General features: G+C 72.4%; 46 protein-coding genes and 1 pseudogene (2 of these 47 cut by a window edge). 30 read left to right on the forward strand and 17 right to left on the reverse strand.

The features are described from left to right. Positions 1–2,067, forward strand: the 3' portion of a protein-coding gene (locus ACZ4W5_RS07785; protein ID WP_465653533.1) for an MMPL family transporter. It extends 123 nt beyond the left edge of the window; the window shows 2,067 of its 2,190 coding nt (coding positions 124–2,190); the start codon falls outside the window, past its left edge; it ends in the stop codon at positions 2,065–2,067. 69 nt (positions 2,068–2,136) lie between these two features. Here ACZ4W5_RS07785 and ACZ4W5_RS07790 read toward each other — a convergent pair whose 3' ends face one another. The 3 genes from ACZ4W5_RS07790 to ACZ4W5_RS07800 form a co-directional block, all read right to left on the reverse strand. Further along, positions 2,137–4,014 carry an ATP-binding SpoIIE family protein phosphatase gene (locus ACZ4W5_RS07790; RefSeq protein WP_360230978.1) on the reverse strand — a complete coding sequence of 626 codons (1,878 nt, stop codon included), beginning with the start codon at positions 4,012–4,014 and terminating at the stop codon, positions 2,137–2,139. Between the two features lie 68 nt (positions 4,015–4,082). Then, positions 4,083–4,781, reverse strand: coding sequence for a class I SAM-dependent methyltransferase (locus tag ACZ4W5_RS07795; RefSeq protein WP_402487134.1), 699 nt, complete (start codon positions 4,779–4,781; stop codon positions 4,083–4,085). Positions 4,782–5,339: 558 nt separating this feature from the next. Beyond that, positions 5,340–8,303, reverse strand: a complete 2,964-nt coding sequence (locus ACZ4W5_RS07800) for an AfsR/SARP family transcriptional regulator (protein WP_465653534.1) — start codon at positions 8,301–8,303, stop codon at positions 5,340–5,342. 214 nt (positions 8,304–8,517) lie between these two features. Here ACZ4W5_RS07800 and ACZ4W5_RS07805 point away from each other — a divergent pair, with 214 nt between their 5' ends. Further along, positions 8,518–8,802: a hypothetical protein gene (locus ACZ4W5_RS07805; RefSeq protein ID WP_465653535.1), complete on the forward strand. Its 285-nt coding sequence runs from the start codon at positions 8,518–8,520 to the stop codon at positions 8,800–8,802. A gap of 237 nt (positions 8,803–9,039) precedes the next feature. On the opposite strand, the gene ACZ4W5_RS07810 is transcribed toward ACZ4W5_RS07805, so the two are convergent. Then, the gene (locus ACZ4W5_RS07810; protein ID WP_360230970.1) at positions 9,040–9,258 is read right to left on the reverse strand and encodes a hypothetical protein; all 219 of its coding nucleotides are present in this window, start codon (positions 9,256–9,258) and stop codon (positions 9,040–9,042) included. Positions 9,259–9,392: 134 nt separating this feature from the next. On the opposite strand from ACZ4W5_RS07810, the gene ACZ4W5_RS07815 reads away from it, so the two are divergent. Further along, positions 9,393–10,151, forward strand: coding sequence for a GntR family transcriptional regulator (locus ACZ4W5_RS07815; RefSeq protein WP_360230968.1), 759 nt, complete (start codon positions 9,393–9,395; stop codon positions 10,149–10,151). Between the two features lie 111 nt (positions 10,152–10,262). Here ACZ4W5_RS07815 and ACZ4W5_RS07820 read toward each other — a convergent pair whose 3' ends face one another. After that, positions 10,263–11,930 (reverse strand): fumarate hydratase, encoded by a 1,668-nt coding sequence (locus ACZ4W5_RS07820; protein ID WP_465653536.1) that lies wholly within the window; start codon positions 11,928–11,930, stop codon positions 10,263–10,265. Between the two features lie 242 nt (positions 11,931–12,172). Between ACZ4W5_RS07820 and ACZ4W5_RS07825 the strand changes: the two genes are divergently transcribed. Next, the gene (locus ACZ4W5_RS07825; RefSeq protein WP_402487136.1) at positions 12,173–12,883 is read left to right on the forward strand and encodes a DUF1707 SHOCT-like domain-containing protein; all 711 of its coding nucleotides are present in this window, start codon (positions 12,173–12,175) and stop codon (positions 12,881–12,883) included. Between the two features lie 314 nt (positions 12,884–13,197). After that, on the forward strand, positions 13,198–13,575 hold the full coding sequence (locus tag ACZ4W5_RS07830) for a WhiB family transcriptional regulator (RefSeq protein ID WP_402487137.1): 378 nt from the start codon (positions 13,198–13,200) through the stop codon (positions 13,573–13,575). A 133-nt stretch (positions 13,576–13,708) separates the two neighbouring features. Here ACZ4W5_RS07830 and glpX read toward each other — a convergent pair whose 3' ends face one another. Next, complete coding sequence (gene glpX, locus ACZ4W5_RS07835) at positions 13,709–14,749, reverse strand: class II fructose-bisphosphatase (protein ID WP_360230962.1); 1,041 nt, start codon at positions 14,747–14,749, stop codon at positions 13,709–13,711. 214 nt (positions 14,750–14,963) lie between these two features. Between glpX and ACZ4W5_RS07840 the strand changes: the two genes are divergently transcribed. Next, a complete protein-coding gene (locus ACZ4W5_RS07840) occupies positions 14,964–15,500 on the forward strand; it encodes a DUF4245 domain-containing protein (protein ID WP_402487117.1) in 537 nt (178 codons plus the stop codon). 130 nt (positions 15,501–15,630) lie between these two features. Here ACZ4W5_RS07840 and ACZ4W5_RS07845 read toward each other — a convergent pair whose 3' ends face one another. Then, complete coding sequence (locus ACZ4W5_RS07845) at positions 15,631–16,233, reverse strand: malonic semialdehyde reductase (RefSeq protein ID WP_360230958.1); 603 nt, start codon at positions 16,231–16,233, stop codon at positions 15,631–15,633. A 169-nt stretch (positions 16,234–16,402) separates the two neighbouring features. Next, on the reverse strand, positions 16,403–16,660 hold the full coding sequence (locus ACZ4W5_RS07850; protein WP_360230956.1) for an exodeoxyribonuclease VII small subunit: 258 nt from the start codon (positions 16,658–16,660) through the stop codon (positions 16,403–16,405). Positions 16,661–16,754: 94 nt separating this feature from the next. On the opposite strand from ACZ4W5_RS07850, the gene ACZ4W5_RS07855 reads away from it, so the two are divergent. Beyond that, on the forward strand, positions 16,755–17,243 hold the full coding sequence (locus tag ACZ4W5_RS07855; RefSeq protein ID WP_465653537.1) for a GNAT family N-acetyltransferase: 489 nt from the start codon (positions 16,755–16,757) through the stop codon (positions 17,241–17,243). Here ACZ4W5_RS07855 and xseA read toward each other — a convergent pair. Further along, positions 17,237–18,517, reverse strand: coding sequence for an exodeoxyribonuclease VII large subunit (gene xseA / locus ACZ4W5_RS07860; RefSeq protein WP_360230952.1), 1,281 nt, complete (start codon positions 18,515–18,517; stop codon positions 17,237–17,239). The genes ACZ4W5_RS07855 and xseA overlap by 7 nt on opposite strands. A gap of 120 nt (positions 18,518–18,637) precedes the next feature. After that, positions 18,638–19,996, reverse strand: coding sequence for an APC family permease (locus ACZ4W5_RS07865; RefSeq protein ID WP_465653538.1), 1,359 nt, complete (start codon positions 19,994–19,996; stop codon positions 18,638–18,640). 110 nt (positions 19,997–20,106) lie between these two features. Here ACZ4W5_RS07865 and ACZ4W5_RS07870 point away from each other — a divergent pair, with 110 nt between their 5' ends. Together ACZ4W5_RS07870 and ppgK are read left to right on the forward strand one after the other, a co-directional pair. Continuing rightward, a complete protein-coding gene (locus ACZ4W5_RS07870) occupies positions 20,107–21,084 on the forward strand; it encodes a 4-hydroxy-3-methylbut-2-enyl diphosphate reductase (protein ID WP_465653539.1) in 978 nt (325 codons plus the stop codon). A gap of 188 nt (positions 21,085–21,272) precedes the next feature. Further along, complete coding sequence (gene ppgK, locus ACZ4W5_RS07875; RefSeq protein WP_465653540.1) at positions 21,273–22,019, forward strand: polyphosphate--glucose phosphotransferase; 747 nt, start codon at positions 21,273–21,275, stop codon at positions 22,017–22,019. A gap of 19 nt (positions 22,020–22,038) precedes the next feature. Here the strand turns inward: ppgK and ACZ4W5_RS07880 are convergent, their stop codons facing one another. After that, entirely contained in the window at positions 22,039–22,629 is a 591-nt protein-coding gene (locus tag ACZ4W5_RS07880; protein WP_360230944.1) for a DUF6542 domain-containing protein, read from the reverse strand. A 165-nt stretch (positions 22,630–22,794) separates the two neighbouring features. Here ACZ4W5_RS07880 and ACZ4W5_RS07885 point away from each other — a divergent pair, with 165 nt between their 5' ends. Beyond that, a complete protein-coding gene (locus ACZ4W5_RS07885) occupies positions 22,795–23,187 on the forward strand; it encodes a VOC family protein (RefSeq protein ID WP_363429964.1) in 393 nt (130 codons plus the stop codon). Positions 23,188–23,271: 84 nt separating this feature from the next. Then, positions 23,272–24,345: a redox-regulated ATPase YchF gene (gene ychF / locus ACZ4W5_RS07890; protein ID WP_360230940.1), complete on the forward strand. Its 1,074-nt coding sequence runs from the start codon at positions 23,272–23,274 to the stop codon at positions 24,343–24,345. Between the two features lie 68 nt (positions 24,346–24,413). Here ychF and ACZ4W5_RS07895 read toward each other — a convergent pair whose 3' ends face one another. The 4 genes and pseudogenes from ACZ4W5_RS07895 to ACZ4W5_RS07910 form a co-directional block, all read right to left on the reverse strand. Beyond that, positions 24,414–24,674: a Txe/YoeB family addiction module toxin gene (locus ACZ4W5_RS07895; RefSeq protein ID WP_360230938.1), complete on the reverse strand. Its 261-nt coding sequence runs from the start codon at positions 24,672–24,674 to the stop codon at positions 24,414–24,416. Beyond that, entirely contained in the window at positions 24,671–24,928 is a 258-nt protein-coding gene (locus tag ACZ4W5_RS07900) for a type II toxin-antitoxin system Phd/YefM family antitoxin (RefSeq protein WP_360230936.1), read from the reverse strand. Before ACZ4W5_RS07900 ends, ACZ4W5_RS07895 begins: the two co-directional genes overlap by 4 nt. Positions 24,929–25,015: 87 nt before the next feature. Then, positions 25,016–25,681 carry an HAD-IA family hydrolase gene (locus ACZ4W5_RS07905; RefSeq protein WP_465653541.1) on the reverse strand — a complete coding sequence of 222 codons (666 nt, stop codon included), beginning with the start codon at positions 25,679–25,681 and terminating at the stop codon, positions 25,016–25,018. A 61-nt stretch (positions 25,682–25,742) separates the two neighbouring features. Continuing rightward, positions 25,743–26,890 (reverse strand): annotated as a pseudogene (locus tag ACZ4W5_RS07910) (dihydrofolate reductase family protein). Positions 26,891–27,065: 175 nt separating this feature from the next. Between ACZ4W5_RS07910 and ACZ4W5_RS07915 the strand changes: the two are divergent. From ACZ4W5_RS07915 to ACZ4W5_RS08005, 19 genes are all read left to right on the forward strand, one after another. Further along, positions 27,066–27,905, forward strand: a complete 840-nt coding sequence (locus ACZ4W5_RS07915; protein ID WP_465653542.1) for a methyltransferase domain-containing protein — start codon at positions 27,066–27,068, stop codon at positions 27,903–27,905. 133 nt (positions 27,906–28,038) lie between these two features. Then, complete coding sequence (locus tag ACZ4W5_RS07920) at positions 28,039–29,427, forward strand: DUF4190 domain-containing protein (RefSeq protein ID WP_465653543.1); 1,389 nt, start codon at positions 28,039–28,041, stop codon at positions 29,425–29,427. A 304-nt stretch (positions 29,428–29,731) separates the two neighbouring features. Continuing rightward, positions 29,732–29,896 carry an SPOR domain-containing protein gene (locus tag ACZ4W5_RS07925; RefSeq protein WP_465653544.1) on the forward strand — a complete coding sequence of 55 codons (165 nt, stop codon included), beginning with the start codon at positions 29,732–29,734 and terminating at the stop codon, positions 29,894–29,896. A 10-nt stretch (positions 29,897–29,906) separates the two neighbouring features. Continuing rightward, positions 29,907–30,341 (forward strand): NUDIX domain-containing protein, encoded by a 435-nt coding sequence (locus tag ACZ4W5_RS07930; RefSeq protein ID WP_360230926.1) that lies wholly within the window; start codon positions 29,907–29,909, stop codon positions 30,339–30,341. 150 nt (positions 30,342–30,491) lie between these two features. After that, complete coding sequence (locus ACZ4W5_RS07935; RefSeq protein WP_402481553.1) at positions 30,492–33,239, forward strand: SpoIIE family protein phosphatase; 2,748 nt, start codon at positions 30,492–30,494, stop codon at positions 33,237–33,239. Between the two features lie 190 nt (positions 33,240–33,429). After that, positions 33,430–36,117 (forward strand): SpoIIE family protein phosphatase, encoded by a 2,688-nt coding sequence (locus ACZ4W5_RS07940; protein ID WP_465653545.1) that lies wholly within the window; start codon positions 33,430–33,432, stop codon positions 36,115–36,117. Between the two features lie 93 nt (positions 36,118–36,210). After that, the gene (locus tag ACZ4W5_RS07945; protein ID WP_465653546.1) at positions 36,211–38,073 is read left to right on the forward strand and encodes an ABC transporter family substrate-binding protein; all 1,863 of its coding nucleotides are present in this window, start codon (positions 36,211–36,213) and stop codon (positions 38,071–38,073) included. Between the two features lie 286 nt (positions 38,074–38,359). Beyond that, positions 38,360–40,264, forward strand: coding sequence for a translational GTPase TypA (typA, locus tag ACZ4W5_RS07950; RefSeq protein WP_360230920.1), 1,905 nt, complete (start codon positions 38,360–38,362; stop codon positions 40,262–40,264). Positions 40,265–40,696: 432 nt separating this feature from the next. After that, positions 40,697–42,352: a peptide ABC transporter substrate-binding protein gene (locus tag ACZ4W5_RS07955; RefSeq protein WP_360230918.1), complete on the forward strand. Its 1,656-nt coding sequence runs from the start codon at positions 40,697–40,699 to the stop codon at positions 42,350–42,352. 141 nt (positions 42,353–42,493) lie between these two features. Beyond that, positions 42,494–43,420, forward strand: a complete 927-nt coding sequence (locus tag ACZ4W5_RS07960; protein WP_360230916.1) for an ABC transporter permease — start codon at positions 42,494–42,496, stop codon at positions 43,418–43,420. Continuing rightward, the gene (locus tag ACZ4W5_RS07965) at positions 43,413–44,354 is read left to right on the forward strand and encodes an ABC transporter permease (RefSeq protein ID WP_360230914.1); all 942 of its coding nucleotides are present in this window, start codon (positions 43,413–43,415) and stop codon (positions 44,352–44,354) included. The genes ACZ4W5_RS07960 and ACZ4W5_RS07965 overlap by 8 nt, the downstream gene beginning before the upstream one ends. A gap of 19 nt (positions 44,355–44,373) precedes the next feature. Next, a complete protein-coding gene (locus ACZ4W5_RS07970) occupies positions 44,374–45,426 on the forward strand; it encodes an ABC transporter ATP-binding protein (protein ID WP_360230912.1) in 1,053 nt (350 codons plus the stop codon). Next, positions 45,419–46,435: an ABC transporter ATP-binding protein gene (locus ACZ4W5_RS07975; RefSeq protein ID WP_360230910.1), complete on the forward strand. Its 1,017-nt coding sequence runs from the start codon at positions 45,419–45,421 to the stop codon at positions 46,433–46,435. Before ACZ4W5_RS07970 ends, ACZ4W5_RS07975 begins: the two co-directional genes overlap by 8 nt. 198 nt (positions 46,436–46,633) lie before the next feature. Continuing rightward, a complete protein-coding gene (locus ACZ4W5_RS07980; protein ID WP_360230908.1) occupies positions 46,634–48,259 on the forward strand; it encodes a peptide ABC transporter substrate-binding protein in 1,626 nt (541 codons plus the stop codon). Positions 48,260–48,358: 99 nt separating this feature from the next. Further along, positions 48,359–49,285, forward strand: coding sequence for an ABC transporter permease (locus ACZ4W5_RS07985; RefSeq protein WP_360230906.1), 927 nt, complete (start codon positions 48,359–48,361; stop codon positions 49,283–49,285). A 76-nt stretch (positions 49,286–49,361) separates the two neighbouring features. Next, entirely contained in the window at positions 49,362–50,276 is a 915-nt protein-coding gene (locus ACZ4W5_RS07990; RefSeq protein ID WP_360231295.1) for an ABC transporter permease, read from the forward strand. A 16-nt stretch (positions 50,277–50,292) separates the two neighbouring features. Next, entirely contained in the window at positions 50,293–51,345 is a 1,053-nt protein-coding gene (locus ACZ4W5_RS07995) for an ABC transporter ATP-binding protein (protein WP_360230904.1), read from the forward strand. Next, the gene (locus ACZ4W5_RS08000; RefSeq protein WP_465653547.1) at positions 51,335–52,474 is read left to right on the forward strand and encodes an ABC transporter ATP-binding protein; all 1,140 of its coding nucleotides are present in this window, start codon (positions 51,335–51,337) and stop codon (positions 52,472–52,474) included. Before ACZ4W5_RS07995 ends, ACZ4W5_RS08000 begins: the two co-directional genes overlap by 11 nt. 156 nt (positions 52,475–52,630) lie before the next feature. Beyond that, positions 52,631–53,680: an ABC transporter ATP-binding protein gene (locus ACZ4W5_RS08005; protein WP_465653548.1), complete on the forward strand. Its 1,050-nt coding sequence runs from the start codon at positions 52,631–52,633 to the stop codon at positions 53,678–53,680. A 9-nt stretch (positions 53,681–53,689) separates the two neighbouring features. On the opposite strand, the gene ACZ4W5_RS08010 is transcribed toward ACZ4W5_RS08005, so the two are convergent. Beyond that, positions 53,690–55,411 (reverse strand): ABC transporter family substrate-binding protein, encoded by a 1,722-nt coding sequence (locus tag ACZ4W5_RS08010; protein ID WP_465653549.1) that lies wholly within the window; start codon positions 55,409–55,411, stop codon positions 53,690–53,692. Between the two features lie 213 nt (positions 55,412–55,624). Continuing rightward, on the reverse strand, positions 55,625–57,410 hold the 3' portion of the coding sequence (locus tag ACZ4W5_RS08015; protein ID WP_465653550.1) for a peptidoglycan binding domain-containing protein. 665 nt of this gene lie beyond the right edge of the window; only the last 1,786 of its 2,451 coding nucleotides appear in the window; its start codon lies beyond the right edge, outside the window; it ends in the stop codon at positions 55,625–55,627.

Consider the following 57,410-nt stretch of genomic DNA (forward strand, 5'->3'; position numbering starts at 1 on the left):
AGCGACGAGTTCAAGGTCCCGGGCACCGAGGCCCAGGCCACCCTGGACCGGATCAAGGACACCTTCCCCGAGCAGGGCCACGGCTCCGCCCAGGTGGTCTTCGCCGCCCCGGCGCCCGGCGGCATCGCCTCGCCCGAGACGGGCAAGGCGGTCGGCGAGGCCGTTTCCCGGATCGCCCACGTCCCCGGCGTGGCCGCGGTGCCCGACCCGTACGCCACCGGCGCGGTCTCCCCGGACGGCAGGGTCGCGATCGCGCTGGTCTCCTTCGACCACAAGCTCGCCGAGGTCACCGACCAGCAGCGGGACGCCGTCCGGGCCGCCGCCGAGCCGGCCCGCGCGGCCGGGCTGGAGGTGGCCTTCGGCGGCGACGCGTACAACAGGTTCGCCCAGATCGAGGGCGGCTCCGAGGCGATCGGCCTGGTGGTGGCCGGGCTGGTGCTGGTGATCACCCTCGGCACCCTGGTCGCGGCCGGGCTGCCGCTGCTGACCGCGCTGGTCGGCGTCGCCGTCGCGATGGCCGGGCTGCTGGCGCTCACCGGCTCGTTCGAGATCATCACCACCGCGCCGGTGCTGGCCCTGATGGTCGGCCTCGCGGTCGGCATCGACTACGCGCTGTTCATCCTGTTCCGCCACCGCCGCCACCTGGCCGAGGGCCTGGAGCCCGAGGAGTCCGCCGCCCGGGCCACCGCGACCGCCGGCAGCGCCGTCGTCTTCGCCGGGCTGACCGTGGTCGTGGCGCTCGCCGGACTGGCCGTCGCCGGCGTCCCGTTCCTCACCGTGATGGGCCTGGCCGCCTCCGGCGCCGTCGTGGTGGCCGTCCTGGTCGCGATCACCCTGCTGCCCGCGGTGCTCGGCTTCACCGGCCGCGCGATCGACCGGCTGCCGGTCTGGAAGCGGGCGCTGACCACCCACGGCAAGGTCACCGTCGGTGAGCGCTGGGCCCGCTTCGTGGTCCGCCGCCCGCTGCCCGTGCTGCTGGTCGGCCTGGCCGGGCTGGGCGCCCTGGCGGTGCCCGCCGCGAGCCTGGACCTCGGCCTGCCGGGCGGCGGCTCACAGGCCGTCGGGACGGACGCCCGCAAGGCGTACGACCTGGTCAGCGACGGCTTCGGCCCGGGCTTCAACGCGCCGCTGGTGGTGGTCGTCGACGCCCACGGCGCACCGCGCCCCGAGCAGGCCGTCCAGGAGGTGGCGGGCCGGCTCCAGGGCTTGACGGGCGTGCGGACGCTGCTGCCGCCGAAGGTCGACGCGGCCAGCGGCACCGCCCTGGTGCCGGTCATCCCGAAGACCGGCCCGGACCACCAGGACACCCGGGCGCTGGTCAACGAGATCCGTGGCCAGCGCGACGGGATCCGGGCCGCGACCGGCGCGGGCATCGCCGTCACCGGCACCACCGCCGCCAACATCGACGTCTCCACCAAGCTCGGCCAGGCCCTGCCGCCGTTCGTCGCGGTGATCGTCGGCATCGCCCTGGTGCTGCTGGGGCTGGCCTTCCGCTCGGTGCTGGTGCCGCTCAAGGCGGTGCTGGGCTTCCTGCTCAGCATCCTGGCCTCGCTCGGCGCGGTGGTCGCGGTCTACCAGTGGGGCTGGCTGGACGGCCTGATCGACGTGCCCAAGGTCGGCCCGGTGGTCAGCTTCGTGCCGATCCTGCTGATCGGCGTGCTGTTCGGGCTGGCGATGGACTACGAGCTGTTCCTGGTCTCCGGGATGAAGGAGCAGTACGTCCACGGCAAGGCGCCGCGCGAGGCGGTCGTCGGCGGGGTGAAGGGCGGCGCCCGGGTGGTGACGGCGGCTGCGCTGATCATGATCTCGGTGTTCGGCGCCTTCGTGTTCGGGCACGACCCGATCGTCCAGCCGATCGGCTTCGCCCTCGCGGTGGGCGTGCTGGTGGACGCCTTCGTGGTGCGGATGGCCCTGGTGCCGGCCGCGATGGCGCTGTTCGGCAAGGCGGCCTGGTGGTTCCCGAAGCGGCTGGAGAAGGTCGTGCCGAAGGTCGACATGGAGGGCGAGCAGCTGATCGCCCGGCTGGAGGAGGAGCGCCGGTCGGCGAGGGAGCCCGCGGGGGTCTGACGGCTCGGCGGGCCCGGCGCGGCTGAGGGCTCGGAGGTGCCCGGTGGGATCCGCTCCCGCCGGGCACCGTCACGTCCCGGCGGGCAGCCGCTGCTCGAACCAGACCACCTTGCCGGTGCCCAGCCGGGTGGCGCCCCAGCGGTCCGCGCACCGGGCCACTATCTGCAGCCCGCGCCCGCGTTCGTCCTCCGGACCGGTACGGCGCGGCCGCGGCAGCAGCGGGCTGTCGTCGCCGACCTCGCAGCGCAGCCGGGTGGTGCGCACCAGGCTCAGGGTGACCGGACGGGTCGCGTGCTGGACGGCGTTGGTCACCAGCTCGCTGACCATCAGCTCGGTCGCCTCGCTCAGCTCGTCCAGCCCCCAGCGGCGCAGCGTGTGCGCGGCCAGCCGGCGGGCCCGGCCCGGCGTCTCGTTGCGCGGCTGCAGGTACCAGTGGGCGACGTCCCCGGCCGGGATGCCGTCGAAGCAGGCGCCCAGCAGGGCGATGTCGTCGCCGCGGTCCCCGGGCGGCAGGATCCGCAGCGCCTCCTGGCACAGCTGCTCGGGGGACTGCCAGCGGGCGGCCGCGATCCGCGCGCGGAGCACCTCCAGGCCGTCACTGAGCGGGCGGGTGCGGGTCTCCACCAGGCCGTCGGTGAACAGCAGCAGCGCCGATCCGGGCGGCGCGGGCAGCTCGACCGAGTTGAAGTCCACCCCGCCGACCCCGATCGGCGCCCCGGAGTCCAGCTCCACCAACTCGGCCGTGCCGTCCGGGCGGACCAGCACCGGCGGGACGTGCCCGGCGTTGGCCAGCACCACCCGGTTGGCGATCGGGTCGTACACCGCGTACACGCAGGTGGCCAGGTGCTGCTCGCGGCCGAGCCGCTGGGCCTGTTCGTCCAGGTGGTAGAGCACCTCGTGCGGCGGCAGGTCGAGCGCGGCCAAGGTCTGTGCGCTGGTGCGGAGTTGGCCCATGATGGCGGCCGAGGTGAGCGAGTGGCCCATCACGTCGCCGACGATCAGGGCGACCCGGTTGCCGGGCAGCGGCACCGCGTCGTACCAGTCGCCGCCGACCTGGGCGCCGCGCTCACCGGGCAGGTAGCGCTGGGCGAGCCGGACGCCGTGCGACTGCGGCAGCCGCAACGGCAGCATGCTGCGCTGGAGTTCGTTGGCTATCTCCCACTCGCGGGCGTACCGCAGCGCGGTGTCCACCGCCAGCCCCGCCTGGGTCGCCAGGTGCGCGGCGGTCGCGGTGTCGGCCGCGTCGAAGGCCGGCCGGCCGGTGCGTTCAGGGGGCCGGCGGATCAGCACCAGCAGACCGAGGACGGCCTTGCGGCCGCGCAGCGGCAGGGCCACCACCGAGGTGCCGGCCGCCAGCCGGGCCAGCCCGCGGGGGCCGTACACCTCGCGCAGCAGCGCCTCGGTGCGCTCGGCGGCGGGCGTGCCCAGGACGGCGGACTCGGCGGGCCGGCGGCTCAGCAGGATGTGCGCCAGCGCGCCGCCCCGGGTGACCGGGGTGGCCGGGCCGGTGTCCGCGGTCGAGCGGGAGCCGAAGCGCGAGCGGTGCCGGTCGTCCGCGCCGCTCTTGCGGCCGCGGCGGCCGATCCGGGTGCCGGTGCTGTGGTGGATCCGCAGCTCCTCCGGGAAGCCGGGCTCGCGCTCCACGTTGGGCAGCGGGTCGCGCAGGTGGACGACCGCGGCGTCGGCGAGGGTCGGGACCAGCACCCGGCCGATGTTGCGCAGGGTCGCGGCCAGGTCGAGGGCGCTGTTGATCCGCCGGGTCGCCGCGTCGAGGTAGGCGAGCCGGTCCGCCAGGCCGTCCGCCGCCCCGGTGCGGTCCGGCCGCGCCGTCGGAGGCTTCGCCGGGGCCGCGGCCCTGACCGGTTCGTCCGGCCGGGCCGGGATCCGGACGCGCTGACCCGGGACGGCGGGCGGCTGCTCCGCCTCGGTCTTGAGCTGGTCGCGCACGGCTGCCTGTCCTGGATTCGGTGTGGTCGGGAGGTCTGGACGGTGAGCTGTTCTGGCCCTCTGGTCGGTCAGCCGACGCGTCGACAGCACAGGAACAGCTGTTCCTCCGGCGGCAGCGTGGTACTGGCCGGCGCGTACGGATGCCCCGAGCACTCCTCGACGGCGAAGCCGGCCGCGACCAGGACCCGTTCCAGATCCTCCCTCAGATACCCACTGATCCGCAGCTCTCTGCCAAGGAACGGAAGCGGAACGTGATCCAGGTCCGCCTCGACCATACCGAGCACCAGCAGTCCGCCCGGCCGCAGGAGTTCGCGCAGGCGGCCGAGCACGATCGGGATCTCGTCCTGCGGCAGCAGGATCAGCGAGAAGAACGCGGTGACGGCGGCGAAGGTGCCGCGGCCCGCCGACCCCAGCGCGGGCACGCCCCACACCCGGTCGGCGCGCTCGGTGGCCAGATCGTACAGGTCGATGCGGTGGAACTCGGCCGGGTGCGCTCCCTCGATCCGAGCCCGGCGGGCCAGCGTCAGCATCACGTCCGAGAGGTCTATCCCGGTCACCCGCAGCCCGCCGGCGGTCAGCTGGCCCACGGTCGGCTCACCGGTGCCGCAGCCCACGTCCAGCACCCGGGCGCCGGGTTCCAGCTCGGCGAGCAGCCGCCGCCCGCACTCCAACTGGCCGTCCTTGGCGGGGAAGGCCTCGCCGTACCCGGCACCGATGGTGTCGAAGGCGACCGCCTGCAGGGCCCGGGCTGCCCGGCGTCGCCGCACGTCGGGGCCCTCGGGGCCGTCGTCGCCTGCGTCCTCGCCGACGGGGAACGCGTCGGATATCTGTCCGGTCGTCACGTTGAGAGGCACCCTTCCACCCGTGGCCTCCGGTCGGCTCCTCCGCAGCCTCCTGGGCCGCTGCCGGTGGCGGTACGTCACGCTCCCCGCATCACACAGACGGCCTGCACCCCGACCCGTTTCCGGCAGACACTCGTGTGTGTACTGGCATCTGAGAATATGCGCGATCACTGCGCCATGGGGTCCCTTTCCGGCCAACTCGTCATGCTTGGGCCGATGTGGGACGGGTCCGCGGAAGCACGGGGGTGCGGGCCGGGTGGTGCGAGCGGCCCCGCACGCCGCACGGCGCGCCGGGGCGGACGTCGCTGACCTGCGGTTTCGCCGGTCCGCAGGCTGACAATCGGACGTTTATCGAACGTCAATCGGTGGGGTGCACAGTAATGACCAGCGCCGGGGAAGCGTTGAGGGCGCTCCCGCAGCCGGGGGGCTGCGGGAGCGCCGACGCGCGGATCGGGGGAGGTGCTCCGCGGGGGAGCGGAGGCCTCAAGGCGCGGGGGGAGAAGAGAAGGACTCGGTGTGCTGTCGGGAGATGAGGTCCGCCACGGGGGAGGCCTCCGGCACACCGAGCCGCGTGAAGATCGCGTGCGCCTCCTGCAGACAGGCGAGCCCGCGGGCCGGCTGGGCGAGGGCGAGCAGCGCCTCGCCGAGCGCGGCGTTGGCGAGGCCCTGGCAGTAGGCGGAGTCCAGCTCCTGGGCGATCGCGAGGGAGCCACCGGCGGCCTCGGCGGCTTCGGTGTGCTCTCCGGCAGCCAGTAGGGCGGAGGCCAGGCGGGCCAGCGTGTAGCCCTCCCAGAGGGCGTTGCGCTGGGACTGGTAGAGCTGGTGGGCTTCCCGCAGGTGCGGGACGGCCTCGGCGCCGGGGAGGACCACGCCGAGCTGATAGAGGGTCTGGGCGAGCAGCGGGTCGTTCTTCGACTCCCGTGCGGCGGACACACCCTCACCGGCGGACTTGATTGCCGTCTCGGTCATTCCGAGCCGATGTTGCGCCCGGGCCATGTTGCTGACGATCCGTGCCTCCGCCTTCGGCGCGCCGACGGCTTGGCTGGTCGTCCTGGCCTGTTCCAGGAACGGCAGGGCCTCGGCCGGACGGTTGCCCACACTGAGGATCACGCCCAGCATGTTGGCGGTGGCCAGGAGCAGCACGGTCGGGACCTCGGGTGCCTGGTGGTCCAGGCTCCGCCGGAACGACTGCTCGGCCCCCTGGAAGTCGCTGGTGGCAGACTGCAGGGTGCCCAGGGCGAGGTGCACCCTGGCGAGGACGGCATGGTCGTTGCGGAGCTCCGCCTCGTGGCGGACGGTCTCCAGGATCTGTCGGCCCTGTGGGCCGTGGGTCGGGTCCGGGCCGAGGCCGTACAAGAGGATCAACAGGTCGATCGCCGCGTGCTGCAGGGCGAGGGGTCCGTTCGCCGCCGCCGCCATGGCATTGAGCAGCACGGCGCCCTCGGTCCGCAGCCAGTCCTGCGCGGAGCCGCTGTTCAGCAGGCTGATCCCCGGAGAGGTGGGCGTGGTCAGCAGCTCCGGCTCCGTGTCATCGGGCTCGATGGCCCGGGCCGCGTTGCGGACGGTCGGGATCAGCAGGTCGAGCAGCCGCAGTACCGCCTGCTCCTGCTCCCTGGTGTCCCCGATCCGCTCGTTCTTCCGCTGGGCGTAGAGCCGGAGCAGGTCGTGGTAGCGGTAGCGGCCGGGGGCGAAGCACTCCAGCATGTTTGCCTCGACGAGGGCTTCGGCGAGGTCCTCGGCGGTGTACTCGTCCACGCCGAGCAGCGCCGCGGCAGCCGCCAGTGGGATGTCGGGCGAGTCGATCAGGGCGAGGAGCCGAAAGGCGCGGGCCTCGTCCACGGACAGCTGTCCGTAGCCAAGCCCGATGGTGGTTTCCACGGCGAGGTTGCCGAGCTGGAGTTCGTCCAGTCGCCGTCGCTGGTCGGCTAACCGGCTGGCTAGGTCGGAGACGCTCCAGCGCGGCCGACTGGCCAGCCGGGCGGCGGCGATGCGCACGGCCAGCGGCAGGAAGCCGCAGGCGGTGACCACCTTCATGGCGGCCTCGGGCTCGGCGGCGACCCGGTGTTCGCCGACGATGGCCGAGAAGAGCGCGAGCGCCTCGTCGGGCGTCAGCTCCTCCACGTCGAACAGCTGGGCACCCGGGATCCCGGCCAGCCGGGAGCGGCTGGTGGCGAGCACCGCGCAACCGGAGACGCCGGGGATGAGCGGTCGGATCTGCTCGGCGTCGCGCGCGTTGTCGAGCAGGATCAGCATCCGTCGGCTGGCGAGCAGTGAACGGTAGAGCGCGGCGCGCTGTTCGAGCGCGTCGGGGCTCTCGGTGACGCCGAGCGCGTGCAGGAAGTCTCCCAGGACGACCACCGGATCGGCGGGCGAGGCACCGGCCCCGCGCAGGTCGACGTAGAGCTGCCCGTCCGGGAACTCGGTGCGGACGCGGTGGGCGACGTGCACCGCGAGGGTGGTCTTCCCGACGCCGCCTATCCCGGCCAGCGAGGTCACCACCACGGCTTGGCCGGTGGCGTTCATCAGGACCGTCGAGAGGTCGCCCACCAGCTTCGAGCGGCCGCTGAAGTCAGAGACGTCGGCCGGAAGTTGAGCCGGAGCGGGAGGCGCGGCCAGGCCGTCCTCGCGGGCGACGGAGACCGGGACCGCCGGCAGGGTGAGCGTGGGGTCGGCCGCGAGGATGCGGTTGTGCATCGACGACAGACCGACGCCCGGTTCGACGCCGAGCTCCTCGATCAGGAGTTTGCGGGTGTCGGTGTAGACGCCGAGCGCCTCGGCCTGCCGGCCGCAGCGGTAGAGCGCCAGCATCAGCAGCTCGCGCAGCCGTTCGCGCAGCGGGTGCTCGGCCGTCAGGTTGTTGAGCTCGACGACGATCTCGGCGTGCAGGCCGATGTCGAGGGCCGCGGCGCACAGTTCCTCGGCGGCGGCGACCTGGCGCTCGGCCAGCCGGAGCCGCTGGGCGTCCGCGTACGGACCGGGGATGCCGGTCAGCGGACGGCCGCTGAACAGGTCCAGCGCCTGGGCCAGCAGTCGGTGGGCCTCGCGCTTGTCGCCCGAGGTGCGGGCGGTCGCGGCCTCGGCGGAGAGCCGCTCGAAGACCGAGAGGTCGAGGGCCTCGCCCGGGATGCGCAGGGCGTACCCGTCGGCGACGGAGACCAGTAGCTCGGCGGGGCGGCGCACTTCCCGCTGCGGCTCGATGACGGAGCGCAGGCGCGAGACGTAGGTGCGGAGCGCGGCCACGGCCTGGGTCGGGGGTCGGTCGCCCCAGAGCGCGTCGACCAGGTCCTGGGTGGTGACCGGGCGTCCTGAGTGCAGCAGGAGGGTGGTCAGAACGGCCTGCTGCTGCGGGGAGCCGAGGGAGAGGGGTTTGTCGTCGAGCCACGCCTGGACCGGACCGAGGACTTGGAAGCGCAGCGCAGGTGCCTGCGGCGTCTCCCGAAACTCCATGAAGTCCCCCGATGGCCTGTCGTGTTGATTCCGTGAAAGGGCGCTCGGCGGTCCGCCGCGGTGGTTCAGCTTAGGCGGACGCCCGACTCTGCCGGACGGCACCGCAAGTCGCGCGGTGTTTATCGGACATTTAATCAACCCTACGATACTGTCCCCGCGCCCGCGCCACGGAGGTCGGGCAGGACACATTTGATGACCGAAAGGCGGCCACTCAATGGCCAACGACCAGAGCGCTGCCCAGGCGCCGGCGACGCCCGCGAACGGGACGACGACCGAGGCCCCGGCCACCGCTGTGGAGGCGGGCAAGGCTGTCGAGGGTGCCGTGACCGCGTCCTCGAACGGGGCCGTGTACACCGCGCCGACCGACGCCGACAAGACCGCGTTCGAGAACGGTCCGTTCGGTGACGAGGGCGAGTACGTAACGGAGCCCACTCCGCCGGCCACCGGCGACCCGGGCAAGCCGCGCGAGCCGCTGAACATCGTGGGCGGCCACCCGTAAGCAGTCCTCGCCCAGTGCCCCCGCGTCCCCGTCCGGGCGCGGGGGCACTTCTGGTGCTGTGCGTGCCAATTCGTGTGCGGGTCCATCGGGTGGCCGATTCCCACTCTCGATGCACGCATGGTGACGGTCGTTATCCGTAACGTGCCCGGCGGCAGGCCCCCGGGCGTTCCGGAATTCCGGATTCACCGGGTGATTAACGGGGTCCGAATGCCGTGGTTTGCGTGGATTTTGCCGCAATTACCGGGGCTGATCGCATTCAGCCGAATCGCGGGGCTCGGGGGCGGGTGAGACGTGGTTCGGTTCGGCGGTCCATTCGCGACCGCCGTGCTCGGGGCGCAGGTAGTGCTCGCCGCCGATGGTTCCCATGTAGATGCCGGTGCGTCCGGTCCTCCGGTCGAGGACGAGGTCACCCACCTGTGGCCGGTAGGCCTTGGGGTTGCGCTGTCGGGTGCTCACCTCACCGCTCCTTCGCTCTGTCGCGACTGGCCAGCATCTCTAGAGAAGCTAATATCTCTAGAGATGTCAACGGTCGTATCTCCTTACCGGCGGCCGTGGGCGCGCCTAGGATTGTCCGAGGGAGAGGGAGCGCGATGACCGGCAGCAGTGGCGACAAACAGCCCAAGTACCAGCGGATCGCCGACTCCCTCAAGGCTGCCATCGACCACGGCCGCTACCGCGCGGGGGACCGGCTGCCCGGCGAGAACGACCTGATGGACGAGTACGGCGTGGCCAGGATGACGGCCCGTCAGGCGCTCGGCGTGCTGCAGAGCGAGGGCATCGCGGAGGCCCGCAAGGGGTCCGGGGTGTTCGTCCGGGACTTCCGGCCGCTGCGCCGGCGCGGCATCCAGCGGCTGGCGCAGGGGCAGTGGGGCTCCGGCCGGTCGATATGGTCCGCGGACATCGACAACCGCAGCCTGGTGGTCGACCAGGTGTCGGTCACCGAGCAGGGCGCGCCCGAGCACGTGGCCCGGGTGCTCGGGGTGGAGCCGGGCGTCCCGATGTGCGTGCGGCACCGCCGCTTCGTCCTGGACGGCAAGCCGGTGCTGCTCTCCACCTCCTACCTGCCGGCCGTCCTGGTCGCGGGCACCGCGATCACCCGCGAGGACACCGGCCCCGGCGGCACCTACGCCCGGCTGGCCGAGATCGGCGCCAAGCCCGTGCACTTCCGCGAGGAGGTCCGCTCCCGGATGCCCGGCGCCGAGGAGGCCGCCCGCCTCGAACTCTCCGCCGGCACCCCGGTGATCCTGATCTGCCGCACCGCCTTCGCCGACGAGGGCCAGGTCGTCGAACTCAACGAGATGATCCTCGACGCCGCCTCCTACGTCCTGGAGTACGACTTCGACGCCTGAGGCGGACCGGGGCAGACCGGGACAGGCCGGGGTTCAAGCCAGAAGCGGAACCGCCCCGGTCGCGAGGGCGGCCGGGGCGGTTCGGGGCGGGCGCGGGGCGCTCCGCGGGGGCTACTCCTTGGAGCGGATCCGCAGGTTGGTGATCAGCGGGCCCTCGGTGGTCTCGCGGAAGAAGTCGTTGCCCTTGTCGTCGACGACGATGAAGGCCGGGAAGTCCTCGACCTCGATGCGCCAGACGGCCTCCATGCCGAGCTCGGCGTACTCCAGCACCTCGACCTTCTTGATGCAGTCCTGGGCGAGGCGGGCGGCCGGGCCGCCGATGGAGCCGAGGTAGAAGCCGCCGTGGGCGGCGCAGGCGTCGGTGACCTGCTTGCTGCGGTTGCCCTTGGCGAGCATGACCATCGAGCCGCCGGCGGCCTGGAACTGGTCGACGTAGGAGTCCATCCGGCCGGCCGTGGTGGGGCCGAAGGAGCCGGAGGCGTAGCCCTCGGGGGTCTTGGCCGGGCCGGCGTAGTAGACCGGGTGGTCCTGGAGGTACTTGGGCATGCCCTCGCCGGCGTCCAGGCGCTCCTTGATCTTGGCGTGGGCGATGTCGCGGGCGACGACGAGCGTGCCGGTGAGCGAGAGCCGGGTCTTGACCGGGTGCTTCGACAGCTCGGCGCGGATCGCGGACATCGGCTGGTCGAGGTCGACGCGCACCACGTCCTCGTCCAGGTGCTCGTCGGTGGTGTCCGGCAGGTACTTCGCCGGGTCGGTCTCCAGCTGCTCCAGGAAGACGCCCTCGGCGGTGATCTTGCCGAGCGCCTGGCGGTCGGCGGAGCAGGAGACGGCCATCGCGACGGGCAGCGAGGCGCCGTGGCGGGGGAGGCGGACCACGCGGACGTCGTGGCAGAAGTACTTGCCGCCGAACTGGGCGCCGATGCCGATCTTCTGGGTCAGCTCGGTGACCTTGGCCTCCAGCTCCAGGTCGCGGAAGCCGTGCCCGGTCCTGGCGTTGCCCTCGGTCGGCAGGTTGTCCAGGTAGTGCGCCGAGGCGTACTTGGCGGTCTTGAGCGCGAACTCGGCGCTGGTGCCGCCGATCACGATGGCCAGGTGGTACGGCGGGCAGGCGGCGGTGCCGAGGGAGCGGATCTTCTGCTCCAGGAACGAGAGCATGCTGGCCTCGTTCAGGATGGCCTTGGTCTCCTGGTACAGGTACGACTTGTTGGCCGAGCCGCCGCCCTTGGCCATGAAGAGGAACTTGTACGCGTCGCCGTCGGTGGCGTACAGCTCGATCTGGGCCGGCAGGTTGTTGCCGGTGTTCTTCTCGTCCCACATGGTGACCGGCGCCATCTGGGAGTAGCGCAGGTTGAGCTTGGTGTACGCGTCGTACACGCCGCGCGCGATGGCGGACTCGTCGGCGCCGGAGGTGAGCACGTTCTGGCCGCGCTTGCCCATGACGATGGCGGTGCCGGTGTCCTGGCACATCGGCAGGATGCCGCCGGCCGAGATGTTGACGTTCTTGAGCAGGTCGAGCGCGACGAAGCGGTCGTTCGGGCTGGCCTCCGGGTCGTCCAGGATGCGGCGCAGCTGGGCGAGGTGGGCAGGGCGCAGGTAGTGCGAGATGTCGTGCATCGCCTCGGCGGTGAGCAGGCGCAGCGCCTCGGGCTCGACCTGGAGGAAGGTGCGGCCGCCGGACTCGAAGGTGGAGACACCCTCGGAGGTGAGCTTGCGGTACGGGGTCGGGTCAGCGCCCAGGGGGAGCAGGTCGCTGTACTCGAAGTCTGGCGTGGGAGCCATCGGGGCGGTCCTTAGGGGTCCAGTGGTCCGGCTGCGTCGGCGAAGCACCATCCAGGGTAGGACCCGGCCGCGGGACGCATGCGGACAGGTCTGCCTTGCGTGACCGGGCTCACTCGGGCAGGAGTGCGAGCGACTAGGCTTGGCCCGTGAACTACACGCCGGACAACACGCCGGAGAATTCGCCGGAGAACTCGCCGTCGCAGGAGGGTCCGGGGCAGCCGCCGGTGTCGGCGCCCGTTCCCCTGACCAAGCCCGAACCCGAGCCGCGGCCCGCACCGGTGGCCGCCCCGCGGACGCCCGCCGCCCCGGTGGCGGAGGCGGAGCTGCGGGTCTCGGACGCGGACCGCGAGCGGGTCGCGGAGCTGCTGCGGGACGCCTACGCCGAGGGGCGGCTGGACGCGGAGGAGCACGCCGAGCGGATCGAGGCCGCGTACGCCGCCAAGACCTTCGGCGACCTCGTCCCGCTGACCAGGGACCTGCCCGCGCACCGCTCGGTGTCCTTCGACAAGCCGCCGCTGGGTGCCGCGGCGCCGGCCCCCGCGCCCGCCAGGCCGCTGCCGCCGGCGCGGCACGAGGCACCGTCGGTGGTGGCGATCTTCGGCGGCGCCTCCCGCAAGGGCCGCTGGCGGGTGGGTTCGCACCTGACGGCCTTCACCGCGTTCGGCGGGGTGGAGATCGACCTGACCGACGCCGTCTTCGAGTCCCCCGAGGTGGAGATCACGGTGACGGCGGTGTTCGGCGGGGTCGACATCCGGGTGCCGGAGAACGTGACCCTGCTCGGTTCCGGGGTGGGCATCTTCGGCGGTTTCGACGTCCGGGAGCAGACCGCGGCGGACCCGTACGCTCCGGTCGTGCGGGTCAAGGGCCTTGCCCTGTTCGGCGGTTGCGAGGCCAAGCCGCGCCGGGGCAAGAAGCTCAAGGAGTGGGTGCGTAAGCAACTCGGGACGGATTAGCCCGAATTGACCTTTTGGGTGCCCGGCCGGGGATCAACTCCCGGTCGGGCACTCGGCGTTGTGTCCGGTGCACTCCGTAGTCGATTGCGTGCAGTGTGCATGAATCGCGGCCGGACGGGGTAGTTCCTTCCGCACATCGCTTCTTGTACGGCTGTGCACCGGAGGCGGCCCAGCGGCCGCCCCGGGCGTTGGACAGCGGGGGCTCGCAGCCGGGCAGGGGAGCGAGGTTCCCCGTGTCCGAGAGCCTCGTCAGGAGTACGGCCGTGCTGCATCCGATCGAGTCCCGCACCACCTCGCCAGTCGCCGCCGCCCAGTTGCTGGAGCGCCGTCCGGCCGTTCCCCCGCAGCCGCAGCCCCCGGGCGGCACGGCGGGTCAGGCCGCGGGTGAGGACAATCCGTGGCACACCGGTGCGGCCTGTCGGCGGGACGAGGTGGGGCTGTTCTTCGCGCCCTCGAAGGAGCCGACGGCGGCCCGGTTGTCACGGGAGGAGCAGGCCAAGCAGGTGTGCGCCCGCTGCCCGGTGCTGCTGGAGTGCCGCGAGCACGCGCTGGCCCAGCCGGAGCCGTACGGGGTCTGGGGCGGGCTGACGGCCGCCGAGCGGCGGGTGGTGCTGGCCCGGCGCCGCCGCCGGGACGCGGAGCTGCGCGAGGCGGCCCGGGTGGCCACGGCCGGGCGCCGGATAGCGGGTTGACGCCGGGCCGAAGACCCGCGGCCGCACTTTCTGCGATGGTCGCCGCGGCGACCGGGACGGATACGCCGCGCGGCCCCGGCGGAGGGGGGAGTCCGCCGGGGCCGCGCGTTGTGACGACTGCTTCCGGTCCGGGTCAGTTGGCCCGGTCGAAGTCGATGGCGCTGTAGGCCCGCAGCTTCGACAGCTTGTGGACCGAGTTGATCTCGCGGATGGTGCCGCTCTTGGAGCGCATCACCAGCGAGCTGGTGGTGGCGGTCTCCGAGCGGTAGTGCACGCCGCGCAGCAGCTCGCCGTCGGTGATGCCGGTGGCGACGAAGAACACGTTCTCGCCGCTGACCAGGTCGTTGGTGGTGAGCACCCGGTCCAGGTCGTGACCGGCGTCGAGGGCCTTCTGCCGCTCGGCCTCGTCCTTGGGCCACAGCCGGCCCTGGATGACGCCGCCCATGCACTTCATCGCGCAGGCCGCGATGATGCCCTCGGGGGTGCCGCCGACGCCCAGCAGCAGGTCCACGCCGGTGCCCTCGCGGGCGGTCATGATGGCGCCGGCCACGTCGCCGTCGGTGATGAACTTGATCCGGGCGCCCGCCTCGCGGATCTCCCGGACCAGGCCGTCGTGGCGCGGACGGTCGAGCACCATCACGGTGACGTCCTCGACGGCGCTGCCCTTGGCCTTGGCGACCCGGCGGATGTTGACGGCCGGCGGGGCGGTGATGTCGACGAAGTCGGCGGCCTCGGGGCCGCAGACCAGCTTGTCCATGTAGAACACGGCGCTGGGGTCGAACATGGTGCCGCGGTCGGCGACGGCCAGCACGGCGACGGCGTTGGCCATGCCCTTGGCGGTCAGCGTGGTGCCGTCCACCGGGTCGACCGCGACGTCGCACTCGGCGCCGGTGCCGTCGCCGACCCGCTCGCCGTTGTAGAGCATCGGGGCTTCGTCCTTCTCGCCCTCGCCGATGACGACGACGCCGTTCATCGAGACGGTCGAGACGAGGGTGCGCATGGCCTTCACGGCGGCGCCGTCGGCCCCGTTCTTGTCGCCACGGCCGACCCACCGGCCGGCGGCCATCGCGGCCGCCTCGGTGACCCGGACGAGCTCGAGCGCGAGGTTCCGGTCCGGAGCCTCGGGCGCGACCTCCAGGGCACTGGGAAGGTGGTGCGGGTACTGCGTGGTCATCGTCGTTACCTCTCTGTACGCGACGGCCAGTGAGCGCCCGACTACTGCCAGGTCGAACGCCGTGGTGAGGGTGATGCGATCGTATCTGCCCACGAGATGACTGTCTGTGGCGCGGGTCGCCATCCCGGGCGGAAGGCCCCGGTTCGTCCCGGTTCACCCGTACGTGCACACCCCGGGTGGCCGGGCCGGTGTGTGGATGAGTCACCATGGGTGGGTGGCTGCAGAGAGCAAGGGCATGAGGGGTCGGCAGACCGTACGGGACATGGTCCTGTCGATGCTGGCGGTCGGTTTCGTCGTCTGGATCGGTTACCTGTTCCTCCCGCACGACGCGAACGGCGATCCGGTGCACGTGGTCGCGTACAAGGTCGAGGCGGCCTCGGCGAAGCGCGCCGCGCCGTACCCGCTGCTGTCCCCGGAGGGGCTGTCCGACAAGTGGCGGGCCACCTCGGTCAGCTACACGCCGGCCGGCATCAACAACGGCAAGGGCAACGCCTGGCACCTGGGCTTCGTGACGCCCTCCGGCCAGTACGCGGCGGTCGAGCAGGCCGACGTCCCGCGCGAGAAGCTGCTCGCCGACAAGGTCGCCGGCGCCCAGCCGGACGGCACCGCGGACACCGCCGGGCGCACCTGGGACCGGGTGCAGGGCGACAAGGCCCGCGCGCTGACCGTCCAGACCGGTTCGGCCACCACCATGATCACCGGCACCGCGTCCTACGAGGAGATGGCCGAGCTGGCCCAGGCGCTCAAGTAGCGCCGGGCCCCGCCCGGGCGCGGAGGCCCCGGCGCCCCACTCGGGCGCGGAACCCCCGGCGCCCCGGACACGCGGAAGGGCCCGCACCGGTACGGAACCGGTGCGGGCCCTTCGCCGTCGCGGGGTGCGATCAGACCGTGGTGACGACCTGGTCGTACTCCAGGCGCGGGGAGCGCGGGAACCAGGCGTCGTCGCCCGGCTTGCCGATGTTGACCACGGCCAGCACCGAGTGCTCGCCGTCGCCGAAGAACTCCTTGTTGAGGCCCTCGGCGTCGAAGCCGGTCATCGGGCCGGCGGCCAGGCCGGCGGCGCGCACGCCGATGATGAAGTACGCGGCCTGGAGGGCGCCGTTCAGCGCGGCGGAGCGCTCACGGACGGTGCGCTCGGAGAAGAACACGTCCTTGGCCTGCGGGAAGTGCGGGAACTGGGTCGGCAGCTCCTCGTGGAACTCGTTGTCCGCGGCCAGGATGGCCACCAGCGGGGCGGTGGAGGTCTTGGCCTTGTTGCCGTCCGCCAGGTGCTGGACGAGGCGCTCGCGACCCTCGGCGGAGCGGACCAGGACGACGCGCAGCGGCTGCTGGTTGAAGGCGGTCGGGCCGAACTTGACCAGGTCGTAGATGGCCTGGACCTGCTCCTCGGTGACCGGCTCGTCGGTGAAGGTGTTGGCGGTGCGGGCCTCGCGGAACAGCAGGTCCTGAGCGGCGGCGTCGAGTACCAGGGCGTCGGTGGTCATGCTTTTGCACCTCATGCGGGAGGGGGTTCGTCGGGGTGACCGGCGGGGCCGATCGCTTCCTCCAACATAGGTGAAGATTCAACGATTCCCCAAGCCCTTGTGAGCTGCCTCACAGGCCGGGGCCGTGCGCCAGGGATCGTGTACTCGGGATCGTGTACCCGGGGCCGGGTCACTCCCCGGCCGGGCCCGCGCCCTCCTCGGCGGCCAGTGCGGCGTCCAGTCGGGCCCGGGCGCCGTCCAGCCAGCGCTGGCAGACCTTCGCCAGCTGCTCGCCACGCTCCCACAGCGCCAGTGACTCCTCAAGGGAGGTGCCGCCGTTCTCCAGCTGCCGGACCACGTCCAGCAGCGCGTCCCGGGCGTGCTCGTAGCCCAGCGCGTCGTCCGGGGTCGGCGCCGCCGCGTCCTGCTGCTCCTGCTGCTCTGCCATGCGTGCCAGCGTAGGGGCTGGTGCCGACAGGGGCGGGTTCCACGGGCCGAAACCCGGGTGCGGCCGGGCGGCCCGCGGCGTTAGCCTCCGCGGCATGATCGAAGTCCGCCCCGCCGCCCCCGCCGACGCGCCCGAGCTGGTCCGGCTGCGCAACGTGATGCTGCAGGAGATGCCCGGCATGGCCGCGTCGGCCGGTCCCGCCCCCTGGCAGGCCGCCGCCGAGCGGATGCTGCGCGAACGGCTGGCCGCCCCGGCCGAGGAGCTCACCATGTCCGCCTTCGTGGTCGACGACCCGGAGCGCCCCGGCCGGCTCGCCGCCTGCGCCGTCGGCACCCTGGAGCACCGACTGCCCTCGCCCGGCAACCCGGACGGCCTGTTCGGCTCCGTCTTCAACATCTGCACCGACCCCGACCGGCGGCTGCGCGGCTACGCCCGGGCCTGCACCGAGGCGCTGCTGGACTGGTTCGACGGTCGCCGGGTCGGCCGGGTCGACCTGCACGCCAGCAGCGGCGGCGAGGCGCTCTACCGCAGCCTGGGCTTCGCCGAGTACTCGACGGCGCTGTCCCGCAAGCGCCCCTACTGAGGCTCCGCCGGGGCCTTCGGCTGAGGCTCCGCCGCGCGCCGGGGCTCCGCCGGGGTGTCCGGCGTCCCGGCGGCCACGGTGACGTCGAAGCCGCCGCCCGCGACCCGGGCGTGCAGCCCCTCCCCGGCCGCGAGCAGCGCCGGGTCCGTCACCACCGTGCCGTCGGTCCGCTGCAGCACCGCGTAGCCGCGCTCCAGGGTGGCCGCCGGGGAGAGCGCGACCACCCTGGCCAGGGTGTGGCCGAGGTCGCTCTGAGCGTGGTCCAGCCGGTGCCGCAGGGTGCGCCGGGACCGCTCCAGCAGGCCCTCCACCTCCTGGCCGCGCCCGTCCAGCATCCGGTGCGGGGCGGCCAGCGCCGGGCGGCTGCGCAGCCCGTCCAGCCCGTGCTGCTCGCGCTCGACCCGGGCCTGCACGTGCCGGCGGGCCCGGTCGCGCAGCTGGCGGACCTTGGCCAGCTCCTCGCCGACGTCCGGAACCACCCGTTTGGCGGCATCGGTCGGGGTGGAGGCGCGCAGGTCGGCGACGAAGTCCAGCAGCGGCTGGTCCGGTTCGTGCCCGATCGCGCTGACCACCGGCGTACGGGCGGCCGCGACCAGCCGCACCAGCCCCTCGTCCGAGAACGGCAGCAGGTCCTCCACGCTGCCGCCGCCGCGGGCCACGATGATCACGTCCACCTCGGGGTGCTCGTCCAGCTCCCGCACCGCCGCGCTCACCCGCTCCACCGCGCTGACCCCCTGCACCGGGACGTTTCGCACCTCGAAGCGCACCGCCGGCCAGCGCCGCCGGGCGTTCTCCAGCACGTCCCGCTCGGCCGCCGAGCCGCGCCCGGTGACCAGCCCGACGCACTGCGGCAGGAACGGCAGCCGCCGCTTGCGCTCCGCCGCGAACAGGCCCTCCCCGGCCAGGCGCCGCTTGAGCTGCTCCAGCCGGGCCAGCAGCTCGCCCAGGCCCACCGGGCGGATCTCCGAGGCCCGCAGCGACAGCTGCCCGCGCGCCGCGTACCACTCCGGCTTGGCGTGCACGACGACCCGTGAGCCCTCCTGCACCACGTCCGCGACCTGCTCGAACACCGAGCGGAAGCAGGTCACCGTGAGCGAGACGTCGGCCTGCGGGTCGCGCAGGGTCAGGAACACCACGCCCGCGCCGGGGCGGCGGCTGAGCTGGGTGATCTGCCCCTCGACCCACACCGCGCCGAGCCGGTCGATCCAGCCGCCGATCAGCGCGGAGACCTTGCCGACCGGGAGCGGGGCTTCGGGGGAGCTGGGGTTGGCCATGCGTACGAGGCTAGCGGCGCCCGCCGACACCGGCCCCGGCAAGGCCCGGCGACACCGGCCCCGGCGACGCCCGGCGACACCGGCCCCGGCAAGGCCCGGCAACGCTCGGCGACACCAGGACTAGCGGCGCCCGCCGACGCCGTGCGCCGTACTGCCCTGCACGCCGAGCACCACCAGGCCGACCGCCAGCCAGACCAGCCCGACCAGCTGCGCCGTGGTCGAGGCCTCGTAGACCACCGCGCCGATCACCGCGATCCCCAGCAGCGGGACGACCAGGTGCCGGAGCCGGTCGGGCGAGCCGTGCCGGACGGTGTACCAGCCGATCACCGAGGCGTGCAGCAGCGCGAAGGCGGTCAGCGCGCCCACGTTCACCACCGAGGTCAGCTGGTCCAGCCCGTCGTCCCGCTCGGCCGCCCAGACCGCCGCCGCCATGGTGACCACCGCGGCCGCCAGCAGCGCCCGGCGCGGCACCGCGCTGCCCGGGTCGACCGAGCCGAGCACGCGGGGCAGCCGCCCGTCCCGGGCCATCGCGAAGACCAGCCGGCCGGCCGCCGCCTGCCCGGCGAGCGCCGCGAAGGCCGCGCCGATCGCCTTGCTGCTCGCCACCAGCACGTGCAGCCAGTGGCCGATGCCGCCCTCCACGGTGTCGTAGAAGGCGGAGCCCTGGGCGGCCGGGTCGGCGGCCAGCTGCTGCGGGGTGTCGGGTTCCAACACCGCCGCCAGGTAGGTCTGGACGACGAACAGCAGCCCGGCCAGCGCCAGGCACCACAGCACCGCCCGGGCCACCGCGACGGAGGCGCCGACCGCCTCCTCGACGAAGGTCGCGATCGCGTCGAAGCCCAGGTAGGAGAGCACCGCGACGGACACCGCCGAGATCACCGCGGTGAGCGAGAAGCCCCCGACGGCGGTGAAGGGCGTGTCCCAGCCGCGCCGCGCGCCGTCCCGCACCAGCACCACCACGGCCGCGACCACGAACACCGCCAGCACCGCGATCTCCAGCGCGAGCACCGCGAAGCCGACCGCGGCCGCCGTCCGCACCCCGGCCAGGTTGAGCGCGGTGGTCACCAGCACGGCGACCGCCGTCCACACCCAGCGCGAGACCCCGGGCACGAGCGAGTTCAGCGCGATCCCGGAGAACAGGTAGGCCACCGCGGGGATCAGCAGGTAGTCCAGCATCGCCATCCACCCGGCGATGAACCCCGGCCCCTCGCCCAGCCCGGCCCGCGCGTAGGCGAACACCGAGCCGGTCTGCGGCACCGCGCGGACCATCTGGGCGTACGAGAAGGCGGTGAAGCCCATCGCGACCGTCGCCGCCAGGTAGACGGCCGCCACGGCGCCGTGGCTCCGGGCGTCCAGCACGCCGAAGACGCCGACCGGGGCCATCGGGGCGATGAACAGCAGCCCGTAGACCATCAGATCGCGGACGCCCAGGGTGCGGCGCAGGCCGCTCGGCGTCGGCTGCTCGTTCACAGCGCTCATGGAGACCAGATTTGAGCAGATTCCGACCCTTTGCGACCGGAAAGCATCCGGCCCGGGCGGGGCGGCCCGCCCCGGGCGGTGGGACTCCCGGTCGCCCGTACGATGGGGGCATGTCCAACACCGCGCAGCGCCGTGTCCTGCTCGCCGCCCCCCGGGGCTACTGCGCGGGTGTCGACCGCGCCGTGATCGCCGTGGAGAAGGCCCTGGAGCAGTACGGGGCGCCCATCTACGTCCGCAAGCAGATCGTCCACAACAAGTACGTGGTGCAGACCCTGGAGAAGAAGGGCGCGATCTTCGTCGACGAGACGGAGGAGGTGCCCGAGGGCTCGATCGTGGTGTTCTCCGCGCACGGCGTCGCCCCGTCCGTCCACGACGAGGCGCGGGCCGGCAAGCTCGCCACCGTCGACGCCACCTGCCCGCTGGTCACCAAGGTGCACAAGGAGGCCGTGCGCTTCGCCGACGAGGGCTACGACATCCTGCTGGTGGGCCACGAGGGCCACGAGGAGGTCATCGGCACCATGGGCGAGGCCCCGGACCGGATCCACCTGGTGGACGGCGCCGAGGACGTCGCCAACGTCCAGGTGCGGGACGAGTCCAAGATCGTCTGGCTCTCCCAGACCACCCTCTCGGTGGACGAGACCATGGCCACCGTCGGCGAGTTGAAGAAGCGCTTCCCGGCGCTGGTCAGCCCGCCCAGCGACGACATCTGCTACGCGACCCAGAACCGCCAGGTCGCGGTCAAGCAGCTGGCCCCGGAGACCGACCTGCTGATCGTGGTCGGCTCCAAGAACTCCTCCAACTCGGTCCGCCTGGTCGAGGTCGGCCTGGAGTACGGCGCCAAGGCCGCCCACCTGGTCGACTTCGCCGAGGAGATCCAGGAGTCCTGGCTGGAGGGCGTCACCACGGTCGGCCTGACCAGCGGCGCCTCGGTGCCGGAGATCCTGGTCGACGGCGTGCTGGAGTTCCTGGCCGCGCGCGGCTACGACACGGTGGAGACGGTCAAGACCGCCGAGGAGCACCTGACCTTCTCGCTCCCCAAGGAGCTGCGCCGCGACCTGCGCGCCGAGGCGGCCGGCAAGCTCCAGTAGGCGCGTCCGACACGCCCCGGGCCTGCCACGACGGACCCGGTACCCCGCGCGGGGTACCGGGTCCGTCGTGCTGAGTGGGCCCGTCGATTGCGCTGCGCCCCCGCCCGGGCTCTCGTAGCTTTGTGCACAGGCTGTGGACGAGCCGGTCGACGGCCGAACGGCGGAAGCGAACGGCGGAAGGCGGAACGATGACGGCGGTATTCGGCGTGGACATCGGCGGCTCGGGCATCAAGGGCGCCCCGGTCGACCTCGCCCGGGGCGCCCTCACCCAGGAGCGGTACAAGGTGCTCACCCCGCAGCCGTCCGAGCCCGGGGCGGTGGTCGCCGCCGTCCGCGAGGTGGTCCGCCACTTCGACCACCAGGGGCCGGTCGGGCTGACCTTCCCCGGGGTGGTGGTCGGCGGCCGCACCCGGACCGCGGCCAACGTGGACAAGGGCTGGATCGACCTGGACGCCGAAGGCCTCTTCCGCGACGCGCTGGGCCTGCCCGCGACCGTGCTCAACGACGCGGACGCGGCCGGCCTCGCCGAGACCGAGCACGGCGCCGGGCGGGGCCAGTCGGGCGTGGTCCTGGTGCTCACCTTCGGCACCGGCATCGGCAGCGCGCTCTTCGTGGACGGCACGCTGGTGCCCAACACCGAACTGGGCCACCTGGAGCTGCGCGGCAAGGACGCCGAGCGCCGGGCCTCCTCGGCCGCCAAGGAGCGGCACGACCTGAGCTGGGAGCAGTGGGCCGGGCGGGTCGACGAGTACCTGGACCTGGTGGAGATGCTGTTCTCCCCGCAACTGATCGTGATCGGCGGCGGGGTGAGCCGCAAGCACGACAAGTTCCTGCCGCTGCTGAGGGAGCGCGGGGCACGGGTGGTGCCGGCGGAGCTGCGCAACGACGCGGGCATCGTCGGGGCCGCCATGGCGGCGGCCCGGGCGGCGGGCTGACGGCCCGCGCGCCGGGCCGTCAGCGGGAGCGGTGGATCCGGCGCTGGGCGACGAAGCGGGCGAGCACGATCAGCGCGGCCAGCCCGGTGCCGGAGAACAGCCAGCCGGCCCGCAGCGCCAGGCCGGTCGCCAGCGCCACCACCTGGGCGGTGATGCCGGAGGAGCCGACCGGGGCGAGCGCCAGCAGCGCCACGGCGAAGGCGATCGGCCCGCTGATCGGGGCGGCCAGCAGGTCGGCGTAGCGGACCCGGACGGCCAGCTGGAAGCAGACCACCAGGTAGCCGAGGCCGAACAGCCAGCCGAGGTCGTCGAAGAGCAGCCGGTCCAGTCCGGCCACCGCCAGCGTGGCCAGCACGGCGACCACGCCGGTGCCGATCGCGGTCAGCCGGGTCGGCCGGCCGGTCCGGCGCCGTCCGTACACGCGCAGCCGGCGCTGCGGGGACGGGCGTGCGGCGGGCCGGTCGGCCACCGGGCGCAGCCGGGACGGGGGAGCCGCGGGGGCTCCGGCGCTCTCGGGCGCCCGGCCGGGACCGGGGACGGCGGCCGGGGCCGCGCCGGTCGGCGGACGGCGTCTGGGCCCTGGCGGCTGGGTACGGATGCTCTGCTCCACCCGCCCAACGTACGGTCCGATCATCGCCACACTGTGTAATGGACCGTTCAGGTCTTGTCCCGTGTCCCCGGATGGCGTACTCCTGTGATCGTCACTCAAGGGGCTGACCTGCTCGGCCGAGTCGACACATCATGATCATCCGATCACCGTACGGGGGACGACCGCATGACCGCCGACTTCACCTTCGAACGCCTCGACCACGTCCAGCTCGACATCCCGGCCGGTGCCGAGGACGAGTGTCGCGCCTTCTGGTCCGGCGTGCTCGGGATGACCGAGCTCCCGAAGCCCCCGGTGCTGGCGGCGCGCGGCGGCTGCTGGTTCCGCGGCGGCGGGGTCGAGGTGCACCTCGGCGTCACCCCGGACTTCCGCCCGGCCCGCAAGGGGCACCCGGGCATCCTGGTGACCTCCCTGGACGCCCTGGCCGAGCGGCTCGCCGCGCACGGCCACGAGGTCACCTGGGACGACCACCACCCCGGCCACCGCCGCTTCTACTCCGCCGACCGGCTGGGCAACCGGCTGGAGTTCCTGGAGCCGCTGCCCGCGCCGACCGAGGCGTGAGCCCCGGCAGGCGCTGCCCGTAGACTTGGGGGTCGGCCCGTACGGTGCCGACCCAACTCCTCCAAGCCCACGGGACTGCGCTTCATGTCGCTCACGATCGGAATCGTCGGCCTGCCGAACGTCGGCAAGTCGACCCTGTTCAACGCCCTGACCAAGAACGACGTGCTGGCGGCCAACTACCCGTTCGCCACCATCGAGCCGAACGTCGGCGTCGTCGGCGTCCCGGACGCGCGGCTGGCCAAGCTCGCCGAGATCTTCGGCTCGCAGCGCATCCTCCCGGCCACCGTCGACTTCGTCGACATCGCCGGCATCGTGCGCGGCGCCAGCGAGGGTGAGGGCCTGGGCAACAAGTTCCTCGCCAACATCCGCGAGTCGGACGCGATCTGCCAGGTCGTGCGCGCCTTCACCGACCCGGACGTGGTGCACGTGGACGGCAAGGTGTCGCCCAAGGACGACATCGAGACCATCCACACCGAGCTGATCCTGGCCGACCTCCAGACCATCGAGAAGGTCCTGCCGCGGCTCCAGAAGGAGGCGCGCCTCAAGAAGGACACCGCCCCCGTGCTGGCCGCCGCCGAGGCCGCCCAGGCGGTCCTGGAGACCGGCAAGACCCTCTTCGAGGCCGGCTTCGACACCGCCCCGATCCGCGAGCTGCACCTGCTGACCGCCAAGCCCTTCCTCTACGTCTTCAATGTGGACGAGGACGAGCTGGCCGACGAGGACTTCAAGAACGCCCAGCGCGCGCTGGTCGCCCCGGCCGAGGCGATCTTCCTCAACGCCAAGATCGAGTCCGAGCTGATCGAGCTCGACGACGCCGAGGCCCTCGAACTCCTCCAGTCCATGGGCCAGGAGGAGCCCGGCCTCGCCACCCTCGCCCGGGTCGGCTTCGACACCCTCGGCCTGCAGACCTACCTCACGGCCGGCCCGAAGGAGACCCGCGCCTGGACCATCAAGAAGGGCGCCACCGCCCCCGAGGCCGCCGGAGTCATCCACACCGACTTCCAGAAGGGCTTCATCAAGGCCGAGGTGATCTCCTTCGACGACCTGGTCGAGACCGGCTCCATCGCGGAGGCCCGCTCCAAGGGCAAGGCCCGCATCGAGGGCAAGGAATACATCATGCAGGACGGCGACGTCGTGGAGTTCCGCTTCAACGTCTGACCGACCGCCACACCCGAAGGGGCCGGACTCCCACGGGAGTCCGGCCCTCTCGGGATTGTCCGGCGGGCTCAGTTCTCGTAGTGGTAGCGGCACTGGGCGATCAGGATCGAGTCGTCGGTGACCTTGTAGATCAAGCGGTGCTCGTCGTTGATCCGGCGCGACCAGTAGCCCTGGAACCCGTGCTTGAGCGGTTCCGGTTTGCCGATCCCCTCGTTGCCGTTGCGCGCGACGTCGGCGATGAGCGTGTTGATCCGCCTGAGGGTCTTGCGGTCCTGGGCCTGCCACCACAGGTAGTCCTCCCAGGCGCGGGAGGCGAAGGTGATCTTCACTCCGGGTCCGCCAGCTCCCGTACGGTCCCTCCGCCGTTCTCCAGCTCCTCGATGGAGGCCAGCAGGCGGCGGGCGTTCGCGGGGCTGCGCAGGAGGTAGGCGGTCTCCTTGAGGGACTGGTAGTCCTCCAGCGAGACGATGACCACCGGTTCGTGCCCGGCGCGGGTGATCACTATCTCCTCGCGGTCGTCCGTGACCGCGTTGAGCACCTCGGCGTAGCGTGCGCGGGACTCCGAGTAGGTCATCGTCCTCATGGCTCGACTCCCCTTCGATAGGTACAAGAAACTGTACGCCCGCGCCGGTACGGCGACAAGCTGCGAATCCCCCTTCGGGGTCGGGGGTCAGGGGTGGACGGTGAGGGTGAGGGTGCCGTCGGGGGAGGGGGTGACGGTGACGGTGGTGAGGGTGGGGGCGAGGGCGTCCGGGTGGTGGGCGGCGGCGCGGGGGCCGATGCCGATGACGCGCATGCCGGCGGCGCGGGCGGCGGCGATGCCGGCGCCGGAGTCCTCGAAGGCCACGCAGTCGGCGGGGGCGAAGCCGAGGGCGGCGGCGCCCTTGAGGAAGCCCTCGGGGTCGGGCTTGCTGACGCCGACGGACTCGGCGGTGACCAGGACGGGCGGCATCGGCAGGCCGGCGGCGTCCATCCGGACCCGGGCGAGCGGGAGGTCGGCGGAGGTGACCAGGGCGTGCGGGAAGCCGGCCAGCGAGGCGAGGAAGGCGTCGGCGCCGGGCACCTGGACGACGCCCTCGGTGTCGGCCCGCTCCTCGGCGAGCATCCGCTCGTTCTCGGCGAGGTTCTCCTCGACCGGGCGGTGCGGCAGCAGTTCGGCCATGGTCGCGTGGCCCTGGCGGCCGTGGACGACGGTGAGCGCCGCGACGGGGTCGAGGCCGTGCCGCTCGGCCCAGCGGGTCCAGCAGCGCTCGACCACGGCGTCGGAGTTGACCAGGGTGCCGTCCATGTCGAGGAGGAGGGCACGGGTGGTGAACCGGACGGGGGCGGCGGTCATGGGGCGGCTCCTGGAGGCGCGGAGGAGAAGTGAGCTCTTTGTTTCCCGATGATACAAAAGATCACGGGAGCAGGTGGGCGTTGACCGCCCGGGCCTCCGCGGCCAGCTCCGGCAGCTCCACCACCTCGACCCCGGCCGCCTCCAGCAGCGCGGTGCCCTGGCAGTCGGTGACGAAGAGGTCCGGCTCGCGCCAGGCGACCACCACCCGGGGCACGCCCGCCGCGATGAGCAGCCGGGCGCACGGCACCGGGCGGGAGGCGCGCTGCCCGCAGGGCTCCAGGCTGCTGTAGACGGTCGCCCCGCGCAGTCGGGGGTCGCCCGCCGGGAGCTTGGCCAGGGCCGCCTCCTCGGCGTGGTCATGCGCGTCCGCCTCCCGGCTGTAGCCCTCCGCCAGCACCTCGCCGTCGGCGCCGACGACCACCGCGCCGACCGAGAAGGCCGTCCCGGAGGGCGGGCAGCGGCGGGAGAGTTCGACGGCCCGGCGCAGGTGGTCGAGGTCGGTGGCGGCGGGGCGGTTCACGGCGCGGGCTCCTTCGGGGCGTACCTGAGCAGGACGACGTCGCCCACCGTACGTGCCTCCAGCAGTCGCATCCGCCGGGTCGGGCCGCCGGGGAACGCGGCCGGGCCGACGAACCGCGGCGCCCCGGGCTGGCCGACCAGCAGCGGGGCGACGGCCAACTGGAGCTCGTCCGCCAGGCCCTGGGCGAGGAACTGGGTGTGCACCCCGCTGCCGCCCTCGACCATCAGCCGGCGCACCCCGCGCGCGCCCAGGTCGTCCAGCACCGCGCCGAGGTCGACCGAGTCGCCGAGCGCGACCACCTCGGCCAGCCCGTCGAGCCGGGGCCGCAGCGCCGCCGCCCCCGCCTCGGTGGTGTAGGCGAGCTTCGCGCCGCCGGTGTGCCAGAACCGCAGGTCGGCGTCGAGGGCGCCGCTCGCGCTGAGCGTCACCTTGAGCGGGTGCTCCGGCCGCCCGGCGGCCGCCCGGGCGGCCCGTCGTGCGGGGTCGTTGACCAGCAGGCGCGGGTTGTCGGCGCGCAGGGTGTTGCCGCCGACCAGGATCGCGTCGGCGGCCGCACGCTCCTGGTCGACCCGGTCGAAGTCGGCGGCGCCGGAGAGCAGCAGGCGGTCGGGGGAGGCGTCGTCGAGGTGGCCGTCGAGGGAGACGGCGGCGCTCAGCAGGACGAAGGGGCGCTGGCCGGGGCCGGGCATGGGCGGACCGTTCTCTCGGGGCCGTGCGGTCGGGCGCCTCCACGGTACGGCCGCCGGTGCCGGCGGAGCCGCCCGATGGTCGCCATGTGAGACGGTTCTTCTCGCCATGCGGGACGGGGCGTAGCGTCGGGGCATCGCGGAAACGGAAACACCGACCACGCCTCAGGGGGACCCCATGCCCGGACCGCAGCCTGCCGCCGCCTACACCCACGGCCACCAGGAGGCCGTGCTGCGCTCGCACCGCTCCCGTACCGCCGCCGACTCGGCCGGCTACCTGCTGGCCGAACTGCGGCCCGGCCAGGCGCTGCTGGACGTCGGCTGCGGCCCGGGCACGATCACCGCCGACCTGGCCGAGCTGGTCGGCCCCGGCGGGCGGGTGGTGGCCGTGGACACCTCCGCCGAAGTGCTGGAGCAGGCCGCCGGGTACGTCGCCGGGCGCGGCCTGGCCAATGTCGTGTTCGAGCTGGCCGACGTGCACGAACTGCCGTACCGGGACGGCGAGTTCGACGTGGTGCACGCCCACCAGGTGCTGCAGCACGTGGCCGATCCGGTGGCCGCGCTGCGTGAGATGGGCCGGGTGACGGCGCCCGGCGGGCTGGTCGCCGCCCGGGACGTCGACTACGCGACGATGACCTGGTTCCCGCAGGCGCCCGCACTGGAGCGCTGGCTGGAGCTCTACCGGCGGACCGCCCGGGCCAACGGCGGCGAGCCGGACGCCGGGCGGCGGCTGCTGTCCTGGGCCCGGGCGGCCGGTCTGACCGACGTCACCGCGAGCACCGGCACCTGGACGTTCGCGACGCCCGAACGGCGCGAGTGGTGGGCCGGGATGTGGGCGGACCGGGTGACCGGGACGGCCTTCGGCCGGACGGCGGTGGAACGGGGCTTCGCGGAGCCCGCCGAGCTGGAGCAGATCGCCGCCGGCTGGCGGGAGTGGAGCGCCGCCGAGGACGGCTGGTTCTCGATGATCCACGGCGAGATCCTGGCCCGGGTCGGGGCGGAGCGGCCGGGGCGGTGACGGCGGGGCGGCTGTTCGGAAAGATCGGGTAAAGTCGCGCGACCGTTCAGCTCGGGCCCCTCCGGCCCGGGCGGCGGTGTCGAGAGCCGAAACGCCGAGTCGAGGCCCGCCCCGGCGGGCAGGGGGAGTCCACGTGTCCGAGCCTGAGTCCGCGCCGCCCGCCGCTCCGGGGCCGGACCCGCGGGTGGACTTCCGCAAGGACCCGGGGCAGGCCGAGGAGCAGCCTGGCCCGGCCGAGGCAGGGCCGGCCGACCCCGACCCCGACCCCGACCCCGACCCCGCCCCCGACCCCTGGGCCCCGCCGGCCGAGGCCGGACCCCCGTCCCCGTCGGCCCCGCCCCAGCCACCGCCCCCGCCGCTGCCCGCCGGCGGCTGGGCCTCGGTGCCGCCCTCCGCCGAGTCCGGCCTCCAGCCCGGCCCTCACGCCCAGCCGGGCCCGCACCCCTACCCGCCGTACGTCCTCAACCCGTACGCCCCCCGGCCCGAGCCGCGCAGCAACGGCTTCGCCGTCGGCTCGCTGGCGACCGCGCTGAGCCTGCTCTCGCCGGTCGCCCTGGTGCTCGGGATCCTCGCGCTGGTCCAGATCAAGCGCACCGGTCAGCGCGGCCGCGGCATGGCTGTGACCGGCCTGGTGCTCGGGACGGTGGGCACCCTGCTGCTGTCGCTCGCCCTGGGCGCGGGCGACTTCGGCCCCGCGCGGAACGGGCGGGGCGACCGGTACGCCGACAGGCCGCCGGCCGGGTCGGTCCGTTGGTCGGCGTTGAAGGTGGGGGACTGCTACCTCTCCTCGGGGACGAGCGGGCAGCCGGACGAGAACGGCGACGAGACGGTGTACTGGGTGCGCCGGGTGGCCTGCGCGGAGCGGCACAACGGCGAGGTGGCCGGCACCGCGAAGATCCCGGAGAGCAGTGGCGCCTACCCGGGCGCGACGGTCGTCCGCGAGCGGGCCGCCGCGCTGTGCCGCCGGGTGCTCGACGACTACGCGCTGGACCAGTGGGCCGTCCCGGACGGCATGGACGACGTCTACCTCTACCCGAGCGCGGGCAACTGGGCGGCCGGCGAACGGTACGTCACCTGCGCCTTCGAGGACCCGGACGACCAGCACCTGGGGACGGTCCGCACCGACCGCCGCAGCCTGACCTCCGTCCAGCTGGCCTACCTGGAGGCCGTCCGGGGCTTCAACGCGGCCTACCTGGACACCCCGAAGCAGGACGTGGCGGTCGCCGAGGCCGAGTACCGGTCCTGGGCCCGCCGGATGGCCGCCGCCTCCCGGGCCGAGGCCGCCGCGCTGCGCAAGCCGACGGCGGAATGGCCGACCGACGTCCAGCCGAAGATGGAGAAGCTGGCCGAGACCCAGTCCCAGGCGGCCGTCGCCTGGGACGCCGCGGCCTCCGGCAGCGACGTGGCGGGCGACCTGCGCCGGGCCCGGGCCCTGGTCGCCAGGTCGGTGCCGGTCAGTGTGGACATCCGGCGCTCGCTCGGCCTGTCCACCGGCGAGCAGGTGCCCGACCTCCGGGTCTGAGCCCACCCGCCCCGAGCCCACCCCGCCCCGAGCGAGCCCCGCCCCGAGCGAGCCCCGCCCCGGGCCGGGCGCCTCAGGGCCGGGCCGGTCGCCGGGTTACTCGGCGTTAACCCCGCCCGTACCTGCCGGTAGCGCGGGAGCCGTAGGGTCACCCGGGTGTCCCCGGCCAGACCCCCACGCCGGCCGGGGACACCGCGCCGGGGCCGCGCCGGATCCCGCGCCGGAACCCGCGCCGGAACCCGGGCAAGAACCTGGGCCCCCGGAACCGGAGCCGTGCCCGAGCCCCACCCGGTAGCCTCCCGCCATGACCACCTTCCGGGTGATGCGGCAGGACGACAACGGCAACCGCTTCCTGGTCGCCGACAACCTGGCCGAGGCCGAGGCGCACCGCCTGGCGGCCGAGTTCGAGGCGCGCGGCCACAAGCAGCTGTACTGGGTCGAGGCCCAGCACCCGGACCCGGCCCCGTAGGGTCGGGGGCATGGAACAGGCCGGTGAGACCACTGTCGGAACCCCGCCGCGGATCGTCGTCGGCGGGGTGCTGATCCGCGGCGGCCGGGTGCTCGCCGCCCGCCGCAGCTCGCCCGCGTCGGTCGCCGGCCGCTGGGAGTTCCCCGGCGGCAAGGCCGAGCCCGGCGAGACCGAGGCGCAGGCGCTGGAGCGCGAGCTGCTGGAGGAGCTGGGCGTACGGGCGCGGGCGCTGCGGCGCCTTTCCGGCGGGTGGGCCGTGCGGCCGGGGCTGGAGCTGCGCTTCTGGGCCGCCGAGCTGCTGTCCGGCGAGCCGAGCGCGCTGGAGGACCACGACGAGCTGCGCTGGCTGGGCCCGGCCGAGCTGGACTCGGTGGACTGGATCGGGCACGACCGCGAGGTCCTGCCGCAGGTCGCCGAGCTGCTCGCGGCGGCGGGCGACGCGTAAGCCTCCGGATAGGTCAATCGGACAAGCCGACCCGGCAGCCGGGATAGCCTGGGTTCTGCTGGGTATGTCGCCTTTCGGCACCATTCGTCACCATCGGTGAGCCGTCCCAGCCGGCGACGCCGATCCCGACCAGAGCCGGAGGCCCCGTCGGTGTCGACAACCGGGAACGGCGGCGGGGGAGCGCGCCGGGCAGGCACCGCGGGAGGCGCCGCCGCCCGTGCCCGGCTGCGCCGTGCCGCCGCCGCGGCCGCCCCGCAGCCGCCGTCGTCCGGCCGTCGCCGTGGCGGGCCCGACATCCCGGTCGGCGCCCAGCCGGTCCAGCCCGCGCCGACCCTGGCCGCCCCCGAGCCCGGCGTCCGGCCCGCCCTGCGCAGCCGCCCCGGCCGGCCGTTCCCCGGCGGCCCGGCGGACGCCCGGCAGGGCCTGGACGCGCCGCCCGGGGGCAGCCTGCTGGACATGCTCAAGGTCGCCATCGCGATCCTGGACACCGCGGGCCGGGTGGTGCTGTGGAGCCCGGCCGCCGAGGAACTGCTCGGCTGGCCGAGCGAGCTGCTGGTCGGCCGCCGGATCGACGAGCTGATCCCGGACCAGGAGCAGGTCGCCCGGATCCGGGCCGCGGTCCAGGACACCCTGCGGCACGGCCGCTGGGCGGGCAGCGCCGAACTGCGCGACCGGGACGGCGCGCCGGTCGCCGTGGACGCCCGGATCTCCCTGCTGGTGGACGGCGACGGCACCCCGTTCCTCCAGGTCAACCTGGCCGAGGCGGCCGCCGTACGGGCCATCGAGCGGGACCTCGCGGTGCGCGACGCGCTGTTCGAACAGTCCCCGCTGGGCATCGCCATCCTGGACACCGACCTGCGCTACACCGCCGTCAACCAGACCCTGGCCGAGATGAACGGCGTCGCCCTGGCGGACCACGTCGGCCGCACCACCGGTGAGACCCTGCCCGAGCGGGCCGCCGACGAGATCACCGCGATCCAGCGCCAGGTGCTGGCCACCGGCGAGCCGGTCATCGACGTCACCCTCGCCTCCCCGGTCACCAACCGGGCCGGCTACCGCTCGATCTCCTACAGCCGGATGACCGACCGGGCCGGCCGGGTGCTCGGCATCTCCGGCACCGTGATGGACGTGACGGAGCGTTACCGGGCGGTGGCCAAGGTCGAACACGCCCGGCGCCGGCTCTCGCTGCTCAACGAGTTCGGCTCCCGGGTCGGAGACCTGCTCGACGCCGCCCGGATCGCCCAGGAACTGGCCGGCTCGGTGGTGCCCCGGCTGACCGACCACTCCGCGGTGATCCTGCTCCAGGCCGTCGCGCACGGTGACGACCTGCCCCGGCACGGCCACGACCGGCGCACCTCACTGCTCCAGCTCGGCACCGCCTCCGTCCAGGACGGCCCCGAGGTCGAGGTGATGCTCCGGCGCGGCGCCCGGATCACCTTCGCCGAGGACTCCGCCTGCGGCCGGGTGCTGCGCACTGGCGTGCCCGAGCTGCTGTCCGGCGCCGACCAGCTGGACGACGTCACCTACCCCGGCGACCCCAAGATGCAGGCTGCCCACGACCTGGGCGTGCACTCGATGCTGGTCGTCCCGCTGCGCGCCCGCGGCATCGTGATCGGCCTGCTGCTGGTCAGCCGGGCCGGCTACCGCGAGGGCTTCGACCGGGACGACCTCGCCTTCACCGTCGAACTCGCCGACCGGGCGGGCAGCTCGCTGGACAACGCCCGGCTGTACGCCCGCGAGCGCACCGCCGCGCTCACCCTCCAGCGCACCCTGCTCCCGCAGCAGGTCCCCCAGCCCACCGGCGTCGAGGTCGCCTACCGCTACGTGCCCGGCAGCAGCGGCACCGAGGTCGGCGGCGACTGGTTCGACGTCATCCCGCTGCCCGGCGACCGGACCGCGCTGGTGGTCGGCGACGTGATGGGCCACGGCCTGCGGGCCGCCGCCACGATGGGCCGGCTGCGCACCGCCGTCCGGGTGCTGGCCGCCCTCGACCTGCCGCCGGACGTCCTGCTGCGGCACGTCCACGAGCTGGCCGACGACCTCGCCCAGGGCCCGGACGAGGCGCTGCTCGCCACCTGCGTCTACGCCGTCTTCGACCCGGGCACGGCGAAGCTGACGGTGGCCAAGGCCGGGCACATCCCGCCGGTGCTGGTGGTGCCGGGCGAGGAGGCCGCGGAGCCGACCCGCACCGGCGGGCCGCTGCTCGGCGGCGCGGGGCGGATCCTCGACCTGCCCTCCGGCGCCCCGCTCGGCGTGGGCGGAGTTCCGTTCGAATCCGTCGAACTGAAGATCCCCGAGGGCAGCCTGCTCGCGCTCTGCACCGACGGCCTGGTGGAGTCCCGGGACAAGGACCTCGACGTCGGCCTGGGCCGGCTGCTCACCGTGCTCCAGGAGCCGCACGCCTCCATCCAGGCCGCCTGCGAGGCGGTGCTGGACACCATGGAGCAGGGCCGTGAGCCGGACGACGTCGCCCTGCTGCTGGCCCGGCTCGGGCACGGCCAGGCCGGCACCCCGACGGCCGGCTGGACGCTGCCCGCGGAGCCGACCGCCGTCTCCCGGGCCCGCCGGCTGGTCCGCGCCGCGCTCGCCGAGTGGGGTGTCGAGGACCTCACCGACACCGCGGAGCTGCTGGTCAGCGAGCTGGTCACAAACGCCGTCCGGTACGCCAGCGCCCCGATCGGGGTACGGCTGACGCTCGGCGAGACCCTGCTGGTCGAGATCTCCGACCCGCTGCCGGACCCGCCCCGGGAGCGCCACGCGGCCGAGGCCGACGAGGGCGGCCGGGGCCTGGAGCTGGTCCACCGGCTGGCGCTGCACTGGGGTGCCCGGGCCGAGGGGATCGGCAAGGTCGTCTGGTTCGAGCTGGCCCTGCCGGGTACTGACCCCGGCGAGGAGTGACGCGAGTAGAGCGTCCGGATCGCCAGGAGAGCCGTGCTGCAACCGTGCTGCATATGCCAACGGGCGCCCAGGGGGAGCGCGCGCTCCGGAAGGGGGCGCGGGCGTGGCATTGTGGTTGCGCGGGCGGTAGGACAAAAACCTTCGCCCGATCTGATGTTGTGATGTTGAGGGCGTGTGAACGCACCCCTCGATGATGAATACTCGGTCTTCTCGACATCCGGACGGTCGCGGGTTTGGAGGGGTCGGTCCGTTGAACAGCACTCCGGCGCGGAACGCGCCGAGCAGCAGCGGTCATGCCGCTGTGCCCGGGCAGGCCGGTTCCCCGCACCTGCCCGTACCGCCGGCACCACCGGCCCGCGCCACCGCCGGCCCGGGCCGCGACGACCGCGCCGCGGCCCACCCGGCGGCCGAACCCCGGTCCTGGGGCGGCGGGGACCCGGGTTCGATCTACGACTACATCCGGGTCGCCACCTTCGCGATCGGCCCCGACGGCCGGATCAGCCAGTGGAGCGAGCGCGCCGCCGAGTTCTTCGGCGTCCCGGCCGCCGAGGCCGTGGGCGCCGACCCGATCAGCACCTTCGTCCCCCGCGAACTCTGGCGCCGCGGCCGCGCCCGGCTGGAGCGCACCCTGGCCGGGGAGGAGTGGGTCGGCACCACCCCCTACCGGGACGCCGCCGGCGGCGAGGGACTCGCCGAGCTCTACCTGATGCCCGACAGCGCCCTGCCCACCGCGGGCGCCACCTGTCTGGCGGTCGACCTCGGCCGGCTGCGCCGGATCGAGACCGACCTCGCCGCCTCCGAGGCCGTCTTCGGGCAGACGCCCACCGGCTTCGTGCTCTTCGACGACCGGCTGCGGCTGCAGCGGGTCAACGACGCCTTCGCCTCCGGGATGGGCCTGGTGCCCACCGACCTGGAGGGCCTCACCCCGCACGACCTCTTCCCGCCGTCCGAGGCCGACCGGCTCAGCGCCGCCCTGCGCAAGGTCCTGGCCACCGGCGAGCCCGTCTTCGACCTGCGCTTCCACAGCGCCGTCCCGACCCGCGAGGGCAACCGGCTCTGGGCCGTCTCGCTGTACCGGCTCAACGGCTCGGCCGGGCAGCCGATGGGCGTGGCCGGGCAGGTCTCCGACGTCACCAGCCGGCACGTCGCCGAGCGCGAGGCCGACGGCGTGCGCCGCAACCTCGCCCTGCTCAACGAGGCCAGCGCGCACATCGGCTCCACCCTCGACCTGGAGACCACCGCCAAGGAACTCCTGGACGTGGTCGTCCCGCCGTTCTGCGACCTCGCCACCGTCGACCTGTACACCGCGCTGCTCTCCGGCGAGACCGTCCCCAGCGCCGGCCGCCTCGGCGACACCGTGCTCACCGACGGCAGCGGCGAACTGCGCCGGGTCGCCGTCTCCAGCGTCATCGGCGGCGCCTCCTCGGTGCTCGGCTCGGTCACCGGACTGCCCATCGCCGAAGCCGGCGGCACCCTCTGCTACCCGCGCCGCTCCCCGCACGCCCGGGCGCTGCGCACCGGCCGCAGCGTCGTCCCCGAGCCCGGCCGCGACCCGCTGCTGCGCTCCACCCTGATCGTCCCGCTGGTCGCCCGCGACCAGGTGCTGGGCCTGGTCCAGCTCTCCCGGGCGATCGGCAGCGAGCCCTTCGACGCCCGCGACGTGGCGATCGCCGAGGAACTGGTGGCCCGCGCCGCCGTCTGCATCGACAACGCCCGGCTCTACCGCCGCGAGCACGAGCGGGCGCTGATCCTCCAGCGCAGCCTGCTGCCCCCGGGCAACCCGGCCGCCAGCGGCCTGGAGATCGCCTGCCGCTACCTGCCCAGCAACAACAACACCGAGGTCGGCGGCGACTGGTTCGACGTCATCCCGCTGCCCGGCAACCGCACCGCCCTGGTCATCGGCGACGTGATGGGCCGCGGTCTGCGCGCCGCCGTCGCGATGGGCCAACTGCGCACCGCGGTACGGACCCTGGCCATGCTCGACCTCGACCCGGCCGAGGTGCTCGGCGCGCTGGACGAGATCGCCCGCGGCCTCGGCGACGACTCCGTCCCGGTCGGGCCGCCCACCGCGTACGGCCGGCTCACCTCGACGGCCGACGAGGAGGCCCGCGAGGTCTACCTGGCCACCTGCGTGTACGCCGTGTACGACGCCGTCACCCGACGCTGCATGTTCGCCAACGCCGGCCACCTGCCGCCCGTCCTGCTCAGTCCCGGCGAGCCCGCCCGGATGCTCGACGTGCCGCCCGGCCTGCCGCTCGGCGTCGGCGGCGAGCCCTTCGAGGAGGTCGAGCTGACCCTCCCGGACGGCGCGGTGCTCGGCCTCTACACCGACGGCCTGGTGGAGAGCCGCAAGCACCAGCTGGACGAGGGCCTGCGCGCCTTCCGGGCCGCGCTCAGCGACCGCGGCAAGGGCCTGGAGGACCTCTGCGACCACGTCCTCGGCGAGCTCGACCCGCACCACGGCGAGGACGACATCGCCCTGCTGATGGCCAAGGTGCACGCCTTCCCCGAGGACGCGGTCGGCAACTGGTTCCTCCCGCCCGAGCCGACCTCCGTCGCCAAGGCCCGTGAACTGGCCTGCAGTTGGCTGCTCGCCCGGGGGCTGGACGAGCTGGTCGACACCACCGAGCTGCTGGTCAGCGAGCTGGTGACGAACGCGCTCAAGCACGGCCGGGGCGAGATCCGGCTGCGGCTGCTGCGCGAGCGCAGCATGGTCTGCGAGGTCTGGGACGACGGCTACGCCCAGCCCCGGCAGCGGCGCGCCCAGGAGACCGACGAGGGCGGGCGCGGGCTGCAACTGGTCAGCCTGCTGGCCGAGCGCTGGGGCAGCCGGCGCACGCCCAAGGGCAAGATCGTCTGGTTCGAGCTGGCGCTGTAGCGCCCGGCGGGGCTGGGCCGTACGGGTGCAGTCGCCCGGCGGCCCGTCGTGTCGGCGCGGACCGGGCGGGGCGGGCGGCGTTCGATGGCCGCCATGCGTGTCCGCCAGCTCACCGCCGCAGCCGCCGCACTGCTGCTCTCCGCCGGGCTCGGCGGCTGCTCCGACGACCAGGGCCGCGGCCCCTCGCCCGCGCCGACCCGGGCCGAGCCCACCGCCACCACCGGGGACGTCCGCGCCGCCGACCGCGGCGCCGTCCGGGACGGCGGCACGCTGCACTGGGCGCTGGACGGCGTCCCGGCCACGCTCAACGTCTACCAGCGCGGGGCGGGCGCCGACTCGGCGCTGCTCGCCCACGCGCTGTACCCCTCGCTGTTCCGGCCCGACGAGCACGGCCGGCTCGTCCCGGACCGGGACTACCTGGTCGGCGCCGAGTCCACCCCGCCCGGGCAGCAGCCACAGGTGGTCACCTACCGGCTCAACCCGCAGGCCGTCTGGACCGACGGCACCCCGGTGTCGGCGGCCGACCTCAGTGCCCAGCGGGCCGCCCTGTCCGGCCTGGACCCGGCCTACCGGGGCGGGCCGGCGGCCGGGTACGAGGCCATCGACTCGGTCACCCAGGGGGCCGACCCGCACGAGGTCAAGGTGACCTTCCGGCGGCCGTACGCCGAGTGGCGGGCCCTGTTCGGGCCGCTCTACCCGGCCGCCGAGACCGCCACCCCGGCGGCCTTCAACCGGGCGCTGACCGGCACCGGCCACCTGAGCGCCGGGCCGTACGAGCTGACCCGGTACGACGAGGACGGCGGGCGGGTCACCGTGGAGCGCAACCCGCTCTGGTGGGGGGACCGGCCGAAGACCGACCGGATCGACTTCCTGGCGGCGCCGCCCGAGCGGCGGCTGGACGCGCTGGACCAGGGCCGGCTGGACGTCGCCCCGCTCACCGCCGCGGTGGACCGGGCGGTGCCGCCGCCCGCACCGTCGTCCTCGGCCGCACCGTCGTCATCGCCCTCGCCCTCGGCCGTACCCTCGCCCTCGTCCTCGTCCTCGCCGTCGGGCAAGGGCGGTTCCGCGACGGCCGCCGCCCCGCCCGAGGCGGTGCCCGAGGCGGCGGTGCTGGCCCTGCGGCGGGCCGAGTCGCTGCCCGGGGTCACCGTGCACCGGGCGGCCGCCCCCTCGCTCACCCAGCTCACCCTCAACGCCGCCCGCGGCCCGCTCGGCGACCCGGCCGTGCGGCAGGCGGTGGCCCGGGCGGTGGACCGGCGCTCGGTCGCCGAGGCCGCGCTCGGCCCGCTCGGCCTGCCCGGCGCCCCGCTCGGCAGCCACCTGCTCGCCGGGGACCAGGAGGGCTACCGGGACGACAGCGCCGCGATCGGACCGGCCGACCCCGCGACGCTGCTGGACGGGGCCGGCTGGAAGCTGTTGCACGGGGGCACCCGGACCAAGGACGGCAAGGAGCTCGCCCTCACCCTGCTCGTCCCGGGCGGCTCCGCGACCGCCCGGCGCACCGCCGACGCGCTCGCCGTGGACCTCGGCGCCTTCGGCATCGCGGTCACGACGCGGGCCGTGCCGGCCGACACCTTCGTCCCGGAGCAGCTGGCCGACGGCGACTACGACCTCGCGCTGTTCTCCTGGCCGGCCGGCCCCAGTCCGGCCGTGGAGCAGCGCGCCGCCTACGCCAAGCCCCGGCCGGACGCCGACGGCACGCTCGAGTCCCGCGGCAACTACGGCCGCAGCGGCACCGAGGAGATCGACCGGCTGTTCGACCGGGCGGCCGCCGAACTCGATCCGGCGGCCCGGCTGGACCTGCTGCAGGAGGCGGACGTCCGGATCTGGCAGCTCGGGCACTCCGTCCCGCTCTACCAGCGGCCGGAGCTGGTGGGGGTGCGGACCGGCGTGGTCGGGGCGGGGGCCTTCGGCTTCGGCTGGCCGCGCTTCCAGGACGTGGGCTGGAGCCGGTAGCGGGGCCGCGCGGCCCGGGCCGCCGGAGCGCGAACGGGGGGTGTCGGAACGCGACCGCGGGGTGAAGGGCGCGTGACTCGTCTGTGATCTTGGTCCCGCCCGACCTGCTCGTTTCTGCCCCCTTGGGCGCTTCCCCGTACCATAGGGAAAAGCCGAGGCATGTCCAGATGCCCGGCGGGTGGACCGGTAGTAGCAGGCGGAACGGGTGGCGCGGCCGAAGGGCCGCCGATGCGCGTCTCGCGGCCGGGCCCGCCGTAACCCACGATTCCGGGAGAATCCGCTAGGCATGCCCACGCGCAACGACATCCGTAACGTCGCCATCGTCGCCCACGTCGACCACGGCAAGACCACGCTGGTCGACGCCATGCTCAAGCAGGCCGGCGCCTTCGCGGCCCACCAGCAGCTCGACGACCGCATGATGGACTCGAACGACCTGGAGCGCGAGAAGGGCATCACCATTCTCGCGAAGAACACCGCCGTCAAGTACCACCCGAAGGATGGTGGCGCGCCGATCACCATCAACATCATCGACACCCCGGGCCACGCCGACTTCGGTGGCGAGGTCGAGCGCGGTCTGTCGATGGTGGACGCGGTCGTGCTGCTGGTCGACGCCTCCGAGGGCCCGCTGCCGCAGACCCGCTTCGTGCTGCGCAAGGCGCTCTCGCAGCGCCTGCCCGTCATCCTGTGCATCAACAAGACGGACCGCCCGGACTCCCGGATCGACGAGGTCATCAACGAGACCTACGACCTGTTCCTGGACCTGGACGCGGACGAGGAGCAGATCGAGTTCCCGATCGTCTACGCCTGTGCGCGTGACGGCGTCGCCTCGCTGACCAAGCCGGAGAACGGCACCGTCCCGGCGGACAGCACCAACCTGGAGCCGTTCTTCTCCACCCTGCTGGAGCACGTCCCGGCCCCCAGCTACGACGTGGACGCGCCGCTCCAGGCCCACGTCACCAACCTGGACGCCGACAACTTCCTCGGCCGCATCGCGCTGCTGCGCGTCGAGCAGGGCGAGCTGCGCAAGGGCCAGACCGTGGCCTGGATCAAGCGCGACGGCACGATCCAGAACGTGCGCATCTCCGAGCTGCTGATGACCGAGGCGCTCACCCGCAAGCCGGCCGAGATGGCGGGCCCCGGTGACATCTGCGCCGTCGCCGGCATCTCCGACATCATGATCGGCGAGACCCTGGCCGACCCGGAGAACCCGATCGCGCTGCCGCTGATCACGGTGGACGAGCCGGCCATCTCGATGACCATCGGCACCAACACCTCCCCGCTCGTCGGCCGCGGCGGCTCGGGCAAGGGCGCGGACGCCAAGTCCGGCGTCAAGGTGGACCGCAAGGTCACCGCCCGCCAGGTGAAGGACCGCCTGGACCGCGAGCTGATCGGTAACGTCTCGCTGCGCGTCCTCGACACCGAGCGCCCGGACGCCTGGGAGGTGCAGGGCCGCGGTGAGCTGGCGCTGGCCATCCTGATCGAGACCATGCGCCGCGAGGGCTTCGAGCTGACCGTCGGCAAGCCGCAGGTCGTCACCAAGGAGGTCAACGGCAAGACCCACGAGCCGGTCGAGCGCCTCACGGTGGACGTGCCCGAGGAGCACATGGGTGCCGTCACCCAGCTCATGGGCGTCCGCAAGGGCCGGATGGACAACATGTCCAACCACGGTTCGGGCTGGGTCCGGATGGAGTTCGTCGTGCCGTCCCGCGGCCTGATCGGCTTCCGTACCGAGTTCCTCACCAGCACCCGCGGCACCGGCATCGCCCACTCGATCCACGAGGGCCACGAGCCGTGGTTCGGCCAGCTGACCACCCGCAACAACGGCTCGCTGGTCGCCGACCGCGCCGGTGTGGTCACCGCCTTCGCGATGACCAACCTCCAGGAGCGCGGCGTGCTCTTCTGCGAGCCGGGCACCGAGGTGTACGAGGGCATGATCGTCGGCGAGAACTCGCGCTCCGACGACATGGACGTGAACATCACCAAGGAGAAGAAGCTCACCAACATGCGGTCCTCGACCGCCGACGTGGCCGAGTCGATCGTCCCGCCGCGCAAGCTCTCGCTGGAGCAGTCGCTGGAGTTCTGCCGCGAGGACGAGTGCATCGAGGTGACCCCGGAGACGGTTCGCATCCGTAAGGTCGTGCTGGACCAGAAGGACCGCGGACGTACCGCCTCGCGCGCCAAGAAGGCGTGATCCGGACGGCCTGACCGGCCTTTGGCCGGAATGCTTCGCCCCCCTTTCCGATGGAGAGGGGGGCGAACTTTTTCAACTACTCCAAGTTGTCGGGGCCGCTATTAACGGAATAGCGCTCATCACACCCAGGTGTCCGCTGAGCGAACGTGACAGTTCGTCATCCGTGACGACTGTCCGTTTGGTGCCTGTCTGGCTATGTCTCATATGTCCGGTTTTCGAAACTTACCGACTGTTCATGTGACCTAATTGAGATCGTCACTGGTCACTTTCGTGTCCGTGCGTGACGGATAGTGGGTGCAGTCAGGCTCGGGTCAAGGGTGAACGCGCAGGGGTGCGCGCCGAAACCACGAGCGCGGACGGCATTGCGGGCCCGGTGACAACCGATCCGTGGTGCCCTCCTCGTCGCAAACGTCGAATTCAGGAGGCACACCGATGCGTGGTGTGAGCCAGGCCAAGTGGGTTGTCGCAGCTGTCGCTGTCGCGCTCGCCGCGACTGCTTGTAGCAGCAGCGGCAGCAGCGACACCTCCGGCGGGAGCTCGGACAGCGCCGCGGTCGACCCCTCGGGCACGTTCAGCTTCCAGAGCGCGGAGCCGCAGCGCCCGCTGCAGCCGGCCAACGCCATGGAGAACCAGGGCGGTCGCATCGTCAAGCAGCTCTTCACGGGCCTCGTCGACTACGACCCCGCGACCGGTGCTCTTCGCAACCAGGTGGCCGACAAGATCGAGACCACCGACGCCAAGAACTACACCGTCACGCTGAAGTCCGGCTGGACCTTCCACGACGGCACCCCGGTCACCTCCAAGTCCTTCGTGGACTCCTGGAACTGGTCCGCCAACACGGCCAACAACCAGATCAACTCCGACTGGTTCTCGGACATCGTCGGCTACGACGCCGTCCACCCGGAAAAGGGCGACCCGACCGCCAAGGAGATGTCCGGCCTCAAGGTCGTCGACGACACCCACTTCACCATCGAACTGTCGCAGCCCGTCTCGTACTTCACGTACAAGCTCGGCTACTCGGCCTTCTTCCCGCTCCCCACCGGGTTCTTCGCGGACCCGAAGGGCTACGGCGAGAAGCCGGTCGGCAACGGCCCGTACCAGTTCGTGTCGTGGGAGCACAACAAGGCCATCACGCTCAAGGCCTACGACAAGTACACCGGCACCAACAAGGCGAAGAACGGCGGGATCGTCTTCCGCGCCTACACCTCGCCCGAAGCCGCGTACAAGGACCTGATGTCCGACACCCTGGACGTGCTGGACCAGGTCGACTCGACCGACCTGCCCAAGTACAAGGACGACCTGGGCAAGCGTGCGATCGACCAGGCCCAGGGCGCGATCCAGAACATCTCCTTCGCGCTGTACAACGCGGACTGGTCCTCCATGGACAAGGACAAGGCCGCCAAGGTGCGCCAGGGCCTGTCGATGGCGATCGACCGCGACACCATCACCAAGACCGTGCTGAACAACAGCCGTCAGCCCGCCGACTCGTTCGTGGCGCCGGGCGTCATGGGCTACAAGGCCGGCGTCTGCGGCGACGCCTGCAAGTACGACCCGGCGAAGGCCAAGCAGCTCGTCACCGAGAACGGCGGCGTTCCCGGCGGCAAGATCACCATCCTGTACAACTCCGACGGTGGCCACAAGGAGTGGGTGGACGCGGTCTGCAACTCGATCCGCCAGGCGACCGGCGTCGAGTGCCTCGGTGACCCGAAGCCGGACTTCAAGACCTCGCGTGACATCGTCACCAAGAAGCAGGTCCAGAGCATGATGCGGACCGGCTGGGTGCAGGACTACCCGCTGAACGCCAACTTCCTGCGGGACGTCTACGGCACCGGTGCCGCCGCGAACGACGCCGGCTACTCCAGCCCGGAGTTCGACAACCTGGCGAAGCAGGCCGACGCGGCCACCACGGTCGAGAAGACCGCCGAGCTCTACCAGCAGGCCGAGGCCGTCCTGGCCAAGGACATGCCGGCGATCCCGCTCTGGTACTACAAGACCAACTCGGGCTACTCGAACAACGTCCAGAGCGTGAAGTTCAACTCCTTCGGCGACCCGGTCTACACCGACGTCGAGGTCAAGAAGAAGAAGTAATCGGTCGGCACCGCCTGACCCGGTGACAACGGCCGGTGCCCGTCCCATCCCCACAAGGGCGAGGACTGGCACCGGCCGTTGGCACGCCGACTTATCTCTTGCCGGGTTGACGGGCCCGGCAGAGCCATACATGGAGGCACGATGGGGCGCTTTGTCGCGAGGCGACTGCTCCAGATGATTCCGGTGTTCCTCGGAACGACCGCACTCATCTTTTTCATGGTGCACTTGCTGCCCGGTGACCCGCTGGCGGCACTGTGGGGCGACAAGGCGCCGGACCCGGTGCAGCTCGCAGTCCTGAGGCACCAGCAGCACCTGGACCAGCCGCTGGTCCAGCAGTACCTCTCCTACATGGGGGGCCTGCTCACCGGTGACTTCGGCACGGCACTGGACGGACGTCCGGTGCTCGACAAGATCACCGAGGCGCTCCCGGTCACGGTCCGGCTGGCGCTGTTCGCGTTCGCCATCGAGATCGTGGTCGGCATCGGCATCGGCCTGTTCGCGGGTCTGCGCCGCGGCAAGCTCTTCGACAAGGGCGCGCTGGTCTTCACCCTGCTGCTGATCTCGATCCCGGTCCCGGTGCTGGGCTTCCTGTTCCAGACGATCTTCGGCATCAACCTCAAGTGGGTCACGCCGACCGTCCAGCACAGCGACGACATCACCCAGCTGGTGCTGCCGGCCGTCGTGCTCGGCTCGCTGTCGCTGGCCTACGTCGCGCGCCTCACCCGTACCTCCATCGCCGAGAACATCAAGGCCGACTACGTCCGCACCGCGGTGGCCAAGGGCCTGCCGCGCCGGAAGGTCATCGGCACCCACCTGCTGCGCAACTCGCTGATCCCGGTGGTCACCTTCCTCGGCACCGACCTCGGCGCCCTGATGGGCGGTGCGATCGTCACCGAGGGCATCTTCAACGTCCAGGGTGTCGGCCACGCGCTCTACCAGGCGATCAACATGAAGGAGGGCGCGACCGTCTCCGGCTTCGTGGCCTTCCTGGTGCTCGTCTACCTGGCCGCCGGCCTGATCGTCGACCTGCTTTACGCGGTCCTGGACCCGAGGATCCGGTATGCCTGACCTGACCGAGAAGAAGACGGCCGGGAAGATCCCGGCCCAGACCACCGTCGCGCCGGCCGCCAAGCCGGAGAAGCCGCGCAGCCTCGGCTCCGACGCCTGGCACGACCTCCGGCGCAAGCCGATCTTCGTGCTGTCCGCGCTGCTGATCCTGCTGCTGATCGTGATCGCGATCGCCCCCGGGCTGTTCACCTCGGTGGACCCGCGGGCCGGCGACCTGCGCAACCACTTCCACACGCCGCCGAACTACAGCCACTTCTTCGAAGGGGACTGGTTCGGCTACGACGGCCAGGGCCGCAGCATCTACGCCCGCGTCATCTACGGCGCCCGCGCCTCGGTCGTGGTCGGCATCTGCGTCACCGTCGGTACGGCCGTCATCGGCGGCATCACCGGCATGCTCGCCGGCTACTTCGGGGGCTGGATCGACACGATCATCTCCCGGGTCACCGACATCTTCTTCGGCATCCCGCTGCTGCTCGGCGCGCTGGTGATCCTGAACGCCTTCCCCACGCGCACCATCTGGAGCGTGGTCTTCGCCCTGGTCGCCCTGGGGTGGACCCAGATGACCCGTGTCATGCGCGGTTCGGTGATCACGGTCAAGCAGTCCGACTTCGTGACGGCGGCTCGAGCGCTCGGCGCCAGCACCAGCCGGATCATGTTCCGGCACATCCTGCCGAACGCGATCGCCCCGGTGATCGTGGTCGCCACCATCGCGCTCGGCGGCTTCATCGCCCTGGAGGCCACGCTGAGCTTCCTGGGCATCGGTCTGCAGGACCCGACCATCTCCTGGGGCATCGACATCAACTCGGCCCAGAAGCTGATCCGTACGGCGCCGTTCGCCCTGTTCTTCCCCGCAGGCATGCTGAGCCTCACCGTGCTGGCCTTCATCATGCTCGGCGACGCGGTCCGCGACGCCCTCGACCCGAAGCTCCGCTGAGAGAAGAGGTGACGACCCGATGACCACCGTGATCGAGAAGAACAACCAGAACAAGGACCGTCTCGAAGTCGGAACCCCGCTCCTGGAGGTCAAGGACCTCCACGTGGAGTTCCACACCCGGGACGGGATCGCCAAGGCCGTGAACGGCGTCAACTACTCCGTCTCGGCCGGCGAGACCCTCGCCGTCCTCGGCGAGTCCGGCTCCGGCAAGTCCGTGACGGCCCAGACCATCATGGGCATCCTGGACATGCCCCCGGGCAAGGTGACCCAGGGCGAGATCCTGTTCCGCGGCCAGGACATGCTCAAGATGAGCAACGAGGAGCGGCGCAAGATCCGCGGCCGGAAGATCGCGATGATCTTCCAGGACGCGCTGTCCTCGCTCAACCCCGTGCTCAGCGTGGGCTACCAGCTCGGCGAGATGTTCCGGGTGCACGAGGGCGCCTCCAAGGCCGAGGCCAAGGCCAAGGCCGTCGAGCTGATGGACCGGGTGCGCATCCCCGCCGCCAAGCAGCGGGTGAACGACTACCCGCACCAGTTCTCCGGCGGCATGCGCCAGCGCATCATGATCGCCATGGCGCTGTCGCTGCAGCCCGACCTGATCATCGCCGACGAGCCCACCACCGCCCTGGACGTCACCGTCCAGGCCCAGGTGATGGACCTGCTGGCGGAGCTCCAGGCCGAGTACAACATGGGCCTGATCCTGATCACCCACGACCTCGGCGTGGTCGCCGACGTCGCGGACAAGATCGCCGTGATGTACGCGGGCCGGATCGTCGAGACCGCCCCGGTGCACGAGCTGTACGCGAAGCCCGCGCACCCGTACACCAAGGGCCTGCTGCGCTCGATCCCGCGCCTGGACCAGAAGGGCCAGGACCTGTACGCGATCAAGGGCCTGCCCCCGAACCTGCTCAAGGTTCCGGCCGGCTGCGCGTTCAACCCCCGCTGCGACGTCGCCACCGACCTGTGCCGCACGGAGGTCCCGCTGCTGCACCACGTGACCGACGAGGACGGCACGGAGATCACCGGCCGCCGCAGCGCGTGCCACCTCTGGAAGGAGACCCTCCATGGCTGAGAACATCCTGGAGGTCAAGGACCTGGTCAAGCACTACCCGCTGACCCAGGGCGTCCTGTTCAAGAAGCAGGTCGGCGCGGTCAAGGCTGTCGACGGCATCAGCTTCGACCTCAAGAAGGGCGAGACGCTCGGGATCGTCGGCGAGTCCGGCTGTGGCAAGTCCACGCTGGCCAAGGTGCTGATGAACCTGGAGCGGGCCACCTCCGGTCAGGTGCTGTTCAAGGGCGAGGACATCTCCACCCTGGGCGGCGCGGCCCTCAAGGCCGTCCGCCGCAACATCCAGATGGTGTTCCAGGACCCGTACACCTCGCTGAACCCGCGCATGACGGTCGGCGACATCATCGGTGAGCCCTTCGAGATCCACCCCGAGGTGGCGCCCAAGGGCGACCGCCGCAAGGCCGTCCAGGACCTGCTGGACGTCGTGGGTCTCAACCCGGAGTACATCAACCGGTACCCGCACCAGTTCTCCGGCGGCCAGCGCCAGCGCATCGGCATCGCCCGCGGCCTCGCGCTCAAGCCGGAGATCATCATCTGCGACGAGCCGGTCTCGGCGCTGGACGTGTCCGTCCAGGCGCAGGTGATCAACCTGCTGGAGCAGCTGCAGGGCGAGTTCGGCCTGTCGTACATGTTCATCGCGCACGACCTCTCCATCGTCCGGCACATCTCCGACCGCGTCGGCGTGATGTACCTGGGCAAGATGGTCGAGATCGGCTCCGACGAGGAGATCTACGAGAACGCCACCCACCCGTACACCCAGGCGCTGCTGTCGGCGGTGCCGGTGCCGGACCCGACGGCGCGCGAGAACCGCGAGCGGATCATCCTGACCGGGGACATCCCCTCGCCGGCCAACCCGCCGTCCGGCTGCCGCTTCCGCACCCGCTGCTGGAAGGCGGAGGAGCGCTGCGCCGAGGAGATCCCGCTGCTGGCGATCCCGACCACGCTGGAGGGCCCGGCCGCCCACGAGTCGGCCTGCCACTTCGCCGAGGTCCGGGAGTCGGCCGCGGCCTGACGTCCCGTACGCACCAGGAAGGGTCCGCGGCTCCGGCCGCGGGCCCTTCCGGCGTTCCGGGCGCCAGGGCGGATCCGGCGCCGCGTCAACTCGACAGGGGGGTCACGGCACCCGTCCGGGTGCACCCGGCTCGCGCCGTCGCCGGGGCGCGCTTCTCATGGGGTGTGATGCGACACACACCCCTGAGGAGGGACCTCCATGCCCGTAGCCGCCCGTGCTCGCCTGGTCCTCGCCGCTGCGACGTCCGTGGTCCTGGTGGCCACCGGGTGCAGCAGCAGCGGGGGAGGCGGTGGCAGCAGCTCGTCGGACGCCGGCAAGACGTTCAGCTACCAGAGCAATGAGCCGCAGAACCCGCTGCAGCCCGCCAACGCCAACGAGGTGGGCGGTGGCCGCATCATCCAGAACCTGTTCAAGGGGCTGGTGGACTACGACCCCAGCACGGCGAAGATCCGGATGCAGGTCGCGGACAAGATCGACACCAGTGACTCGCAGACCTTCAACATCACATTGAAGGACGGCTGGAAGTTCCACGACGGCACCCCGGTGCACGCCAAGAACTTCGTGGACGCCTGGAACTGGGGCGCCAACCCGGCCAACGCCCAGATCAACAGCTCCTGGTTCTCCGACATCGAGGGCTACCAGGACGTCCACCCGGCCACCGGCAAGGCGACCACGGACAAGATGTCCGGCCTGACCGTCACCGACGACCTGCACTTCACCGTCAAGCTCAGGAACAAGGTCTCGTACTTCGAGTACAAGCTCGGCTACATCGCCTTCTCGCCGCTGCCGGACGCCTTCTACTCGGACCCGGCCGGGTACGGGCAGAAGCCGGTGGGCAACGGCCCGTACCAGTTCGTCAGCTGGTCGCACAACACCGAGGTGGTCACCAAGACCTTCCCGGACTACCAGGGCGTGGACAAGCCGAAGAACGGCGGCATCGTCTTCAAGATGTACACCACGTCCGAGGCCGCCTACGCGGACCTCCAGTCCAGCAACCTCGACGTGATGGACCAGGTGCCGCCGTCGGCGCTGGCCAACTACAAGAACGACCTCGGCGACCGGGCCATCGACGCCCCGCAGGGCGCGATCCAGAACATCGGCTTCACGCTCTACCAGGCCGACTGGTCCTCGCCGGACAAGGCGAAGGTGCGCCAGGGCCTGTCGATGGCGATCGACCGGGACGTCATCACCAAGACGGTGCTCCAGGGCTCCCGCAAGCCCGCCACCGCCTGGGTCGCCGAGGGCGTCGAGGGCTACAAGGACGGCGCCTGCGGCGACTTCTGCAAGTTCGACGCGGCCAAGGCCAAGCAGCTGATCCAGGAGGGCGGCGGCGTCCCCGGCAACAAGCTGCTGATCACCTACAACGCGGACGGCGGCCACAAGGAGTGGGTCGACGCCGTCTGCAACTCGATCCGGCAGAGCACCGGCGTGGACTGCCTGGGCGACCCGAAGCCCGACTTCAAGACCGCCCGCGCGGCGATCACCGCGCACCAGCTCAACGGCGCCTTCCGTACCGGCTGGGTGCAGGACTACCCGCTGAACGCCAACTTCCTCTCCGACGTCTACCGCACCGGCGCGGCCTCCAACGACTTCGGCTACAGCAACCCGCAGTTCGACGACGCCGCCACCAAGGCCGACGAGGCCGCCAGCGTCGCCGACACGGTGACCGGCTACCAGCAGGCCGAGGCGGTGCTGCCGAGCGGCATGCCGGCCATCCCGCTCTGGTACTACCGCACCAACTCGGGCTACTCGAACAAGGTGCAGAACGTGAAGTTCGACTCCTTCGGCAACCCGGCCTGGACCCAGGTCGAGGTCAAGGGCTGACCCGCCCCCCACGCGGCCCCGTCCTCCCCGCACGGAGGGCGGGGCCCGGTTCTCCCGGCCGGTCGCCCCCGGCCGGTCACGCCCTGGAAGGAGGCTCGGATGGGCAGTTACGTGCTGCGGCGGGTGCTGCAGATGATCCCGGTGTTCTTCGGCACCACGCTGCTGATCTTCCTGATGGTCTACACGCTGCCCGGGGACCCGGTGACGGCGCTGTTCGGGGAGAAGGCGGCCGACCCGGCCGTGGTGGCCAGCATCAAGCACAAGTACTTCCTCGACCAGCCGGTCTGGAAGCAGTACCTGCACTACATGGCGAACCTGTTCCAGGGCGACTTCGGCACCAGCTTCACCGGGCGCCCGGTCTCGGACATCATGGCTGGGGCCTTCCCGGTCACCATCCGGCTCGCGCTGCTGGCCTTCGTGTTCGAGCTGATCCTCGGCCTCGCCCTCGGCCTGGTCTCCGGACTGTGGCGCGGCAGCATCGCCGACACCCTGGTGCTGGTGCTGACCCTGGTGGTGATCTCGATCCCGGTCTTCGTGCTGGCGTACATCGCGCAGACGGTCTTCGCCACCAATCTGGGCTGGGTCACCCCGACCGTGCAGGACAGCTACGACCTCTCCCAACTCGTCCTGCCCGCCGTGGTGCTGGGCTCGCTCTCGCTCGCCTACGTGGCCCGGCTGACCCGGACCTCGATCGGCGAGAACCTGCGGGCCGACTACATGCGCACCGCCGTCGCCAAGGGCCTGCCCCGGCGCACCATCATCCTGCGCCACCTGCTGCGCAACTCGCTGATCCCGGTGGTCACCTTCCTCGGCACCGACCTGGGCGCGCTGATGGGCGGCGCGATCGTCACCGAGGGCATCTTCAACGTGCAGGGCATCGGCAACGTCCTGTACCGGGCGATCAACACGAAGGAAGGGCCCACCGTGGTCGGCATCGTGACCGTCCTGGTGATCGTCTACCTGGTCGCCAGCCTGCTCGTCGACCTGCTCTACGCGGTCCTGGACCCGAGGATCCGCTATGCCTGACATCCACGACGAGGACTCGCCCAAGCCGCACCCCAAGCCCGGTGTCTCGCACCTGGACTACGCGGGCGAGCAGGGCATGGCGGTCGAGCTGGAGACCCTGGTCGAACCCGACGTGGAGAAGCGGGAGGAGGCCCGCAGCCTCTGGGGCGACGCCTGGCGGGACCTGCGCCGGCGGCCGATCTTCCTGATCTCCGCGGTGCTGATCCTGCTGCTGGTGGTGATGGCGGTCTTCCCGTACGCCTTCACCGACGCGGACCCGCGCAGGGCGGACCTGGTGAACAACTACCTGCGTCGGCCGGACTGGGGCGACGTCTTCGGCGCCGGCTGGTTCGGCTACGACGCCCAGGGCCGCTCCATCTTCGCCCGGGTCATCTACGGCGCCCGCGCCTCGATCACCGTCGGCATCTTCGTGACCGCCGCGGTGACCGTGCTCGGCGGGCTGACCGGCATGGTCGCCGGGTACTTCGGCGGCGCCGTGGACGCGGTGATCTCCCGGATCGTCGACATCTTCTTCGGCATCCCGCTGCTGCTCGGCGCCCTGGTGCTGCTGAACGCCTTCTCCACCCGCACGGTCTGGAGCGTGGTCATCGCCCTCGGCGTGCTCGGCTGGACCCAGATCGCCCGTGTCATGCGCGGCGCGGTACTGACCGTCAAGCAGGCCGACTACGTGGTGGCGGGCCGGGCGCTCGGCGCCGGGACGGGGCGGCTGATGTTCCGGCACATCCTGCCGAACGCGATCGCCCCGGTGATCGTGGTCGCCACCATCGCGCTCGGCGGCTACATCGCGGCCGAGGCCACGCTGAGCTTCCTCGGCATCGGCCTCCAGGACCCGACCATCTCCTGGGGCATCGACATCTCCTCCGCCCAGAAGGTGATCCGCACGGCGCCGTACGTGCTGTTCTTCCCGGCCGCGGCGCTCTCCGTCACCGTGCTGGCCTTCATCATGCTGGGCGACGCGGTGCGCGACGCCCTCGACCCGAAGCTTCGCTGAGCGAGGGGAGCGCATCGTGAGTACAGCTGTGGACGCCACCGGGCAGGAGCGGCAGACGCCCTACGAGGGGCCGCTGCTAGACGTGCGGGACCTGCACGTCGAGTTCGTCACCCGGGACGGCGTCGCCCGTGCCGTCAACGGGGTCAACTACAGCGTCCGGGCCGGGGAGACGCTGGCGGTGCTGGGCGAGTCCGGCTCCGGGAAGTCGGTGACCGCCCAGGCGATCATGGGCATCCTGGACATGCCGCCGGCCCGGATCCCGCGCGGGGAGATCCGCTTCCGGGGCCAGGACATGTTGAAGATGGGCAAGGAGGAGCGGCGCAGGATCCGCGGTCGGAAGATCGCGATGATCTTCCAGGACGCGCTGTCCGCGCTCAACCCGGTGCTCAGCGTGGGCTACCAGCTCGGCGAGATGTTCCGGGCGCACCAGGGCGTCTCCCGGGCCGAGGCGAAGGCCAAGGCCGTCGAGCTGATGGAGCGGGTGCGCATCCCGGCGGCCAAGCAGCGGGTGAACGACTACCCCCACCAGTTCTCCGGCGGCATGCGCCAGCGCATCATGATCGCGATGGCGCTGGCCCTGGAGCCGGACCTGATCATCGCCGACGAGCCCACCACCGCCCTGGACGTCACCGTCCAGGCCCAGGTGATGGACCTGCTGGCGGAGCTCCAGGCCGAGTTCCACATGGGGCTGATCCTGATCACCCACGACCTGGGTGTGGTCGCCGACGTCGCGGACAAGATCGCCGTGATGTACGCGGGCCGGATCGTCGAGACGGCGCCCGTGCACGAGCTGTACGCCCGGCCCGCGCACCCGTACACCCGGGGCCTGCTGGACTCCATCCCCCGGCTGGACCAGAAGGGCCAAGAGCTCTACGCCATCAAGGGCCTGCCGCCCAACCTGCTGCGGATCCCCAAGGGCTGCGCCTTCAACCCCCGCTGCCCGCGGGCCCAGGACGTCTGCCGGGCCGAGGTGCCGGAGCTGTTCCCGGTCACCGAGGAGGACGGCACCCCGCTGGAGGGCCGCGGCAGCGCCTGCTTCTTCTGGAAGGAGACCCTCCATGACCGTTAACGGGGCCAGCGCGTCGGGCGTGGCGGTGCCGGAGGAGGTCGCCTTCGAGCAGCCGGTGCCGCGCGGCGAGCCGATCCTGGAGGTCCGGGACCTGGTCAAGCACTTCCCGCTGACCAAGGGCGTGCTGTTCCGGAAGCAGGTCGGCGCGGTCAAGGCGGTGGACGGGGTCAGCTTCGACCTGATGCAGGGCGAGACGCTCGGCATCGTCGGCGAGTCCGGTTGCGGCAAGTCCACGCTGGCCAAGGTGCTGATGAACCTGGAGCCGGCCACCGGAGGGTCCGTCCGCTACAAGGGTGAGGAGATCTCCCGGCTCTCCGGGGCCGGGTTGAAGGCCGTCAGGCGCAACATCCAGATGGTGTTCCAGGACCCGTACACCTCGCTCAACCCGCGGATGACGGTCGGCGACATCATCGGCGAGCCCTTCGAGATCCACCCCGAGGTGGCGCCCAAGGGCGACCGCCGCAAGGCCGTCCAGGACCTGCTGGACGTGGTCGGGCTCAACCCGGAGTACATCAACCGGTACCCGCACCAGTTCTCCGGCGGCCAGCGCCAACGCATCGGCATCGCACGGGGGTTGGCGCTCAGGCCGGAGATCATCATCTGCGACGAGCCGGTCTCCGCGCTGGACGTGTCGGTCCAGGCACAGGTGATCAACCTGCTGGAGCAGCTGCAGGGCGAGTTCAACCTCTCGTACATGTTCATCGCCCACGACCTCTCCATCGTCCGGCACATCTCGGACCGGGTGGGGGTGATGTACCTGGGGAAGATGGTCGAGCTCGGCAGCGACCTGGAGATCTACGACCACGCGACCCATCCGTACACCCAGGCGCTGCTGTCGGCGGTGCCGGTGCCGGACCCGACGGCGCGCGAGAGCAGGGACCGGATCGTCCTCACCGGGGACGTGCCCTCGCCGGCCAACCCGCCCTCGGGGTGCCGGTTCCGCACCCGCTGCTGGAAGGCGCAGGAGCGCTGCTCGGTGGAGGTGCCGCTGCTGGCCGCGCCGGGCTGGCTGAGCGGGGCGGCGGTGCACGACTCGGCGTGTCACTTCGCCGCGGAGCGCGGGATCGGGCAGAGCGCGGCGGAGTGGGGGAAACGGCAGCCCGACGACGGCTCCGGCCAGGAGCCTTAGCGGTCGGTGCCACCCAGGGCGCGTCCTCGTACCGAGGGCGCGCCCTTCGCCGTGATGGAACCGAGATCTGCCGCACACTCCCCAAGTGAACGTCGTTCCTTGATAGTTGCTCTGCGCCAGGCGATGGTCGCGGCTGCGCTGAGGAGGGCTGCCCGGATGGATGCGGTCGAGGTGGTCGGCGGCGGACGGGAGAACCTGGTGCCCGGGACGCCGTTGCTGGAGGTCGAGGACCTGCACATCGAGTTCCACACCCGGGACGGTGTCGCCAAGGCCGTCAACGGGGTGAGCTACTCGGTGGCGGCGGGGGAGACGCTGGCGGTGCTGGGCGAGTCCGGCTCCGGGAAATCGGTCACGGCGCAGGCGATCATGGGCATCCTGGACGTGCCGCCCGGCCGGATCACCTCGGGGCGGATCCTGTTCCGGGGTGACGATCTGCTGACCATGAGCCCCCGGCTCCGGCGGACCGTCCGGGGCCGGCAGATTGCGATGATCTTCCAGGACGCGCTGTCCGCGCTCAACCCGGTGCTCAGTGTGGGCTACCAGCTCGGCGAGATGTTCCGGGTGCACCAGGGGTTCTCGCGTGCCGAGGCGAAGGTGAAGGCCGTCGAGCTGATGGAGCGGGTGCGCATCCCGGCGGCCAAGCAGCGGGTGAACGACTACCCGCACCAGTTCTCGGGCGGCATGCGTCAGCGCATCATGATCGCGATGGCGATGGCGTTGGAGCCGGACCTGATCATCGCCGACGAGCCCACCACCGCGCTGGACGTGACGGTGCAGGCCCAGGTGATGGACCTGCTGGCCGAGTTGCAGGCCGAGTTCAACATGGGCCTGATCCTGATCACCCACGACCTGGGCGTGGTCGCCGACGTCGCGGACAAGATCGCCGTGATGTACGCGGGCCGGATCGTCGAGACCTCCCCCGTGCACGAGCTGTACGCCCGGCCCGCGCACCCGTACACCCGGGGCCTGCTGGCCTCCATCCCCCGGCTGGACCAGAAGGGCCAGGACCTGCACGCCATCAAGGGCCTGCCGCCCAGCCTGCTGCGCATCCCGGAGGGCTGCGCGTTCAACCCCCGCTGCGACCGGGTGCAGGACCGCTGCCTGACCGAACTCCCGCCGCTGGTGCCGGTGGCGGACTCGGAGGGGGCCGAGCTGCCCGGCCGCCGCAGCGCCTGCCACTACTGGCGGGAGACCCTGCACGGCTGAGCCGGGGCGCTACTTGGTGAAGCCGACGTTCTCCCAGACGATGTCGGACAGGCCCTGGGCGCCGATATTGGCGAGGTCGGCGCGGGCGCCGTACAGCTGCGGGCGCTGGTAGAGCGGCAGGATGCCGGCCACCTTCCAGAGCTCGCCGTCGGCCTGGTTGATCGCCTCGGAGGCGGTGCCGGCGTCGGTCGCGCCGGCGGCCCGGTCGAGCGCGGCGTCCACCGCGGGACTGCCGGCGCCGGCCCGGTTGGAGGAGCTGTTCTGGACGTAGCTCGCGCGGCTGCCGCTGGCCGGGAACGGGGTGCCGAGCAGCGCGTAGACGGCGATGTCGAAGTCGTCGCGGTTGACGTACTTGTCGAAGAACTCGTTGGCGGCGGCGGTCACCGGGGTGACCTTGACGCCGACGTCCTTGAGCATCTTCGACACGGAGGCCGTCTCGTTCTGGGCCACGGCCACCCCGGCGGGGACGACCATCCGCAGGTTCAGCTCGCGGCCGTCCTTCTTCCGTACGTCGCCGTCGAGCTTCCAGCCCGCCGCGTCCAGCTTGCGGGCGGCCTCGGCCGGGTCGAAGCGGGACAGCCCCAGGGAGTTGTCGCGGTAGCCGTTCTGGTTGGCGACCAGCAGGTGGTTGTTGAGCGGGACGGCGGGCCAGTCCAGGCCGTTGAGGTCGGTGCGGATCAGGGCGTCCCGGTTGATCGCCTGGAAGACGGCCTGGCGGACGGTCGGGTCGGCGAGCACGGGGTTGCGGGCGTTCAGGGTGAGCTGCCGGAAGTCCGGCCCGCCGGCCCGGCGCACGGCCGCGCCCTTGGTGTTCTTGATGACCTGGTAGCCGGCCAGGTCCGGGCCGTTGTTGAGGAGGTCGATCTCGCCCTTGGCGAAGGCGGTGCGCATCGCGTCGGGCAGCATGGCGTGGAAGACGATCCGGTCCAGCACCGGCCTGTCGCCCCACCAGGCCGGGTCGGCGACCAGGGTGACGGTCTGCGCCGACGGGTCCAGCCGCTCGACCTTGAAGGGGCCGGCGGTGAGCGGGATGGCGTCCAGGTAGGCCGAGTTGAACAGTTCCGGGGTGGACACCTTGCTCGCGGGCAGCAGCGGCGCGTTGGCGGCGCCGTTGAACATCGACTGCCACTCGGAGAACGGCCGGTCGAAGGTCATCACGGCCTGGAAGTCGTCCTTGCCCCGCTCGACCGAGCTGACCAGCTCGAAGCCGGAGGTGCTGGACGGCCGGTACGCCGGGTCCTTGCCGTTCATGGCGCGCCAGTTGGCCTCGATGTCGCGCCAGGTGATCGGGGTGCCGTCGGACCAGTGGGCCTTCGGGTTGAGCGTCCAGGTGACCACCTGGTGGCCGTCCCTGACCTCGGCGTGGGCCTCCTGGAGGTACGCCGGGTTGACGGTCTGGGTGCCTGCCGCGTCGGAGCGGAAGAAGGTCGGCAGCAGCGGCTTGCTGACCGCGACGGTCGAGGACTCGGTGCCGTCGGTGTGGATCGGCGACCACTGGTGGGAGAACTGGGAGATCGCCAGGTTCAGGGTGCCGCCCTGGCGCAGCTGGGCGCGGTCGTGGGCGTTGATGTCGACCGAGGTCAGCTTGGGCATCCCGGTGGCGGCGATCGGGGCGTCCGCGGCGGCGCCGTCCGACCCCGCGGAGCAGGAGCAGAGCGCGAGGGAGAGCGTCAGGGCGGTGAGACCGGCGAGCAGTGCCGTCCGGTGGTGCTGGAGGCTGCGGCGGCCCATCGTGGTGGCTCCCGGGGTGACTGTGACGGATGGTGTGGCGTCACATCTTGCTGACCGGGAGGGGGAGTTGTCGAGGGGCGGGGCGGCCGCATCCTTGCGGTGCGGCGGGCCCGCCCCTCGTTCGTGCCCGGTTCGTCGGCCGACGCCGCCGGACGGTGGTGCCGTCCGGCGGCAGGCGCCCGGCGTCGGGTGTCAGGCGCCGGGCGCCTCGGGTCAGGCGACGGTGAACTTGAAGGTGCGTTCCTTGTCGCCGGTCTTGTCGAACAGCGAGGTGACGGCGTCCGCGACGTCCTGCGGGGTGATCGCGGCGGTCTGGCCGTTCTTCTTGGCCTTCACCTTGTCGAACGCGCCGTTGAGCTGGGAGCCCAGCGCGTCGAGGTCCCACTTGGGCGCGATCTTGCCGGAGGCGTCCGGGGTCAGGGTGAGCGCCTTGGCCGCGGTCTTCGGGCCGAAGTCCCAGGTCTTGGCGCCCGCCACGATGTGGATCTTCCCGCTGGTCACCTGCTTGCCGAGGCTGTCCGCGGCGGCCTGGAGGGCCTGGGTGGAGACCTTCGGCTGGGCGGCCGTGACGGCCAGGGCGATCGGCTGGTCCGGCTTGCCGGCGGCGCGGTCGCGGTAGGCCTGCTCGACCACGTCCAGCGCGGCGTTGGTGTCCACCGCCTGACCGGCCTTGCCGGGGACCACGACCGGGTCGCCGTTGTCGGCGAACTTGACGTAGCCCTCCTGGAGGCCCTGGCCCGAGCCGGCCGCCAGCGAGTCCAGCGCGGCCTTGAGCTTGGCACGGTCGACCCGGACCTCCGGGGCGACGGCCTTGGTGCCGCCCTGGATCGACTTGATCACGTCGACCGGGTTGTAGCTGTGCGCCGCGAGGCCGTCCACGGTGGCCGTGGTGTCGAAGCTCAGGCCGGCGACCGTCGGGTCCAGGTCGACGCTCTGGTCGCCGATCTTGAGCTTGAGCGGCTGCTGCCCGGCCTTGCCGACCGAGGCGTCCAGTGCGTGGATCGCCTGGTCGCGGCCGTTGCCGCCGATGTCCGTGCCGAGCACCACGGTGCCCTTGGGGATGTCGGACTGGTTGAGCATCAGGCCGGTGCCGTACGCGGCGGCGCCGAGGAAGAGCACCCCGCCGACGGCGTAGACGCCGAGCTTGACCAGCTTCTTCGGACCGCCGCGCTTGGCCTTCGCCTTGCCCTTGGCCGGGGCGGCCGGCTCGGCCTTGTCCTTGGCGGGCGCGGGGCCGGCCGTGGGGGCCGGCCCGGGGACGGCGCCGGGGAGGAACGGGGCGGCGTCGACCTGACCGCCGGGGCCGCCCGTCGCGGCCTGGGGGCCGGGGGCGGGCAGCGGGGTGACCTCGGTGGCCTCCGGGTCGCGACCCGCCCGCCGGGGTCCGCCGGGGGCGGGCTGCGGGGCAGGCTGGGCGGCGGGCTGGGGTGCGCCCGGGAAGAGCCCGCCGGGGCCCGTCGGGGCGGCGAAGGGGTCCTGGCCGGGGGCGGCCGGGCGCTGGGTGGCGAACGGGTCGGTGCCGGTCGGGGCCGAGGCGAACAGGCCCGGCTGCGGACGGCCGTCGGCACCCTGCGGGGCGGTGCCGTTCGAGGCGGCGCCGTTCGGAGTGGTGCCGTTCGAGGCGGTGCCGTTCCGGGGCAGGCCGGGTATGGCGGCCGGGGGTGCGTCGTGCTCGCGGATCGGCGCGAAGCCGTCCACCGAGGTGTCCTCCGGGCCGGGCCCGGCCTGCGGGAAGCCGCTCTGCGGGAACCCGCCCTGCTGGGGGCCGCCCTGCTGGTGCGGCGACGGCTGCTGCGGACGGCTGCCACGCGGGCCGCGCTGGTCACCGCGGCCGCGCGCACCGGCGGCGGGGCCGGTCGGGCCGGTCGGGGCGAACGGGTCGGCGACCGGTGCGAACGGGTCGGCGCTCTCGTACACCCCCGGCTCCTCGGCCGGGCCCCCGGCGCCGTAGGGCGAGGCGGGGTCGGCCGGGGCGGCGCCCTGGCGCGGGGCCTGGCCC

It is taken from the genome of Kitasatospora sp. NPDC029367, from assembly GCF_055569135.1.

Bases quoted from the DNA above. Each gene is read 5' to 3' on its own strand.
- ACZ4W5_RS07800 (WP_465653534.1), bottom strand. From the start codon at position 8,303: ATGGAGTTTCGGGAGACGCCGCAGGCACCTGCGCTGCGCTTCCAAGTC.
- ACZ4W5_RS07805 (WP_465653535.1), top strand. From the start codon at position 8,518: ATGGCCAACGACCAGAGCGCTGCCCAGGCGCCGGCGACGCCCGCGAAC.
- ACZ4W5_RS07815 (WP_360230968.1), top strand. From the start codon at position 9,393: ATGACCGGCAGCAGTGGCGACAAACAGCCCAAGTACCAGCGGATCGCC.
- ACZ4W5_RS07820 (WP_465653536.1), bottom strand. From the start codon at position 11,930: ATGGCTCCCACGCCAGACTTCGAGTACAGCGACCTGCTCCCCCTGGGC.
- glpX (WP_360230962.1), bottom strand. From the start codon at position 14,749: ATGACCACGCAGTACCCGCACCACCTTCCCAGTGCCCTGGAGGTCGCG.
- ACZ4W5_RS07845 (WP_360230958.1), bottom strand. From the start codon at position 16,233: ATGACCACCGACGCCCTGGTACTCGACGCCGCCGCTCAGGACCTGCTG.
- ACZ4W5_RS07850 (WP_360230956.1), bottom strand. From the start codon at position 16,660: ATGGCAGAGCAGCAGGAGCAGCAGGACGCGGCGGCGCCGACCCCGGAC.
- ACZ4W5_RS07855 (WP_465653537.1), top strand. From the start codon at position 16,755: ATGATCGAAGTCCGCCCCGCCGCCCCCGCCGACGCGCCCGAGCTGGTC.
- xseA (WP_360230952.1), bottom strand. From the start codon at position 18,517: ATGGCCAACCCCAGCTCCCCCGAAGCCCCGCTCCCGGTCGGCAAGGTC.
- ACZ4W5_RS07865 (WP_465653538.1), bottom strand. From the start codon at position 19,996: ATGAGCGCTGTGAACGAGCAGCCGACGCCGAGCGGCCTGCGCCGCACC.
- ACZ4W5_RS07870 (WP_465653539.1), top strand. From the start codon at position 20,107: ATGTCCAACACCGCGCAGCGCCGTGTCCTGCTCGCCGCCCCCCGGGGC.
- ppgK (WP_465653540.1), top strand. From the start codon at position 21,273: ATGACGGCGGTATTCGGCGTGGACATCGGCGGCTCGGGCATCAAGGGC.
- ACZ4W5_RS07885 (WP_363429964.1), top strand. From the start codon at position 22,795: ATGACCGCCGACTTCACCTTCGAACGCCTCGACCACGTCCAGCTCGAC.
- ychF (WP_360230940.1), top strand. From the start codon at position 23,272: ATGTCGCTCACGATCGGAATCGTCGGCCTGCCGAACGTCGGCAAGTCG.
- ACZ4W5_RS07900 (WP_360230936.1), bottom strand. From the start codon at position 24,928: ATGAGGACGATGACCTACTCGGAGTCCCGCGCACGCTACGCCGAGGTG.
- ACZ4W5_RS07905 (WP_465653541.1), bottom strand. From the start codon at position 25,681: ATGACCGCCGCCCCCGTCCGGTTCACCACCCGTGCCCTCCTCCTCGAC.
- ACZ4W5_RS07915 (WP_465653542.1), top strand. From the start codon at position 27,066: ATGCCCGGACCGCAGCCTGCCGCCGCCTACACCCACGGCCACCAGGAG.
- ACZ4W5_RS07925 (WP_465653544.1), top strand. From the start codon at position 29,732: ATGACCACCTTCCGGGTGATGCGGCAGGACGACAACGGCAACCGCTTC.
- ACZ4W5_RS07930 (WP_360230926.1), top strand. From the start codon at position 29,907: ATGGAACAGGCCGGTGAGACCACTGTCGGAACCCCGCCGCGGATCGTC.
- ACZ4W5_RS07940 (WP_465653545.1), top strand. From the start codon at position 33,430: ATGATGAATACTCGGTCTTCTCGACATCCGGACGGTCGCGGGTTTGGA.
- ACZ4W5_RS07945 (WP_465653546.1), top strand. From the start codon at position 36,211: ATGCGTGTCCGCCAGCTCACCGCCGCAGCCGCCGCACTGCTGCTCTCC.
- typA (WP_360230920.1), top strand. From the start codon at position 38,360: ATGCCCACGCGCAACGACATCCGTAACGTCGCCATCGTCGCCCACGTC.
- ACZ4W5_RS07955 (WP_360230918.1), top strand. From the start codon at position 40,697: ATGCGTGGTGTGAGCCAGGCCAAGTGGGTTGTCGCAGCTGTCGCTGTC.
- ACZ4W5_RS07960 (WP_360230916.1), top strand. From the start codon at position 42,494: ATGGGGCGCTTTGTCGCGAGGCGACTGCTCCAGATGATTCCGGTGTTC.
- ACZ4W5_RS07965 (WP_360230914.1), top strand. From the start codon at position 43,413: ATGCCTGACCTGACCGAGAAGAAGACGGCCGGGAAGATCCCGGCCCAG.
- ACZ4W5_RS07970 (WP_360230912.1), top strand. From the start codon at position 44,374: ATGACCACCGTGATCGAGAAGAACAACCAGAACAAGGACCGTCTCGAA.
- ACZ4W5_RS07975 (WP_360230910.1), top strand. From the start codon at position 45,419: ATGGCTGAGAACATCCTGGAGGTCAAGGACCTGGTCAAGCACTACCCG.
- ACZ4W5_RS07980 (WP_360230908.1), top strand. From the start codon at position 46,634: ATGCCCGTAGCCGCCCGTGCTCGCCTGGTCCTCGCCGCTGCGACGTCC.
- ACZ4W5_RS07985 (WP_360230906.1), top strand. From the start codon at position 48,359: ATGGGCAGTTACGTGCTGCGGCGGGTGCTGCAGATGATCCCGGTGTTC.
- ACZ4W5_RS07990 (WP_360231295.1), top strand. From the start codon at position 49,362: ATGGCGGTCGAGCTGGAGACCCTGGTCGAACCCGACGTGGAGAAGCGG.
- ACZ4W5_RS08000 (WP_465653547.1), top strand. From the start codon at position 51,335: ATGACCGTTAACGGGGCCAGCGCGTCGGGCGTGGCGGTGCCGGAGGAG.
- ACZ4W5_RS08005 (WP_465653548.1), top strand. From the start codon at position 52,631: ATGGATGCGGTCGAGGTGGTCGGCGGCGGACGGGAGAACCTGGTGCCC.
- ACZ4W5_RS08010 (WP_465653549.1), bottom strand. From the start codon at position 55,411: ATGGGCCGCCGCAGCCTCCAGCACCACCGGACGGCACTGCTCGCCGGT.